Raw genomic sequence first — 55457 nt, forward strand, 5'->3', positions numbered from 1 at the left:
TTGCGGTAGAGCTTGAGGTCGAGCCGGGCGCGGCGGCCCTGGGCGCGCCAGATGTTTCCGGTCTTCTCGAACAGCCCCTTGGGGAAGTATTCGAGGACCAGCAGGACGCGGGTCAGATCGTCGGTGATCGCGTGGAAGGTGACCACGCCCTTGACGGTTCCCTTGGCGCCTTCGGTGGTCCAGGTGATGCGTTCGTCGGGCACCTGCTCGGTGACGTTCGCCTTCCAGCTGCGGGTCGACTTGGCGACCTTCACCTTCCAGTTGCTGGTGGTGTCGTCGGCCTTCTCCACGCTCACGACACCCTTGGCGAACGAGCTGAACTCCTGGAACTGGGTCCACTGGTCGTACGCCTCGCGGACCGGCACGCCGACGTCGATGTCCTCGACGATGGTGACGCTCTTGGACTTGCCCCCTCCGGACTTGCGCCCCTTGCCGAACAATCCCTTGACCTTGTCCTTGACGGTGTCCTTGAGATGGGAGGCGCCCGCGCTCAGGGCGGCCTGACCGGGGGATTTGCCTTCGCCGAGGGCTTGGCCGCCCTTGGCCAGGCCCTTGAGGGCCCCGGACCCGCCCCCGGGCTCCGCGAGCTTGGACACCGAGTCGCCCAGACGGTGCCCCAGCTGGGTCACCGCTTGTTCGGCGCGGGCCCGGACGTAGTTCTGCAACTCGTCCTTGAGCCGGTCCGTGGCCGGGTTCTTGACCACGTCGTCCTTGATGGCGCCGAGTGCGGAATCAGGCATCGTCGCCTCCTCGGGCCTTGCGGGCGCCGGAGGCAGCTGCCTTGCGGGCGCCTCCCGCGCGCTTGCGGGCGGGGGCGGAGGTCTTGCCGCCGCTCCCCGAACGGCCGGAGCCGGACGAGGACCGGTTCCTGGATGCGGACTTGGCACCGGAGGCGGCGGTCTTGCGGGGAGCCCGCTTGCGGTTCTCGCTGCCGCCCGTGTCTTCCTCGTCCCCGGCCGCCTCGGCTTCGTCCTCGTCGGCCGCCCTGTGCTCCTCGTCCTCGTCCGGTTCCTCCTCGTCGGCCACGGGGGCGGCGCCCAGCGCCTGCGTGCGCTGCTGCAGGGAGTCGGCCAGGCTGCCGGCCCGCTGGGTGACGGCCTTGGTGGCCGCCGTCCTGGTGGCCTCCACCAGTTCCTTGCGCACCTGGTCGTTGAGCGAGCCCAGGGCCGGCGAGTCGGCGAGCATCCTGCCGATCTGCCGCGGATCGAGATCGATCTTCTTGCCGAGGAGGAACATCCCGAACCCCAGGGCGAGTTTGGCCTTCTTGGTGCGCCCCAGCAGGTATCCCCCCACCAGAGCGGCGCCTATCTTGGCGTTCTTCGTCATGTGCGATGCACCTCTGATCTCCCCCCGGTCACGTGTGGTTGTGGTCATGGGTCACGGCCCATGCCGTGTGCTGTTGCGGTACTCCTCGATCTCGTCGAGCCGGTCGAGCAGCTCGTCCTCGCGCCGGTCGAACTCCTCGGCGTCGATGAGGCCGTCGTTCAGGTCCTGTTCCAGTTGCGCGAGCCGGACACGTACCGGCTCGGGGTCGTAGTACTCCTCCTCGGCGGCGTGGACGACCTGGTCGAGAACCCAGACCGTCCCCCGTACGGGTGCCAGCGGCAGGGTCAGGATGCTGCTGATGAGGCCCATGGCGGACAGATCACCTCCGCTCCCGGAGCCCTGACGGGCCCTGCGGTCAGACGAAGCTGTACGGCGGCAGCGGGCCCGTCAGGGTGAACGAGTAGGCGTCACCGAGCCGGTCCGCCTCGCGTTGGACCGCGGCCACGAAGCCTTCGGTCTCTGTCCGGGGCACGAGGAAGGACAGATTGAGGAACTGCTGCGCGGCCGGCTCGGCGTGCGAGCTGCGGGGGGCGGCCTCCGCCAGCCGGGCGGCGATGTCCTCCGCCTCCTTCTGACGGCGGGCGGCCACCTCTCGGGCGACCAGCTCCCCCAGGGCGACCCGGTCGTCGTGGCTGCCCTGGGCGCGGGTGCGTTCGTTGAGCTGACGGATCTCGTCGGACTCGGTCATGATCTCCCGCAGGAGGTCGTCCTCGTCGCGGCCGGCCTTGAGGTTGTACTCCACATGGCCGCCCAGTTCCGCCAGGCGCTCCCGGTACGCGTCCGCCTCCCGGTCCAGGGCCGCGGTGACCTCGTCGTCGTCGGGGCCCACCAGACCGAACCTCATGGGCAGGGTCGCGCCGCCCGCCATGAGCGCTTCCAGAACGCTCTGATGGGCCATGACGTCGCGTCGCTTGGCGCGAAGGCCGGGGGGCGCGTCGCTCACGACCGCGGCCAGCCGGTCGGTGCGCAGGGTGCGCAGCTCCGAGGGCGGATCGCCCACGCCGTGCAGGCCGTTCAGGGGCAGCGGGTGGTCGGCGCCGGTGATGGCGTAGATGTAGGTGGGCACCGCTACTCCTCGCGTCGCTGGGTCTGACGGCTGGATGTCGACTTACGGGCCGGGCGCTTGCGGGGCTCCTCCTCGGGCTCCTCGCGCTTGCCCTGCAACGACTCGCTGAACGCCTCGACGGCGCCGGTGAGCGCGCCCTTGGACTTGCCCTTGGCGCCGTTCTCCGTCATGTCTCCGACCAGATCGGTGAGCTGGCTCGGCGCCTTGCGGCCGGACTCCAGATCGAGCCGGTTGCACGCCTCGGCGAACCGCAGATAGGTGTCGACACTGGCGACGACCACCCGGACATCGATTTTGAGAATTTCGATACCGACCAGGGAGACGCGGACGAACGCGTCGATGACGAGCCCACGGTCGAGTATGAGTTCAAGAACGTCGTAGAGATTTCCCGAGCCGCTCCCACCGGACGTCGCATTGCTCTGCTGGACGAGTGTCATGGGGAACTCCTTTCGGTGATCTTCGTTACGTTTGACGAATTACGCCGCCGACGGAACGTCAGCGACGGTCGATCTGGCCCCTGGCATAGCGGCGCAGTCGCTCGTAGGACAACAGCGTTCCCTGCGGGTCGAGTTGTACCCGGTAGGAGGCCATCACGCTCATGGTGTCCGGCACTCTCTCCACCTCGACCACTTCCACGTCTGCCGACCAACCGTCATCGGTGGCCTGCACCGCGGAAACAGAGCCGGGCTCGCACTGGAGCAATTCCGTGAGCTGCGCGGAGGCCTTCCGCATGGCAGTAGGAACGTCGACGCGCTTTCCGTCGTGCTCTTCATCGGTCTTCTTCTCGGTGCTCATCCTTCACCTGTCGCCGGGGATAACCGCTTGTTGATCGGTCTCCGTCGTCCGTGGCTGACATTCGCTTGCCCCTGCGATCCGGACGTATGCGCGAACGGAGCAGTCAATGGCGGCGATGCGCACGTCGGGCACCAGATCTTCCCTCTCCTGTTTCTCGGGGCGACGTGCGGAGCCGCCGCCCCGCGTGTGCCGGGGGTCCTCCTCACACCTCGGGGTACGCGAAGCGGACACGCCCGCCACGAACACGAAGGAGTCAGCCATGGAAATCTCCGGAGTCGTCAGCGCTCTGGTCATCGGGGCGGCGGTCGGCCTGCTGGGGCGCCTCGTCCTGCCCGGCCGGCAGCACATCGGCGTTCTGTGGACGCTCGTCGTCGGCATGGCGGCAGCGCTTCTCGGCTCGCTGCTGGCATCCCTCCTGGGGGTGGGCGACACGGGGGGCGTCGACTGGTTCGAGTGGCTCGTCCAGATCGCCCTGGCCGGCCTGGGTGTGGCCGCCCTGGACCGCGCCCTGGCCGGAACCGAACGGCGACCGCGGAGGCACGCCTGACGCCCACGGGCGGATCGCGCGTTCAGTCGGTCCGCAGGTCGCTGGTGGGGCCCGTCCCGCCCATGGCGCGACGGTCCTCGTCGGTCCATGAACGGGTGTCGCGAGGTTCGACGTAGGGCTCCTCGAACGGGGGGTGGCCTCCCAGGATGGCGCGCTCGCGGGCCATCTCCGCGTCGAACTCCAGGCCCAGCAGGATCGCCAGATTGGTGATCCACAGCCAGACCAGGAAGACGATGACGCCGGCCAGTGCCCCGTAGGTCTTGTTGTACGAGCCGAAGTTGGCGACGTAGAACGCGAATCCGGCGGAGGCAGCCATCCAGATCAGCAGCGCCAGAACGCTGCCCAGGGAGCCGAAGGCGAAGCCCCGCCCCTTGGCGTTCGGGGCCGCCCAGTACAGAACCGCCAGGAGGACGGCCACGCAGGCGACGAGGGCGGGCCACTTGGCGATCGACCAGATCAGGAGCGCCGTGTCGCCAATGCCCAGCAGGGCGCCGAGCTCACGGGCGATTCCCCCGGTCAGCACCACCATCAGGGCGCAGGCGCAGGCCAGGATCATGAGCACCAGGGTGAGCCCGACGCGTACCGGCAGCACCTTCCACAGCGGACGGCCCTCCGGCAGGTCGTAGACCGAGTTCGCCGCACGCATGAAGGCCGCCACATAGCCCGAGGCGACCCACAGAGCCCCCAGCAGGCCGACGATCGCCAGCACCGAACCGGTGCCGCCGCTGCCCTCCAGCTGAGTGATGGCGCTCGTGATCACGTCCTTGGCGGCTCCCGGCGCCAGCTTCTCGACGTTGTCCAGCGCCTTCCGCGTGGTCGACTCCCCCGCGATCCCGAGGAGCGAGACCAGCACCAGAAGGGCCGGGAAGAGCGACAGGATTCCGTAGTACGTGAGCCCCGCGGCCCGGTCGGTCAGCTCGTCCCGCTGAAATTCCTTCGCCGTCCGCTTGAGGACCGCCCACCACGACGCCCGGCCCAGCTCGGTCGGCGCATCCGGTGCGTCGCGCTCCACCTGGGCGCCGGGCCCGTTCGGCCCACCCCCGTCTCCTTTCTCCTTCCGCTCCGTCGCACCGCGGCTCCCCGGGACCTGCCCGTGCGGAGAGCCCTGCTCACTGCGCTGTTCATCGGCCATGGAGGGCGGCTACCCCCGAGAGCGTCGATATGCAGGCCCGACCGCCCTCCTGGAAGCACACGCCGCAGCACAGGTCGCCCCACCGGTCCGCCCAAGATGCGGCGCGCCCGAATCTGACGAGACTGGGCCCTATGGCAGACCAACGTTCGGCGCGGGCCACGAGCCCGACCAGGGCCCGGAAAAAGACCGCGCCCAAGAAGGGGCCCGAGCACGCTGCTCGCGCTGCCTGCCAGAGCCTGGAGGGGCTGATCGGCCATCGCGCCGAAGGCGTCTCCGCGGTCCGGCGTTCGGACGACGACGGCTGGTGCGTGGTCGTGGACGTTCTCGAGGTACCCCGGATCCCGGACACGACGAGCCTGCTCGCCTCCTACGAGGTGCAGCTGGACAAGGCCGGAGAGCTCCAGGAGTACCGCCGGGTCCGTCGCTACCGACGCGGTGCCGCAGACGAGTGATCCGAGACCGTCCGAACAGCTGGAAGGACCCACCCCATGGCAACCACCACCACGACCTACGCCGACGAGATCGCTCCGTGCCCGCCCCGCGCCGGCACCTTGTACGACGTGCTGGAGCTCATTCTCGACCGGGGCATGGTGATCGACGTGTTCGTCCGGGTCTCCCTGGTCGGCATCGAGATCATCAAGATCGATGCCCGCATAGTCGTGGCCAGCGTGGACACCTACCTCCGCTTCGCCGAGGCGTGCAACCGGCTCGACCTCGAACGGGACTCCCGCAGCACGACCGTCCCCGAGCTGCTCAGCGGCGGTGCGGCCAAGTCCATCGGCAAGCGCAAGGTGCGCAACGCCGCGGAGTCGGTGGGTGGTTCCCTGCGCAAGGCGGTGGGATACGACGAGGATTCCGACGAGGCGGACGAAGAGGACGAGCGCCCGAAGCAGCGTCGGGCCCCGGCCCGCAGCGGCGGCAGCTCAAGCCGGCGCCGCCGAGCGGAGGCCTGAGCCATGGACGACGACGGACTGTACGTCTACGCGGTGGTGAGCGACGGAACCGTGCTCCCCGCAGGGGCGGGCGGCGTGGGCGATCCCCCCGCCACCCTGCGCGTCATCGGTACGGGGAAGATCGCCGCAGTCGTCAGTGATGCCCCCGCCCGGCTGCGCGCACGGCGACGGGATCTGCTGGCGCACCAGGACCTGCTGATGGATCTTGCGGACAGCGGCCCCGTCCTGCCGATGCGATTCGGCATGGTGGCGCCGGACGAGGACGCCCTCCTCGCCCAGCTGGTCCTGGCGGAGACGAGCCACCTCGCCACCCTGAAGAACCTCGACGGGCACGTCGAAATCAACGTCAAGGCCCTGCCCGCGCAGGACTCCCTCGCCGATGTGGTGGCCGGGGACGCCGCCGTACGGCGTCTGCGTGACGCGGCGCGCAGACGACCCGGTTACGAGGCCAGCGTACGGCTGGGCGAAGCGGTGGCCTCCGCCCTGGCGCGGCGTGCGGCCGAAGCGGGCAAGGCGGTGCTGCGCGAGCTCGCTCCGCTGGCTCGCGCGGCCGCCGCAGGGCCCGAGGTGCAGGGATGCGCACTGAACAGGTCCTTCCTCGTCCCGCGCGGCCACAGCGAACGGTTCCGTACGACGGCCGAACGGCTCGCCGACGCACGCCGGAGCCATGTGGACATCCGCATCGCGGGTCCGCTGCCCTGCTACAGCTTCGTCGGTGACTCGGGCGCCCCGCGCCGGCCGGCAGCGACCGAAGGCCGACGATGGGACTGATCTCCGGAGTCCTGCTCCTGCCGCTCGCTCCGGCGCGTGGCGTGGTGTGGATCGCGGAGAAGCTCCAGGAGACCGCCGAGCGCGAACTGTACGACCCCGGCGTGATCCGTGCGCAGCTCGCCGAACTCAACCGCGATCTCGACGACGAACTCATCGATCTCGAAGAGTTCGAAGCGGAGGAGGAAAAGCTGCTCGACCGGCTCCACGCCGCTCAGAAGCGCTGCGATGTCGACAACAGAAGGTGACAGACATGGATGACCAGGCCAAGGTGGCACTGGCAGCCGCCGTAGTGGGCGGGTACGTGCTGGGCCGGACCAAGAAGGGCCGGGTCGCGCTGAGCGTCGCGACCTATCTGGCGGGACGGCGATTCGGGCTCGAACCCCGCCAGTTGGCGGCCGAGGGAATGCGCCGGCTCGGCGAGGTTCCCCAGTTCGCGGAGTTGCAGGAACAGCTGAGGGGCGAGGTCCTGGACGCCGGGCGCCAGGCCGTGACCGCCGCCGCCAACCGGGGCATGACCTCGCTGGCGGACGCCATCGGTGACCGCACGCTGCGCCTCGGTCAGGCCCCTGGGGAGGACGAGGACGACGAGGACGAGGACGAGTTCGAGGGGGAGTACGAGGAGGAAGAGGGCGAGCCGGAGGAAGAAGAGGACGAGCCGGACGAGGAGGAGCCGGACGAGGAGGAGGACGAGCCGGACGAGGACGAGCCGGACGAGGACGAGCCGGACGAGGACGAGCCGGACGAGGAGGAGGACGAGGAGGAGGACGAGCCGGACGAGGAGGAGGACGAGCCGGACGAGGACGAGCCGGACGAGGAGGAGGACGAGCCGGACGAGGACGAGCCGGACGAGGAGGAGGACGAGCCGGACGAGGAGGAGCCGGACGAGGAGGAGGACGAGCCGGACGAGGAAGCCCCGGCTCCGGCGCGCCGCAAGAAGGCGCCTGCCGCCCCCGCGAAGAAGGCCCCGTCCCGGAAGTCGGCCCCGGCGAAGAAGTCCGCCCCCGCGAAGAAGGCCCCGTCCCGGAAGTCGGCCCCGGCGAAGAAGTCCGCCCCCGCCAAGAAGTCCGCCCCGGCGAAGAAGTCCGCCCCCGCCAAGAAGTCCGCCCCGGCGAAGAAGTCCGCCCCCGCCAAGAAGTCGAGCCCGGCGAAGAAGACGGCAGCGAAACCGCCCGCCAAGAAGTCGACGGCGAAGAAGGGGGCCTCCAAGTCGGCCTCGTCGAAGCGGACCACATCCAAGCGCTCCGGTAGCGGGAGGTAGACGTCATGGGGAAGTCGGACAGGACCGAGCCGGAAGAAGCGCAGGAGTCGGGTGTCGACCGTCTGAAGGACGAACTGTCCAAGTACGCGAGCGCCCAGGTGCAGAAGATCGCCGAGAAGGCCGGCGACAAACTCACCGACCTCACCGGTCAGTTGAGCGATGTCGCGGAGAACGGCGGCTCGTTGCCCGCGATCGGCTCCCGGGTGCTCCAGGGCGAATCCCCGCTGAAGGCCTTCGTGTCGGAGAAGGCCAAGGGCGCGAAGGACACGGTCGTGGACAAGGCCAAGGAAGCCCTCGGCGGTGGGGGCAAGAGCAAGCGCAAGTCCAGTGGCGGCAAGATCACGAACATCATCGAGGTCCTCGATGTGGGCGTGCCTCTGCGGACGGCTTACGACGCCTGGACGCAGTACGAGGAGTTCAGCAGCTTCGCCAAGGGCGTCCGCGATGTCTCGAAGAGCGACGAGACGGAGAGCGACTGGAAGGTGAAGGTCGGCCCCTCGTCCCGCAGCTTCAAGGCCACGGTTCTGGAGCAGGTGCCGGACGACAGGATCGTGTGGTCGTCGGAGGGCGCCAAGGGAACGACCAGCGGAGCGGTCAGCTTCCACGAGCTCGGGCCCACACTGACCCGGATCATCCTGGTCGTGGAGTACTACCCTTCCGGGTTCTTCGAGAAGACGGGCAACCTCTGGCGCGCCCAAGGACGCCGTATGCGGCTCGACTTCAAGCACTTCCAACGCTACGTCACCCTCACCGAGGAGGAGCCGGAAGGCTGGCGCGGCGAGATCCGCGACGGTGAGGTCGTCGTCTCCCACGAGGAGGCCGTCGAACGGGAAGAGGCGGAGGAGCAGGAGCGGGAGGACGAGGAGCCGGAGGACGAGGAGTACGAGGACGGCGCGGAAGACGCAGACGCAGACGCAGACACAGAAGAGGACGAAGACGAGGACGAAGGAGAGCCGGAAGACGAAGACGAGGAGGACGAGGAAGAGGAGGAGGACGAGGAGGACGAGGAGCCGGAAGAGGAAGAGGAGGAAGAGGACGAGGACGAGGAGCCGGAAGAGGACGACGAGGAAGAGGACGAGGAAGAGGACGAGCCGCCCGCTCCGAGGCGTCGCAGGCGTCGCGCGAAGGAGTCGCGGTGACCGACCTCGACTTCCGGCAGGGCGATCAGCCGATCCCCGGGCCTCAGACCAACAACCTCGCCGACATCCTCGAACGCGTCCTGGACAAGGGCATCGTCATCGCCGGCGACATCAAGATCGACCTTCTCGACATCGAGTTGCTCACCATCCGTCTCCGTCTGTTCGTCGCCTCGGTCGACACCGCGAAGAAGGCGGGCATCGACTGGTGGGAGACCGATCCCGCGCTGAGTTCCAAGGCGTCGCGCAACGCGTTGGAGGACGAGAACCGTGAGCTGAGGGAGCGTCTCCGGGCGCTCGAACCGTCCGAGGACGCGCCCTCCGGCGGCCGGTCGGCGCCCCGGCGGACGGGCCAGGAGGAGCACACCGGCCGGGAGAAGGAGAGCGAGCAGAGATGACGCAGCCCTCGGACGCACGGGTGGCGTCCTCGTCCGCGGACGCGACGGTCACGTATGTGTTCGCCGTCTGCCGCAGCACACGTGCCACGAGCGCGTTGGATGTCACGGGCCTGGCCGGCCTGCCGGGCGGTGAAGCGGTCCGGCTGCTTCCGTCGGGTCTGCTGACCGCAGTGGTGCAGACCGTCCCCGCCACCGACTTCACCGACGAGGTCTGGCAGCGTCGGCTGTCCGACCGGGAGGAGGTCGAGCGGTACGCGCGGGCCCACCACGCGGTGGTGTCGGCCGTGGCCGCACACGGGCCCGTCGTCCCTCTGCCTCTCGCCACGCTGTACCACGACGACGACCGGGCCCGACGCCGCCTGGCCGACGAGGCGGACCGCTTCCACACCGCGCTGAAACGCGTCGCGCACCATGCCGAATGGGGAGTGAAGGTGTACCGGCCTCTGGCGCCCGAGCCCAGCCCGGCGGCCTGTACACCGGCCCCGGAGGCGGCGGGTGGCCGCGCCCCCGGGGCGGGTCTCGCCTATCTGAACCGGAAACGGGGCGCCCAGGCGCGGCGGGAGAAGCTCCGGGAACAGGCGCTGGACGTCGCCGAGTCCGTGGACGCCGAACTGCGCGGGCTCGCCGCGGCATCGCGCCGGCTGCGTACGCACGGTGCGGAGCTGTCGGGCGATCAGCGGGTGCACGTGCTCAATGCCACGTACCTCGTCGCCGACGAACGGGCGCACGAAGTCGGCCGGCTGGTGGCGGCGCTGGGCGAACGTACGGGTGCGCAGATCGAGCTGTCGGGCCCCTGGGTGCCGTATTCCTTCGTGGGAGAGGTGTGACCGTGGCGCACGACGTGGTGCCCTGGGACAGCCCGGAACCCTTGAGCGGTCCTCTCGGGGTGCCGCTCGTCGATCTGCTGGACCGTGTTCTGGCGACCGGTGTGGTGGTGAGCGGCGACGTGGTCATCGCGATCGCCGACGTACCTCTCGTACGGCTGTCGCTGCACGCGCTGTTGTCGTCGGTCAACGAGCGGGTGCCCTCGCCGTGGAGCGACGGGGGGCCGCTGTGACGGGCCCGCGTGTCGATCTGGACTCCGAGCAGATGGGGCGGGACCTGGTGGCCCTGGTCCTGACGGTGGTGGAACTGCTGCGGCAGCTGATGGAGAGACAGGCCATCCGCCGGGTGGAGCAGGGCGATCTGAGCGACGCGCAGGTCGAGGAGATCGGCACCACGCTGATGCTGCTCGACCAGCGGATGAAGGAACTCTGCGAGCAGCACGGTGTACGGCCGGAGGACCTGAATCTCGATCTCGGCCCCCTCGGGACCCTGCTGCCCCGCGACTGAGAGCCCCCTCCCCGTCGTCGTCGCGCCTTCGCCCCACTCGAATGGCGTATGCGGTCGAGCAGGCGCAGAGTGAATGAGGGGGCCGTACGGGCCGGGAGGGGAACAGGCTCGTGGCAATGACTCTCTGTGAGGCAGACATGGCCGACACCGAAACTCTGGGCACAGGCACCACGACCGACCGGCGCTCGGAGGGATCCCGCACCCGCGGCAGAACGACCATCGCCGACAACGTCGTAGCCGCCATCGCCGGCATCGCGATACGGGAGACCGAGGGCGTCCATTCGATAGGCCGAGGAGCGTCGAAGGCTCTGGGGGCCGTCACCGGGCGTATGTCCGGCTCGTCCGGCGCCGCTCGTCGCGCCGTCAAGGTGGAAGTGGGAGAGAAGCAGACCGCGATCGATGTGGATGTCGAGGTGGAGTACGGCACGACGATCCACGAGCTCGCCGACCAGATCCGGAGCAACGTCACCGACGCGGTGGAGACGATGACCGGGCTGGAGGTCGTCGAGATCAACATCGTCGTCTTCGACGTCCACGTCCCCGGTGACGATGACGACGACGATTCCGGCGATCAGGGCGGGTCCCGCTCGGGCGGAAGCTCTCCTCGCGTCCAGTGAGGGGTGTCCACCGTTCGAAGGCAGGAGAGAACATGCCCGACAGTCCGGGCGGGCGCCGGATCCGCCGTGATCCCGCCCGTCCTCTGCATGGGCGGACCGCCGTCGTCACCGGCGCCGCTCGCGGTATCGGTGAAGCGCTCGCCCACAGCCTCTCCCGGGCCGGGATGCGGGTCGCTCTGCTGGGGCGGGAAAGGATGGCCCTGGAGAGGACGGCCGAGTCCCTTCCCGGTCCGAGCATCTGTGTCGAGTGCGACATCGCCGACCGCACGGCGCTCGCGGACGCCGCACGCCGTGTGGCGGGCGAACTCGGACCCGCCGACGTGGTCGTGGCCAACGCAGGCATCGCGGTGAGCGGCCCGTTCGACCGAACCTCGGGCGAACTGTGGCAACGCGTCATCGAGGTCAACCTCATCGGCTCCGCCAACACGGCCCGCGCCTTCCTGCCCCAGCTCACCGCCACCCGCGGGTACTTCCTCCAGATCGCCTCGACCGCCGCGTTCGGCGCTGCCCCCATGATGAGCGCCTACTGCGCCTCCAAGGCCGGAGCGGAGTCGTTCGCCCTCGCACTGCGGGGCGAGGCCGAACCGGACGGGGTCCAGGTCGGTATCGCCTATCTGCACTGGACCGGCACCGACATGCTCACCGGCATCGACGACCACCCCGTCCTGGCAGCCCTGCGCCGCAACCAGCCCCGCCCCGCCCGCCGGGTCCACTCCCCCGCCCAGGTCGCCTGTTGGCTCACCCGGGGCATCGCCCACCGCACCCCGAACATCTACGCCCCGCCCTGGCTCCGCTGGTGCCAGCCTCTGCGGCCCCTGTTCCCCGCGTTCGTCGCACGGGCCACCCGCCGCGAACTGAGGGATCTTCCCCGCGAGGACACGTCCTCCCCCGCCGAGGTCCTGGGCGTCGGAGGCCGTGCCGACTGGAACGCCTCCCAGGCGTCGGGCCCCGCTGCCCGGCCCGACCGGTAGACCGACCGGGCCGCCGCGTTCCGGTAGGGGCGGGGAGGCACGACGATCAGGCCCCTTCACCTCGTACGCGGGAGATCTCGCCGGTCCGGCCCCGGTGGGCCAGCAGCCGCTGGACGGCGGAGAACGCGGCCGTGGTCGCGCGTGTGGAGCGGATGGCTGCGCGGGCGGCGTTGGCGCCCGGAGCACCGTGCACCCCGCCGCCGGGATGAGCGGACGCGGATGCCAGGTAGAGCCCCTTCACGGGCGTTTCGGGGCGACCCGTCCCCGGCACGGGCCGGAACACCAGCTGCTGGTGCATCGCGGCCGTCCCCCCGTTGATGGCTCCGTTGTGCAAATTGGCGTCTGCGGCCTGCAGGGACGCCGGGGCGAGAATCCGCCGGGCCCGGATCCGGCTGCGGAACCCGGGGGCGTACCGCTCGACCCGGGCCTCCATCCGGTCGGCCATCCGCTGCTGTTCCCCGGCGCCCCACCGGCCGGTCAGCCCGTCCGGGCCCGCGTCCGCCTTCACCGTGTGGGGCACATGGGTGTAGGCCCAGGCCGACTGGGTGTCCAGCGGGGACCGGGTGGGATCGGCCGTGGTCATCTGCCCCATCAGCAGGAACGGGCGGTCCGGGACCAGGCCGCGGGCGATCTGGGACGCGCAGCGCGTGAGTTCGTCGACGCCCTCCGCCAGATGGACGGTCCCCGCCGACGCGGCGGCCGCGCTGCTCCACGGGACAGGGCCGTTGAGCGCCCAGTCCACCTTGAAGGTGGCGAAGTCCCACTGGAACCGGCGCATGTCGTCCAGGAGCCGGCCCGGCAGGTGCTCGGCCGCGACCAGCGCTCCGTAGAGGCTCGGGGCGGACACGTCGGCCAGTACGGCCCTGCGGGCGGGTACCGGCTCCCCGGACTCCGTACGGACACCCACGGCGCGGCCCCGGCGCACGACGACCTCGGTCACCCGCTGCCCGCACCGCACGCTTCCCCCACGGCTCCGCAACCGCCCGACCAGCGCCGCGGTGAGGGCCCCGGCGCCGCCCACGGGAGCGGGGAAGCCGTGGAACTGCCCCAGCATGGACATCAGCCAGCCGAAGCCGCCGCTGCCCGCCGCCTCGGGGGCCAGATCGGCGTGCAGGGCGTTCCCGGCCAGCAGCAGCCGCCCGCCCTCCCCGGCGAACTCCTCCTCGCCCAGTCTGCGGACGGGGAGCACCAGGCTGCGGGCCAGCCGGAGCCCGCCCGCCGCCCGGAGGCGCGCCGCCAGCACGGTGCCGGCCCGGACGGGAGGGAAGGGCGAGAAGAGGGCGTCGACGATGCCGTCGCCCACCCGGTCCCAGATGTCGCAGAGGCCCAGCCAGCCGTCGCCGTCGCCGGGTGCGAACCGGTCGAGGCCCGCGGCGGTCGCCGAGCGGTCGCGGTCCAGTACGGCGCACCGGCCGTCGAGCAGCGGATGCGCGAGTACCTGGGGTGCGTGACTCCAGCGAAGCCCCTGCCGGTGCAGCTCCAGCCCGGCCAGCACCGGGGAGGCGGCGGCCAGCGGGTAGAACGAGCTGAACAGGTCGTTGACGTACTCGGGGTGGACGCCGCGGTCGCTGCGGACCGCGCCGCCCGGCTCGTCCTGCGCCTCCAGCACTTCCACCGACCAGCCCGCGTCGGCGAGCAGATTGGCGGCGACCAGGCCGTTCGGTCCACTGCCGATCACCACTGCGTCGACCATGGGAGTGTCACCCTCCGTTTCAGCGGCCGAGCCCCTCCTCGGCGGGATTCGATGTCGGCCGGTCGGCCGGCGCGCCTATGCGCCCTCGCTCGTCCCCACGGGCGTACGGCGTTCGGTCAGCCGGGCGAGGCGCGCCAGCATGGTGCGGTGGCGGAGCTGGATCAGCGAGTCCAGCAGGACGTTGTGGAGCGTGCCGCCCACGCCTCGCAGCGGGTGTTCGTCGACGGTCACGAGGGTCTTGTCGCCCCAGGGCCGGATGTCCACGGCAATGCGTGCCGACCCCAGCGGACCGGCCTCGGCCTCCAGCTCCAGGGTCCGGGGCCTCTCGATGCGCCGCACCACCGTGCGGCCGGTGAACTCCTTGGGCCCCAGCCGCACGCTGTAGGTGATCGAGGAGCCCAGCTCGGGCCAGTCGCCCTGCTCACGGTGGGACTCGGAGGTCCCGACCACCCAGGCGCCGTAGAGACGTTCGTCCTCCAGGATCGTCCATACGGCGGACGGAGGGCGGTCGATGAGGTGGTGCCGGGCGGCCATGTTCTTCCTCGTTTCGTCGGTTCATCGCTTCGTCGATACTTGGTTCGTCGCTCGGGCGTCCTGGACACCGGGCACCTCCGGGTTCATGGACGGTTCGGTTCGAGCTGTCGGATACGTCCGTCGAGTTCGCGGCGGTAGAAGTCGATGAAGCCGTCGGGGTCGGGGCCCGCGTTCTGCATGACCAGCCGGTCGAAACCCGCGTCGACGAACTGCTGGGCCACCTCGACGTACCGTCCGGGGTCCGCTCCGCAGGCGAACTTCTCCAGGATGTCCTCTTCGCGGACCGTGGCGGTCGCGGCCTCGAAATTGACCGGATTGGGCAGCTCGCTCATCACCTTCCAGCCGGTCAACGCCCAACGGGAGGTCTCGAGCGCGGCGCGGGCGGCGGTGTGCGCGTCGGGGGCCCAGGCCATCGGGACCTCCCCGTAGCACGGGCCGGCGCCACCGGCGTCGCGGTAGTGCCGGATGATGCTCGGCTTGTCCTCCGTGGCGAACAGGCCGTCGCCCAGTTCGGCGGCGATCCGGGTCGATTCCGGGCCGCTGGCGGCCACCGCGATCAGCGGCAGCTCGTCGGGGAGGTCGAAGACCCGGGCGTCCTGGAGCCGCAGGTACTTGCCCTCGTAGGACTGGTAGCCCCCGCTCCACAGCAGCCGGATGATTTCCAGCGCTTCCCTGAGCATGTCGTGCCGGGGGCGGACCGTGTCGGGGAAACCGGGGCCGACGACGTGTTCGTTGAGCCGTTCCCCCGAGCCGACGCCCAGGACGAAGCGGCCTTCCGAGAGCAGGGCGAGGGTCGCGGCCGCCTGGGCGATGACGGCGGGGTGGTAGCGCACGGTGGGGCATGTCACCCCGGTCGCCAGGCCGATGCGCGAGGTCCGGGCCGCGATGGTCCCCAGCACCGTCCAGGCGAACGGCGAGTGCCCCTGGTTGTCGAGCCAGGGGTGGTAGTGGTCGCTGATCTCCACGAAGTCGAACCCCGCCTCCTCGGCGAGCACGGCCTGCCTGACCAGCTCCGCCGGGCCGAACGCCTCCGCCGCCAGCTTGTATCCCACCTGCATGTGATCCTCGCTCCTTGTGCGTCGCGGCCGTTATGTCCGCCGCTGCTTCCTTCACGCCGTTTCGTACGCACAGGGGTACCCCTTGACGCAGGCACGTAACGCCTGTCCGCCCCTCCCGGTGGAAGGGCGGCGGCGGTCGCCGTCGCGCCGAGCGGGCAGACCGGCTGTGACTCCTTCGCACACCGCCCCCGGGACGCTCCCCCAGGCCCGTATAGGCTCATGCCGCATGATCGACGAGTTCGCGAAGGACACCCTGCACGGGAGACTGCGGCGGGACCGCGAGGCGCTGCTCTGGAAGCTCGACGGGGTGCCCGCATACGACGTCCGACGGCCTTTGACGGCGACCGGGACCAACCTCCTGGGCCTGGTCAAGCACGTGGCCACCGTCGAGGCCAGGTATTTCGGCGAGGTCTTCGGCCGCCCCTCCCCGGAACCTCTGTCCCGGTGGCAGGAGTACGACGGCAGCGACCTGTGGGCGGCCGAGGGCGAGACCCGCGACCAGATCATCGGGTTCTACCGGCGCACGTGGGAGCACGCGGACGCGACGATCGACGGGCTTGCCCTCGACGCCCCCGGCCACGTGCCGTGGTGGCCGGAGCCTTATGCCGACACGAACCTGTTCGCCGTCATGGTCCATGTCCTCGGCGAGACCGTCCGGCACACGGGGCACGCCGACATCCTGCGCGAGGGCCTCGACGGCCGGACCGGGTTGCGCGCCGAACACGGGAAGCAGATCGACGAGGAAGCCCGCGCGGCGTACCGCGCGAAGATCGAGCGGGCCGCCGCCGGCTCGGCTGCGTCCACTCCCGCCGTGGACTCCGGGAACGGGCCGGGCTTCTAGGATCTGCGGCATGGCGACACGACTCGTGCAGATCAACATGAAGGCCCAGGACGACGCCGCGCTCGGGCGGTTCTGGGCGGAGGTGCTCGGTTGGGGTATCGACAGCGAGGGTCCCGGGGTGACCAACCTCGAACCCGTGGGCTTCACCTATCCCGACCCCGTGGCCGTCTGCATCGATATCATCGCCCGTCCGGAACCCAAAACGGTCAAGAACCGCGTGCACGTCGACCTGGCCACCACCTCGACGGCCCATCAGGAGGAACTGGTCGCACGCCTGAAGAGCCTCGGCGCGACGCCGGTCGACGTGGGGCAGGGCGACGTGCCCTGGACGGTGATGGCCGACCCGGAGGGCAACGAGTTCTGCGTACTGGAGCCCCGCCCGGTCTACCGGGACACCGGGCCGATCGCCGCCGTGGTGGTCGACTGCACCGATCCACGGGAGATGGCCCGGTTCTGGGGCGAGGCGATGGACTGGACGCTGCACGAGGTCACCGACGACTCTGCGACCATGCGCTCCGCCAAGGGCGTCGGACCCTACCTGGAGTTCATCCGCACTCCCGACCCCAAGAGCGTGTGGAACCGGGTCCACCTCGACGTCCGCCCCTACCCCGGTGACGACCCGGCCGCGGAGGCGGCCCGGCTGCGCTCCCTGGGCGCCAGCGACCCCGGTATCGACCAGTCCGCGATCCACTGGACCGTCCTGGCCGACCCGGAAGGCAACGAGTTCTGCCTCCTTGCGCCTGCCTGACGGCTCCGCCGGGCGTCTTCAGGACAGCAGCGTCGAGCGGGATGCCGCCGACCACGCCCTCCTGACCGCCTGCCATGCCGCGCTCCCCACCTCGACGAGGGACGCCCATCGGCGCGGCGGCGACGCTCCGCGCGCAAGGGGTCAGGAGGCCCGGGCCGAGCGACGGTCGAGGTAGGAGGTGACCGGGGCCGCGGCAGCTCCGTGGACCACCACGGAGATCACGACGGCGAAGACGACGACCGCCCACATCTCCTCCTCGTGCACGCCGAACTCGCCCTCCCCGCAGGCGTAGGCGAGGTAGAAGAGCGAACCGATGCCCCGGATCCCGAAGCAGGCGATGGCCGCGCGTTCGTTCGGGCGGCCCGGGCCCCGCAGTTGGGCGAGCCGGCCGGAGACCGGGCGTATGAGGAGGTGCAGCAGTACCCCGACCGCCGCGCCCTTCCAGGTGAGCGCGGCCAGACCGCCCGAGGCCACATAGGCGCCCACGGCGAACAGGAGCAGGGCCATCAGCAGGCGCTCGATCTGGTCGACGAAAGCGTGCATCACCCGGTGATAGCCGTGGCTGTGCTCCGCCCTGCGCAGGGCGCACGCGGTGACGAAGACCGCGAGGAAGCCGTAGCCGTGCAGCGCCTCGGTGAAGCCGTAGGCCAGGAAGGTCGCCGCCAGAGCCACGAAGCCCTCGCCCTGCTCGGCGAGCCGCAGGGGTTTCGCCCGGGACCGGAAGAGCAGCCGGCCCAGCAGGAAGCCGATGGCGAGGCCCGCCGTCACGCCCACGGTGATCCGGATGAGCACGTCGCTCCAGACCCAGTGCGCCATCCAGCCGCCGGTCCAGCTGTTCCCGGCGGCGGCCAGGGCGAGGGCCGCGAGGACGAACGGGAAGGCGAGGCCGTCGTTGAGTCCGGCCTCGCTCGTCAGCGCGAAGCGGACCTCGTCCTCGTCCTCCTTCTCGGCGGACGGCTCCCCCACGCGCACCTCGGAGGCGAGGACGGGGTCTGTCGGCGCGAGGACCGCGGCGACCAGGAGTGCCACGGACACCGGCCAGTCGAGCAGTGCCCAGGCGGCCAGCGCCGTCGCCCCGATCGTCAGCGGCATCGCCAGCCCGAGGAGCCGCCAGGTCGCGGCCCAGGAACGCCATCCGAAGGGGCGGTTGATGGCCAGGCCCGCTCCCATCAGCGAGACGATCACGCAGAATTCGGTGAGGTGGTGGACCCAGATGCGGTCGGCGACCGGGTCGACCGTGGGCAGCGGCAGCGGTGTCAGCTGGAGGACCACCCCGGCGGCGAGGAAGACGATCGGCACGGACACCGGCAGCCGGGAGAGCAGCCGGGGCAGAGCCGCCGCAAGAAGCGCTCCGATGCCGAGGCATGCGTACACCGCGCCCTCGGTGGTTATGTGCACGTCCGGGTTCATCCTCCGCGTCGTGTGTCGGCAGGGCGGCCCCGGACACGCAACGGCTGTCGGCGCGCGGGTCGGTGGGGTCCGGGCGCCGTGTACCCCTGTGCGCGCGTTCAAACGGATGACGCCGACGGCCGAGGACCTGGGACGGGGAGCCCCGGCGCCCTTGCGTTCAGGGGCATTCCGCGGTGCCGGTACCGCGTGGATGCCGCCCGGCCGGTCCGCCACGTGTGCGCGGCGAGGTGTGGGGTGAGGTGCTGCCGGGAACCCGTGGCCGCGGTACTCGACGGGCTCGCCCTTCCTCCGGTCACCGCGGTCGGGCACTCCAGCGGTGGATACGTCGCCACCGCGCTTGCCGAACAACGCCCTGACCTGGTCGGTTCGCTCGCACTGATCAGCAGCGGTCCGAGTCCCGACGCGCTCCTCCCGCAGCCAGTCGTCCTCAGGGCGCTGATGGCCCCGCCGCTGGGCCCGCTCCTCCGGCCGATCCGTTCGGACACGATGCTCCGCAAGGGGATGAGCGCGGTGTGCAACCGCCCGGTGGAGATCCCGGACGACCTGGTCGCCGAGGTCTGGGGCATCGACTATCGGACGTTCAGGACGGTGCTGCGCCGAAACACCGCGTACATCGCCGAGCGGAGCGTCCCCGAGCGCCTCGCCGCCCTCGACGTCCCCGTCCTGGTGATCTTCGGCGCTGCCGATCACCGCTGGGATCCGTCTTCGGTACACCACTACGACACGGTGGCGACCCCACGCGTCGAGCAGCTGCCCGACGTCGGACACCTCCCCATGTTCGAAGCGCCGGAGACGACCGGCGAATCGCTGCTGGCGTTCGCGGTAGCCGGGCGCTGAAACCGATGGCAGCCCTGGTGCCGTAGCGGGTTGACCGACCGCGTGCCGTCACCGGCGGTCGTCCACATGTCGGCGCGTTTGGCGAGGTTCGCGTCGGCGGCACCCGCTACCAGGGGCCGGTCGGGTAGAGGATCCCGTCGCGCGTGTCCCGGACGAGGAGGTCCGGGGAGCCGTCGCGATCGGCGTCGCCGGGCGCGGTGATGGTCATCGGGGCCCAGCCGGCGCTGCCGATCTCCACCGGCGCCGCGACGGCGGGGGACCGGGCGTGCTCCAGCCGTTCGCGTACAGCCAGAGCTTGTTGCTCGCGTTGACGACGGCGTCCGGGCGGCCGTTCCCCGTCATGTCACCGACGGCGGCGACCTGTGCGCTGGCGGGCAGGCCCCCGGCGACGGCGGTCGGGGTCTTTTCGAGGCATGCCGGACGTGATCGCGGGCACCGCAGAGGGACACCGCCCCCACACACACAAAGGAGCAAGCGCCGTGTCCCAGGTCGAGGAGTCCATCGAGGTCAGCGTCCCCGTCAGCGCCGCCTACAACCAGTGGACGCAGTTCGAGAGCTTCCCCCGGTTCATGGAGGGGGTCGAGCGGATCGAGCAGCGTACGCCGACCCTGACCCACTGGAAGACGAAGATCGCCGGTGTCGAGCGGGAGTTCGACGCGGAGATCACCGAGCAGATCCCTGACGAGCGGGTCGCCTGGACCAGCGTCGGCGGCGAGGCCAAGCAGGCCGGTGTCGTCACCTTCCACCACATCGACGACGCCACCACCAAGGTCATGCTGCAGCTCGACTACGACCCCGAAGGCTTGGCCGAGAACGTCGGCGACAAGCTCGGTTTCGTCAAGCGCCAGGCCACCGGAGACCTGAAGCGGTTCAAGGAGTTCATCGAGTCGCGCGGTGCTGAGACCGGCGGCTGGCGTGGCACCGTCTGACCTGTCCTCTGTCGGCCGCCGGGCCGCACGGCCGTGTCACGGATGAGCGATGCGGCTGTGCGGTGCCCGGTGGGCCCTGCGGTCGGGCGGCCTCCCGGTGCGCTGCCGCCGAGGGGGATGCGTATCCCCTCGCGTGCCGGGCCCCGAGGGCCTTTCCCCTACGAGCGCATCCTTCCAGCACCGCCTGGACATCACCGGCCCTCCGGCCGCGCACAACAGCAGCGGGTATGCCCCTGGCACCTGACGACATCTCGCGGCAGGGAATACTCACCTCCATGTCGACCCCTGAACACAGACAGAGCAGCGCACCACTGGCCGTCATAGCGCCTCGCGGCGAATTCGATCTGGACTCCCTCCCACCCCTGGAAGCGCAGATCGAAACAGCCCTGGCCCATCACACCGGCGTCATCCTCGACGCCGGCGGCATCACCTTCGCCGACTCCATGTTCCTCAGGCTCCTCATCGCCACCCACCACCGCACCGACCTGCGCATCGCCGCCCCCTCCGAGACGATAGAGCGCCTGCTCGCCGTCGTCGGCGCGGATGCCTTCCTGCGCGTCTACCCCACCGTCGACGAGGCCCGGAGCGCGTGATCCACCGCCGATAACTGCCCCGGCGGGGCGCGTCCTGGCGCGTCCCGCCGGGGCCTCGGAGAACTGCGGGGCAAGAACGGTGTGCGCGGGGGGGCGCTCAGGGCCGTGCTGCTCCATCCGAGCCGGGCCGGTCCGCCGGGTAGCGGCGCTGGGGTGGAGATGCGGGCTCCTCTGCCCCGCGTGAGGATCAGGAGTACGAGGAAGAGCCGGCCCGGCGCTTCCGACCGGGCGTTCCGGGCCCTTCCTGCGCCGCGCGGCGCAGGAGCCCTGGAGGTGGAAGAGATGCCGCGACCGTTGTGGGCGGGTGCCATCAGCTTCGGGCTGGTCACGATCCCCGTGAAGATCGTGTCCGCGACGGAGGACCACGATGTCCACTTCCACCGGGTGCACCTCACGGACATGGGGCGGGTGCGGACGCGGAAGGTCTGCGAGCTGGACGACCAGGTCGTGTCCCAGGACGAGATCGGCAAGGGTTACGAGATCGCGAAGGGCCAGACGGTCCCGGTGACCGACGAGGAACTCGAACAGATGCCGCTGCCGACGGCGAAGGCGATCGAGATCGCCGCGTTCGTCGACGCCGACACCATCGACCCGGTCCGCATCAGCGACTCCTACTACCTCGCCGCTGACGGACAGGTCGCCGCCAAGCCCTACACCCTGCTGCGCAAGGCCCTGGAGCGGTCCTCGAAGGTCGCGGTGGCGAAGTTCGCGTGGCACGGCCGGGAGCGCCTCGGCCTGCTGCGGATCCGCGAAGGCGCGATCGTGCTGCACTCCATGAAGTGGCCCGACGAGGTCCGCAGCCCCGACGAGCTCGCCCCGCGCGAGGTCGAAGTCGGCGAGGAGGAGATCGAGCAGGCCCTCCAGCTGGCCGAGCGGATGACGATCGCGGACCTGTCCGGCTTCCACGACGAGTACCGCGAGGCCCTGGAGGACATCATCGCGGCGAAGGCGGAGGGCAAGCCCCTCCCGGCCCCGACCGAGGACGGGAAGCAGGAGAAGGGCGAGGTCGTCGATCTGATGGCCGCCCTGAACGCCTCCGTCAAGGCGGCCCAGGAGTCCCGTGGGGAAGACGGCAGGGACGCCACCGTGCACGAGATGCGGCCGTCGAAGAAGACCGCACGGAAGACAGCTGCGAAGAAGACGGCCGCGAAGAAGAAGTCCACGGCGTCGAAGAAGCCTGCGAAGAAGACGGCCGCGAAGAAGCGCAGTGCCTCCTGACCCTCATCCCGCAGCTGCGGGTGCCGTACTGCCGAGGATCGAGCCGATGCTCGCAACGCCCGGCCCGCTGCCGTCGGCGGGGGTGGAGGACAGGTGGGCGTTCGAAGTGAAGCAGGACGGCCAGCGGGCCATGGTCTACCTGCCGGGCGACGGCACGATCCTCCTGCGCGCACGATCGGGTACGGACATCACCGCCGCTTACCCCGAAGTCCTCCCCCTCGCCGACGCCCTCGGCGCGCGGAGTGCCGTGCTGGACGGGGAGGTCGTCGCGCTGGACGATCAGGGCCGTAGCGACTTCGAGCGCCTCCAGCAGAGAATGGGCCTCGTCGGTTCGCCCGCCAAGGCCGCCCGCGTGGCGGCCCGGGTCCCCGCGCACCTGATGCTCTTCGACGTCGTGCACCTCGACGGCCGGCTCCTGACCGGACTGCCGTACGCGGAACGGCGGGCGCTGCTGGAAGGTCTCGGACTGGCCGGGCCCGCTTGGTCGACGCCCGCGGCGATCACCGGGCACGGGGCCCAGGCATGGGAGATGGCCCGGGACGCCGGACTGGAGGGGCTGATCGCGAAACGGCTCACCTCCCGGTACGAACCGGGGGCGCGCTCGAAAACCTGGGTGAAGGTCAAGGTCCACCGTCTCGCCGACGTCGTGATCGGCGGGTGGGTACCCGGGCGCGGCCGACTGACCGGTCTGCCCGGAGCGGTTCTGGTCGGCGAGCGGCGCGACGGGCTGCTGCGCTACGCGGGCAGCGTCGGCACCGGCTGGAGCGAAGCCGAACGCACCCGCCTGGCTGAACTCCTGCAGCTCGCGGCCACCGGGACCTGCCCTTTCGCGCAGGTCCCGCCGGTCGCCGGAGCCCGATGGGTACTCCCCCACCTCGTCGGCGAGGTCCGGTACACCTCACGCACCCGTGCCGGACGCCTGCGTCATCCTTCCTGGCACCGGCTGCGCCCCGACCTCACCCCCGGCGACCTGGTCTGAGAATGCCCGGCCGGCCGGCCCCCGGGCTGCTGCTTCGTGCCTCTGGGCCGGCGGGCTGGTACTCAGGGCGCGATGGCCAGATTCAGTGCTCAGCCACACGACCTGCTGGCTGAAATCCCGATGGCTCAAACTCGCGTGTTCGAATTAATGTTCGATACAGTCGAGTGTAGTGAGGTCGTTAAATCACGTTTGAGGGGGTTATGGGCGGAGGTTGCCATGCGAGGAAGTGTTCCTCACTTGCATGTCAGCAGTGGGTTTTCGGCCCGCTACGGCGCCTCGCACCCCCGTGAACTCGTCGCGCGGGCGTCCGACCGCGGAATCGGGGTGCTGGCGCTGACCGACCGCGACATGGTCACCGGCACGGTGCGCTTCGCGAAGGCCGCCACGGCCGCCGGTGTGAAGCCGGTGTTCGGTGTCGATCTCGGTATCGCTCCCCTTGTGCCGTCGGCCGAGGCCCGACGCCGTAACCCGGTGCGCGGCGGCGCGCACGTGGCGGAGGCACCGTTCCGGGCAACGTTCCTGGCCCGGAACGCGGCAGGGTGGGCGCAGCTGTGCCGCATGGTGTCCGCCGTGCACGCCGAGGCCTTCGCGACGGGTACGCCGCCGACAGCTTCGCGGGAGGTGCTCGACCGGTACGCGGGCGAGGGGCTGTCGGTGCTGCTCGGCCCGGCTTCGGAGCCGCTGCGGGCGCTCGCCGGTGGCCGCCCGGACACCGCCGAGCGGCTCCTGGTTCCGTGGCAGGCGGCCATCGGTGACGGGCTGCGGCTGGAGATCGTGTGCTGGGGGCTGTCCGGCACCGGCCCGGGATCGGTCCGCCTGGCCGCGCACACCCTGGCGCTCGCCGATCGCCTCGGCATCCCCGCCGTGCTGACCAACGCCGTACGGTATGCCGACCGGTCCCAGCACCGGGTCGCAGACGTGCTGGACGCCGCCCGGCTCCTGCGGCCCATCGACCGACGGCGGCTCGACTGCGGGGAGCGGTGGCTCAAGGACGGGCCCGCGATGACCGAGATCGCCGAGCGGGTCGCCGCCTGCGCCGGGGCCGGCCGGGCACGCGCCGCGCAGCTGCTCACCGACACCGTGGCCGTGGCGGATGCCTGCGAGGTCGACCCGGTGAAGGACCTGGGGCTCGGCGTGCCGCACTTCCCCGAACCGACCGTGGTCGGCGCCGAAACGGGGGCGGGCGGGGCGATGCGGCTGCTGCGGCAGCGGTGCGAGAGTGGCATGGCCGCCCGTGGTCTCGACCGGGACCGGCGGTCGATGGACCGGCTCGACCACGAGCTGGGCGTGATCGGCCGCCTGCACTACGAGCCGTACTTCCTCGCCGTGGCGCAAGTCGTCGCCGACGTGCGGGACATGGGCATCCGGGTCGCCGCCCGCGGCTCCGGAGCCGGGTCCATGGTCAACCACAGCCTGTTCGTCGCCACCGCGAACCCGCTGGAACACAACCTCCTCTTCGAACGCTTCCTGTCCGAGCGGCGCTCCTCGCTGCCGGACATCGACATCGACGTGGAGTCCGCGCGCCGGCTGGAGGTGTACGACAAGATCATCGAACGCTTCGGGCGGGAGCGGGTCGCGGTCGCCGGGATGCCCGAGACCTACCGGGCCCGGCACGCCCTGCGGGACACCGGCCTCGCGCTCGGGATCGCGCCCGCCACCGTGGACCGGATCGCGAAGTCCTTCCCGCACATCCGGGCCTGCGACATCCGCTCCGCCCTCTCCGAGCTGCCGGAGCTGCGGCAGCTCGCGGCCGAGGCCGGGCGGTACGGGCCGCTGTGGGAGCTCGCCGAAGGACTGGATGCGCTGCCGCGCGGGATCGCGATGCACCCGTGCGGAGTGATCCTCTCCAACACGACCCTCCTGGACCGGCTGCCGGTGCAGCCCACCCCCGGGGGCGAGTACCCGATGCTCCAGGCCGACAAGGAGGACGTCGAAGACCTGGGCCTCCTCAAGCTCGACGTCCTGGGGGTGCGGATGCAGTCGGCGATGGCGCACGCCGTCACGGAGATCCGCCGCACCACCGGCAGGGTCGTCGACCTCGACAACCCCGACCACGTCCCCCTCGACGACCGGTTCGCCTTCGCCCTCATCCAGGCCTCGGACACCGTCGGCATGTTCCAGCTGGAGTCCCCCGGCCAGCAGGACCTGGTCGGCCGGCTCCAGCCCCGCGACCCGCAGGACGTCATCGCCGACATCAGCCTGTTCCGTCCGGGCCCGGTCCAGGGCGGCATGCCCGCCCTCTACATCGCCGCCCGGCACGGCGCCGCCCCCGCATACCCGCACCCGGACCTGGAGCCGGTCCTGCGCGACACCTACGGGGTGACGATCTGGCACGAGCAGATCATCGACATCCTCGCCGTCATGACCGGCTGCGACCGGGCCCTCGGCGAAGTGGCACGCCGGGCCCTCAGCGACCAGCAACGGCTGCCGAAGGTCGAGGCGTGGTTCCGCCGGCAGGCGGGCGCCCGCGGGTACAGCCCGCCGGTGCTGGACGAGGTCTGGGATGTCGTGGCCTCGTTCGGCGCGTACGGGTTCTGCCGGGCCCATGCCGTGGCTTTCGCCGTGCCCGCGCTGCAGTCCGCCTGGCTCAAGGCCCACCACCCGGCCGCTCTGTACGCCGGGCTGCTGGAGCACGACCCGGGCATGTGGCCGGCCCGGGTCATCGTCGCCGACGCCCGCCGCCACGGCGTCCCCGTCCTGCCCGTCGACATCAACGCCTCGAAGGCGCAGTACGCGGTCGAGCGGACCGGAACGGGGTGGGGGGTGCGGATCTCCCTGGCCACGGTGCACGGCATCTCCGACGACGAGGTCGCCCGGATCGCCGAGGGCCGGCCCTACACCTCTCTGCAGGACTTCTACGCCCGCGCGCATCCCAAGCTCCCCACCGTCGAGCGCCTCATCAGCGTCGGCGCCCTCGACCAGGTCAAGGGCGAGGCGTCCCGGCGGGACCTGCTGCTGCAGGCGGCCGAGCTCCACCGCCAGGCCCGCACCCGCCCCACCACCGGGCAGCTGCCGCTCGCCACCACCCCGCACGCCACCGGACCGTCCGGGCTGCGGGAGATGACCGCCCGCGAACGGCTGGACGCCGAGCTCGGCGTCCTCAAGATCGACGTGTCCCGGCACCTCATGGAGGACCACCACCGGCTGCTGCGCGAGATCGGCGCCACCGACGCGCAGCACCTGCGCGCGATGCACCCCGGGCAGCGTGTCCTGGTCGCCGGCGTCCGCGCCTCCACCCAGACCCCGCCGATCGCCTCGGGGAAGCGGATCATCTTCGTCACCCTCGAAGACGGCAGCGGTCTCGTCGACCTGGCCTTCTTCGAGGACTCCCACGAGCGCTGCGCCCACACGGTCTTCCACCACGGCCTGCTCCTCGTCCGGGGCACGGTCGAAGCCCGCGGGCCCCGGCGCACGGTCGTCGGCGAGATGGCCTGGGACCTTGACGAACTCGCAACCGCTCGCGCCACCCACGGGCCGCAGGCTGTTCTCGACCTCCTGGGCCGGGCACCCGCGCCGACGCCCGCCCAGCCCACGCCCGGGCGGACCATCCCCGACGGCACCGCGGGCGCCCGCCTGCACCCCTGGAGCGACCTCCAGCCCGCCGGAACCCGCTCGGCCGACCTCACCCGCTTCGGCCACCGAAGCCCCGGGAGCGCCGGATGAACAGCAGCACCAGGCCGAGACCGCGCGCGATCCTGCGGATCCACTTCCACCCCGCCGAGCGGTCCGAGGAGCTGTACGGGCAGCTGCTCGCCGTCGTCGACGGCATCAGCTCCCGCGTCGAACCCCTGCCCGCCGACTGGTCCGCTTACGTGGACCTCAGCGGCGCCCTGACCTACTGGGGCCGCGACGCCGAAGGCCTGATCGCGGTGGTCCGGCTGCGCCTGCTCGCCCTCCACGGCGTGCAGTGCTCGGCCGGCGCCGGGCCCACCCGCTCGATCGCGGCCATGGCCGCGGACCTCACCCCGCCGGGCTCGGCCACCGTGGTCCGCGACGACCCGTACGAGATCGCCGCGTTCCTGCGCACCAAACCGGCCTCCGCCCTGCCCGGCATCGGACCCAAGACCGCCCGCACCCTCGCCCGCTACGGCATCAGGACCGTCGGCGACATCGCCGACACCCGGCTCCCCACCCTCCAGCGCATCCTCGGCACCGCAGCCGCCCGCCTGGCCCACGACCGGGCCCACGGGACCGATGAGCGCCCCGTCGTCCCGGGCGCGGCGCCCAGGACCATGAGCGCCGCGCGCCGCTTCGACCGCGACGAACTCGACCCCGACCAGCACCACCGCGCGGTCCTCGGCCTGGTCCAGGACCTCGGCGGCCGACTGCGTACGAGCGGTGAGATCGCCCAGGCGCTCACCCTCACCGTCACCTACGCGGACCGAACCCAGACCCTACGCACCCGCAGCCTCACCGAACCGACCGCGCACACCCCCGCCCTGGCCGCCACGGCCCGCGAACTTCTGACCGGCCTCGGCCTCCAGCGCGCCCGCGTACGCGCCCTCGCCCTGCGCGCGGAACGCCTCCGGCCCGCCGAGGAAACCGTCCACCAACTCACCCTCGACCAGCGCGACGACAGGCTCCGCCGCCTGGAAGCGGCCCTCGACAGGGCCGCTTCCCGCTACGGTCCCGGCATTACCGGAGCCGCTTCAACCTTCACCCGAACCGAGTGAGCACCTGGCGGGGACCGCGCAGTTCGGGAGCAGCGTCCGGCTGGTCATCGCGTGCTGTCAGCTCTGGGTGAGCATGTCCTTGCGGAGCTTCGTGAGGATCCGGGTCAGCAACCGGGAGACATGCATCTGTGAGATGCCGAGGCGCTCGCCGATCTGGGCCTGGGTCATCTCCTGGCCGAACCGCATCGCGATGATCTCGCGGTCCCGTTCTTCCAGTTGCTCCAGCAGCGGAGCCAGGGTGTGAAGGTCTTCGACCAGTTCCATGGCCGGGTCGACATCACCCTTGATGTCGCCGTAGGTGACCGTCTCGGCGCTGTTCTGATCTGCCCCGACGGGCAGGTCGAGGGAGCCCGCTGTGTAGCCGTTGGCGGCTATGAGGCCCTCGATGACCTCTTCCTCGCTGAGATCGAGATGACGGGCCAGTTCGGCGACCGTGGGCTCGCGGTCGAGACGGCCGGCGAGAGCCTCGCGGGACTTGGCGAGGGTCACGCGCAGTTCCTGCAGACGACGGGGCACGTGGACAGCCCAGGTGGAGTCGCGGAAGAACCGCTTGATCTCCCCGACGATGTAAGGAATGGCGAACGAAGTGAACTCGACCTCCCGGCTGAGCTCGAACCGGTCGATCGCTTTGATCAGCCCGATCGTGCCCACCTGGATGATGTCTTCCATCTCACCGCTGCCACGGTTGCGGAATCGCTTCGCCGCGAAGTGCACCAGCGAGAGGTTCATCTCGATCAGCGTGTTCCGCGCGTACTGGTACTCCTGCGTGCCCTCTTCCAGCACCTGCAACTGCTCGAAGAACAAGCTCCCCAGCGCCCGCGCGTCCTTCGGCGTGATCTTCCGCGCGTCCTCGATCCGTGGAAGCCCGGCAGGAGCGGCGGCTTCGCCGTGTTCCGGCGTGGCGTGGAGCCGAGGGCGCAGCGTTGTGGTCTGCATGAGCTTCTCCCGATGACTGCTGTTCGTGGACAACACGGGAGGGCATCGACAAGCAACACCTCACGCCGGCCCATTGCCGCTCCCGCGAGTGTGTGCCTTTCTGCCAAAGCACGCCGAGGCCGCTCCTGTCCCCGATCGGTGGTCTCAAACACAACCGCCTCGATTCGTGCCGTCGAGTGCCCCGGCGCCCAGCCGGGCACCGCTGGCAACCGGTCGGTGACGACTCGTTCCCGGTCTCCACCCGGCGCTGAGCGGAGAGGAACGCGGGTCAAGCGCGCTGGGCCGGCCGGCCGCCACGGCTCGACCGGTGATCCGTGGCCCTGGTCAGCCAGGCCCCGCTCGGCCTCCTGGGTCCGGAGGGCGTCCGGCAGGGTCGCCACCTCGGTCACCACAGTCCCTTCGGAAGGGGGGCCCAGCCCGGCCTCCGCAGCCCGCGGAAGTGGATTCTTCCGGCCCGCCGGTGACCGAGGGCAGGTGAGGGCGGTCCGTGGCGACCACCACGATCTGGTCCTCGGCGTCCCAGACGCGTCGCTCGCTTTTCGGCGGGTTGAGTCTGACGCCGTGGTCGGCGGGCCCGGTGCGGGCGACGTCCCGCCACCGGTAGCCGATCGCGCATTCACCCCGCTCCCGTGCGGCGGCGACGACGTCGGCGAACGTGGCCTCGGCACCCGCACGGATGTACGCGTCGGCCGGCCGCAGACAGACGTTGTTGCCCTCCGCGGCGAACAGTTCCTCGAAGACGGGGGCCAGATGCCGGTTCTGGGTGATCTGAGCCATGAGAAGACCGACCAGCATCCCGCTGACGATGACGTCGGAGCCGCTGTTCACCGGTGCCAGAGGCCGGTTGCGGTCATCGACGAGTTCGGTGACGACACGTGTCTCGCGTCCCGTTCGCTGTTCCAGCAGCCGCACGGTCAGCAGGGTGACCAGAGTCCAGTCGTCCGGGTGGTCGGGGCCCTCTTCCCGGTCCGGCCCCAGGACGATCACTCCGTCATACGGATCGAGGTCGAGTTCGAGGAGAATCTCGGGCCGCGACAGGGGAAGGGAGCGAAACCGCACATCCGGCCGGGCCGCCCCGCCGCCCTCCGGTTCCCTGGGCCCGGGTACGGCGCTGTCGGCGACCACGTCCACGACGGAGCCGGGGCGGGCCGTGCTGCGTAACTGCTCCAGGACCAAGGGGGCCCGGCGGTTCCAGCCGAGCAGCAGCAGCCGGGTGGGGCCGGCCGGCTCGGGCCGAGCGGTGGCGATCACCGAGGCGTCGACGAGGTGCCGGCAGTCCTCGACGCGGGTGCTGCCGGCGTCGCGGGCCAGCACGATCAGGCGGCTCCCGGGCAGGACGAGGGTGTCGGCGGTCGGGTTCAGCAGCGTACGGCCCTCGGGCGTGAGCAGTCCCACCACGCAGGAGTTGGGGTGGTACAGCAGAGTCGCCCCGAAGGGGCGGTGGTGGAACGCGGCGGCGTCGGTGAGGTGGAACTCGTCGCCCGCGAAGTCGAGGAGGTCACGCAGGACAAGGGAGAGGCCGGGACGGCCGACGCACTGGGCGATCAACCGGGCCGTGACCGTGTCGGCCTCCAGGACCGTTCCGAGGGGGCCCGCGGCCAGACGGGCAGGCGCCCGGTACCGGTCGTCACGGACCGCGGCGAGCACCGGCGGCCCGTCGGCGCCCCCACCCAGGACGGCTCGCAGGGCCAGCAGGATGCGCAGCACCTCGGCGTCTGCCGTCGGTCCCGCCGCCGGCAGCACCACCACGGTGCTCGCCGACCGCGGGCTGACCAGGGCCAGAACGTCGGGGTCACTGGCGGGACCACTGCGGCAGACGATCCGCTTGCGGGCGGTTTGGCCGCTCCTCGCGGCCAGCGCCTCCTCCATCTCCGCCTTGTCCCGGTCGGCCAGCAGGACGATGGCGCGCGGCCGCCGTGGGTCCTGCGCGGCGATCAGTTCGCCCACCACGGTGGTCACCTGGTCCGACCAGCCGAGCACCAGGACGTGCCCCCGCTCCAGGACCGTGGACCGCCCCCTGCTCAACTCCGCCATGCGGTCGGCCAGTCCGGTCGTGATCACCCCGACGAGAGTCGACACACAGAGCAGCGCGACCAGCCCGAGCACCGCGGAGAGCACCATGCGCAGGGGCGTACCGGTGGACGCGCCCAGGCGCAACGTCTCCGCGCTGATCCGCCAAGCCGCGATCAGCCGCTCCGAGAGAGAGGTGGGCGATCCCGGGTCCGTCCACACCAGCAGCAGGCTGACCGGGACGACGACGGCCAGGCAGGTGATCACCAGCCAGCCCATCAGGGTCCCGGTGGAACGGGCCAGTGTGCGGTCGAACCGATAGCGCGCCCAGTCCCGCAACGGCACCCGCGGCCCGCCCTTGGCTGATTCCACCGCCACTCCCCCCTCGCCCGCCGCCGCGCACCCCACGGCGGCTGCGGCACCGGCCGTCCCACTCCGCAGCGTGCGACCTCCACCCCCGGGGCACGCCGGATTCGCCGGTCGATTCACCCTTTCGGAGGCTCGGCCGCGCCACGACGCATCGGTTTCGACCGGCCGAGCGGCGCGTGCGCGCTCTCCGGCACCGGGACGAGCGGCGTCGCGCCACGTCCAGCCAGTCCCCACCCACCCGGCGGACTCGGGGTCGGACGTCTTGAGTCCGGGATCTTCGCGGCCCGCCTTTGCGGTGGCATCGCGCACGCCACATTGACATCATCACGTTGGAGCACCCGCAGCCACCCGGCAACGCCAAGAAGCATCGCCCCCACGACGTGACGACTGGTCAGGAACTGGCCACCCCCTTCCCCACCTGGAAGGACGCAGGCCCACAAGCCCTCCGCCACGCACACCAGGAGACCGGTATGAAAATGCTCATCAACGTTCCCGAGACCGTCGTCGCCGATGCTCTGCGCGGCATCGCGGCCGCGCATCCCGAGCTCACCGTCGATGTGGAGAACCGGGTCGTCGCCCGGCGGGACGCGCCCGTGGCGGGGAAGGTGGGGCTCGTCTCCGGGGGCGGTTCCGGGCATGAGCCGCTGCATGCCGGGTTCGTCGGGCCCGGGATGCTGTCGGCCGCCTGTCCCGGGGAGGTGTTCACCTCCCCCGTGCCGGACCAGATGGTGCGGGCGGCAGCGGCCGTCGACAGTGGGGCGGGGGTGCTGTTCGTCGTCAAGAACTACACGGGTGACGTGCTGAACTTCGAGATGGCCGCCGAGCTCGCCGAGGACGAGGGGCTCCAGGTCGCCCAGGTGGTGGTGGACGACGACGTGGCCGTGAGCGACAGTACGTTCACCGCCGGGCGGCGCGGTACGGGAGCGACGCTGTTCGTCGAGAAGATCGCCGGAGCGCTGGCGGACGAGGGGGCTCCGCTGGATCGGGTGGCCGCGGTCGCGCGGCAGGTGAACGGAGCCTCGCGCAGCTTCGGGGTGGCGCTCGGCGCCGTCACGACTCCGGCGAAGGGCAGCCCCACCTTCGACCTGCCCGCCGGCGAGCTGGAGTTGGGCATCGGCATCCATGGGGAGCCGGGGCGTGAGCGGCGCCCGATGATGACGTCCGGGGAGATCGCCGACTTCGCAGTGAACGCGATCCTGGAGGACCTGCGGCCCACCGGCCCGGTGCTGGCGCTGGTCAACGGCATGGGGGCCACCCCGCTGCTGGAGCTGTACGGCTTCAATGCCGAGGTCCATCGTGCGCTGTCCGAGCGGGGTGTCCCGGTGGCTCGTACGCTCGTGGGGAACTACGTGACGTCGCTCGACATGGCAGGCTGTTCGGTGACGCTGTGCCAGGTCGACGAGGAGCTGCTGCGCCTGTGGGACGCGCCCGTGCGGACGGCCGCGCTCCGCTGGGGCCGCTGACCCGCCGACGGGGCCCGTGACCGGTAGAGGAACAGGAGATCATGTGCTCGACACCGACTTCTTCCGCCGCTGGATGACCGCTGCCGCGGCGTCAGTGGAGCGTGAGGCGGACCAGCTGACCGAGCTCGACTCGGCGATCGGGGACGCCGATCACGGCAGCAACCTCCAGCGCGGTTTCGCGGCGGTGACGGAGGTGCTGGAGAAGGACGCCCCCGCCACCCCCGGTGCGGTGCTCACCCTGGCGGGACGGCAGCTCATCTCCACCGTCGGCGGGGCCTCGGGCCCGCTGTACGGCACCCTGCTGCGCCGTACGGGCAAGGCGCTCGGTGACGATGACGAGGTGACGCAGGCGCAGTTCGCCCAGGCGCTCGCGGCCGGGGTGGCCGCGGTGGGGCAGCTGGGCGGGGCCCAGGCCGGGGACAAGACGATGCTCGACGCGCTGCTGCCCGCGGCGGAAGCCCTCGCCACCTCGTTCGACGGTGCCGCCGAAGCGGCCCGCGCCGGTGCCGTGGCGACGGTGCCGATGCAGGCGCGCAAGGGCCGGGCCAGTTATCTCGGCGAGCGGAGCATCGGGCACCAGGACCCGGGCGCGACCTCGGCGGCGCTGCTGGTCGAGGCCCTCGCGGCGACGGCGACGGCGACGGACGGAGTGGACGCGTGAGCGACGAGCAGCAGGTGGGCATCGTGCTGGTCTCCCACAGCGGCCCGGTCGCCGAGTCGGTCGCCGAGCTGGCCCGGGGGCTTGCCGCCGGAGGGGTGACCGCCCCGGTCGCCCCGGCCGGGGGGCTGCCCAACGGCGGGCTCGGGACGAGCGCGGAGCTGATCGAGCGGGCCGCCGCCTCGGTGGACCGGGGCGCCGGGGTCGCGGTCCTGGTGGACCTGGGGAGCGCGGTCCTCACGGTGAAGTCCATGCTCGCGGAGGGCGACGAACTGCCCGAGAACACCCGGCTCGTGGACGCGCCGTTCGTCGAGGGCGCGGTGGCCGCCGTGGTGACGGCCTCGGCCGGTGGTGACCTCGCGGCCGTGGAGGCGGCGGCCTCGGAGGCGTACGGCTACCGCAAGACGTAAGGGGTCTTCTGGGGCCCGGCGGGGTGCCACGCGGGTGTACGCCCTCCGCACCCGTGTGGCGCCCCGTCTCCCGTCGCCGCAGACTTGGCGGCATGTCGACGGGCAGGCGCAGTGCGGGGCTCCTCCTCTTCCGGGTCACCGAGGACGAGGAGACGGGCGAGCGGGATGTCGAGGTGCTGATCGGTCATATGGGCGGACCGTTCTGGGCGGGGCGGGAGGCTGCCGCGTGGTCGGTGCCGAAGGGCGAGTACGGGTCGGACGAGGGTGCGGAGGCGGCCGCCCGACGCGAGTTCACGGAAGAGCTGGGGGTGCCCGTCCCGCCGGGTGAGTGGATCGCGCTGGGCGAGTCGCGGCAGCGCAGCGGCAAGACGGTGACCGTGTGGGCCCTGGAGGCCGAACTGGACCTCGCGTCCGTCGTGCCCGGGACGTTCACGATGGAGTGGCCGCGCGGGTCCGGCGTGCAGCAGGAGTTCCCGGAGATGGACCGGTTCGCCTGGTGCACGCCGGAGCAGGCCGCCGAGCGGCTCATCGCCGGTCAGCGGGTGTTCGTCGACCGGCTGCGCGCTCAGGTGCGCGGGGCGGCCGCCTCCCCCGACGCGTAGGCCGGGGCCGGGCCCGTGCCCACTTGGCGGCCTGCCCTCAGTTCCAGGACGTCGCCGGTGAAGCGGGCCCGGAAGCTGCGGTCGTGCGAGACGACGACGACCGCGCCCCGGTACTGGTCGAGGGCCTGCTCCAGCTCCTCGACCAGGCTCAGCGCGATGTGGTTCGTCGGCTCGTCCAGCACCAGCAGGTCGGCCGGCCGGGTCACCAGACGTGCCAGGGCCAGCCTGCGTTGCTGGCCGGCGGAGAGGGACGCGACGGGCACGTCGAGGTCCTCGGGGCGGAAGAGGCCGAGGGCCAGGAGGTCGTCGGCGTACTCGTCGGGGAAGCCGGGCCGGCCCGCCGCGAAGGTGGCGAGCAGGGTGCGCCGGGTCGGGCGCGCGGGAAGTTCCTGCGGGAGGTAGCCGATGCGGGCGTGGCGGGTGACCGTTCCCGTGTCGGGAGCCAGGTCGCCCGTGAGGACCCGCAGCAGGGTGGTCTTTCCGGCCCCGTTCTCACCGGTCACCAGGAGCCGGGCTCCCGGGGTCACGCGCAGGGAGGGCAGGTGGAGCCGGTCCCCGACGGAGACGGAGTCCAGCTCCACGAGGGTCCTCGCGCGGCCCGTTGTGCCGGTCGCCCCGGTGGTTCCGGTGCCGTCCGCCCCGCCTGTCTGCGTGGCTGCGGACGGGCGGCCGGTGAAGGTGAGCGGGCGGGGCGGGGGCGGCACGGGAGACCTGCGCAGGGCGTCCAGTCGGGTCCGGGCCGCCCTGACCCGGCCGGACAGCTTGGCCTCGTGCGAACGGCGGTGCTTGCCGAATCCCTGTTTCGGGTCGCCGCCGGAGGCCGCGAGCCGCGCTCCCGCCGCCTCGACCAGTTCCTCGGTACGGGCCAGGTCCGCCAGGTACTCCTCGTGCTCCTGGACCCAGCGGCGGCGGGCGGCGGCCTTGGCGGTGCGGTAGCCGTCCCAGCCGTCCCCGTACCGGGTGACCGTACGCAGGTCCCGGTCGACCTCCAGGATCACCGAGGTGACCCGCTCCAGGAACGCCCGGTCGTGGGTGATCGCCACGACGGTCCCCCGGTGGGCGCGCAGGTGGTCCTCCAGCCAGCCGACGGCGCGGGCGTCGAGGTGGTTGGTCGGCTCGTCGAGCAGCAGCAGTTCGGGGGCTGCGGCCAGCACGCAGGCGAGGGCGAGCCGGGACTGCTCGCCGCCGGACAGCGTGCCGAGCGGGCGGTCGCGGGTGAGGTGGGCGAGGCCGAGGCCGTTCATGGCCGCTTCGGTACGGGCGTCCGCCCGGTAGCCGTCGCGGTCCTCGTAGGCGGTGAGGAGGTCCCCGTACGCGGCGAGTTCCGCGTCGGTCGGCCCCTGGTCGCCGGGGGTCCGCTCCGAGAGGCCCGCCTCCGCCTCGCGGATCCGGTGTTCGAGGTCGCGCAGTTCGGCGAGGGCTGCGTCGACGGCGTCCTGCACGGTGTCGGCCGGGTCGAGGTCGAGCGTCTGGGCGAGGTAGCCGGTGCCGCCGGGGAACCGGACGGTGATCTCCCCGGTGTCCGGGGCTTCGGCCCCGGCCAGCAGGCGGAGCAGGGTGGACTTTCCGGAGCCGTTCTCGCCGATGACGGCGGTCTTCTCACCGGGCCGGACGGTGAGGGCCACCTGGTCGAGTACGGAGCGGTCCCCGTACGCCTTGGAGACGTCCTTCATGGCCAGTTGAGCGCGGTCGCGCTGGGGGTGCATGGGTGCCTTTTCCCTGGGTGACGGCCCGCGGCGGCGCGCACGGAAGCGCGGCGGGAGCGGGGCGTGGATGCCGGACGGCGAAGGGACGGCGGCGGGCGCGCGGGGGTGACGTCGAGGTCACCGGGACATCGTCACGAGGACCGTGGCACCGGGGCGTCTCTCTGGGACGCGCGGTGCGGCGCGCTGCGGCCGTCCGGGCCGGGAATCAGCGGAAGAAGTAGAAGCGGTACGAACCCATGTCGCCCAGTCTAGGGCCGGGCGGGCCCCCCGTGCCGGGAATTCTCCGGCCGCCCCGACCACGCGCCCGTCGGCCGGTCCTGCCCGTCCCCATGCCCGACGGGCCCGTGCCCCCAGCCGTCGGACCCGGGTGGCTGCCACCCGGGTCCGAGGCGGGGACGGGCGACGGGGAGTTCAGCCGTTGGGCAGGATGACGGCCCGGCCGTTGATCCTGCCGTCGTGGAGGCGCTCGTACGCCAGCGGGGCCTCGTCGAGGGAGTACGTCTCCACGTGCACGTCCACCGCTCCCGCGTGGGCCAGGTCGAGGACCTCGGCGAGCTCCTTGCGCGAGCCCCAGTAGGGAGCGCAGACATTGGCCCCGTACGGGAGCGTCCCGAAGCCGACCGGGAGCACGCCGCCGCCGATGCCCACGATGGTGACGTCGCCGTCCACGCGGGCGACGGCTCCGGCGGTCTGCACGGTGGGCGGCGCTCCGACGAAGTCGAGGACCACGTGGGCGCCGAGGCCGCCGGTCAGTTCGAGGACGCGGGCGGCCGCCTTCTCGTCGGAGAGGACCGCCTCGTGCGCACCGACGGTCCTGGCCAGGGCGAGCTTGTCCTCGGTGACGTCGAGGGCGACCACCCGGGCTGCCGTCATGGCGCGCAGCAGCTGGATCGCGACGTGGCCGAGGCCGCCGGTGCCGATGACGACGGCGGTGGAACCGGGCACGAGCTTCGCCAGGGAGCGCACGATCGCGTGGTACGGAGTGAGTCCGGCGTCGGTGAGAGGCACCGTCTTCACCGGGTCGAGACCGCCGATCGGGACGAGGTGGCGGGGGTTGTCGACGATCATGTACTCGGCCATCGCGCCCGGGGCGCCGAGGCCGGGCGGCATGATGCCGAGCTCCTTGGCGCGCAGGCAGTAGTTCTCCTTGCCCTCGGCGCAGTTCACGCAGGTGCCGCAGCCCCAGGGGCCGTACACCGCGACGGAGTCGCCGACCGCGAGGCCGTCGACGCCGTCACCGAGCCCGGCGACCGTGCCGACGCCCTCGTGGCCCAGGGTGAGGGGCAGGGGGAAGGGAATCTGGTCGGCGGGCCAGCTCATCACGGCGATGTCGGAGTGGCAGACACCGGCGGCGGTGACCTTCAGCAGGACCTGGCCGGGGCCGGGCTCGGGATCCGGGACCGTGACCACCTCGGGGGCGGCGCCGACGGCTCGGTACTGAACGGCTCTCATGGGTCTCCTCGCTTCTTCCTTGTCCTCGCCGACCCCCGTGTTCCTTTGTCGCCCTCGTGTCCCCCGTCCGCCACTCGGGGGACTCGGTCACGGGGCGGAGTAGCCGCCGTCCACCAGGTGGTAGCTGCCGTGGATGAAGGAGGCCTTGTCGGAGAGCAGGAAGGCGGCGAGTTCGGCGACCTCCTCGGCGGTCCCGAGGCGTCCGGCCGGGTGCAGGGAGACCAGGTGCTCGCGGGCCGCCGGGTCGGTGTTCCGCAGGAGCGGGGTGTCGATGAAGCCCGGGCCGACCGCGTTGATCCGGACGTTCCGGGCGGCGTATTCGAGCGCCGCGGTCTTGGTGAGGCCGACGACGCCGTGCTTGGCCGCGACGTACGCGGGCGAGCCCGCGAAGCCGTTGGTGCCGAGGATGGACGACATGTTCACGATCGCGCCGCCGCCCGCCGCGACGATGGCGGGCAGTTCGTAGCGCATGGAGTGGAAGACGCCGCTGAGGTTGGTGGCGACGACGCGGTTCCAGTCCTCGACCGGATACTCACCGGTGGGACTGCTCGGGCCCGCGATGCCGGCGTTGTTCACGGCCAGATGGAGGGCGCCGAAGGTGTCCACGGCGAACCGCACGCCCGCCTCCACGGAGGCCGGGTCGGTGACGTCCATCGCGACGGCGGCGGCCCCGGCTCCGGAGCGTTCCAGCTCGGCGGCGGCCTTGCGCGCGTTCTCCTCGTCGTAGTCGGCGACGACGACCGCAGCGCCGCCGGCGGCGAGCCGCCGGGCCAGGGCGAGGCCGATGCCGGAGGCGCCGCCGGTGACGAGGGCCGTGCGGCCCGCGAACTCCGCCGAGGCCGAGGCCGCGTCCGTGTTCGCGTTCGTCTCCGTGGGGGTGGAGCTGTGTTCGGTGCTCATGAGGTTGCCTCTGTTTCCGCTTCTTCTCTTGCTTCTGCTGCTTCTTCGGCCGTTTCCGCCAGTGCGTCGAAGGCTTCGGCGACCCGTTCGGGCAGGGCGTCCGGACGGCCCCCGCGCACCCAGGCGGCCTGGGCCGCGAGCAGCGCGCCCGCTCCGGCGGCGACGGTCACGGCGGGCCGGATGTCCTGCCCGGGGTCGACGCCGAGCCGGTCCGCGACGATGGCGATCGAGTCCTCCTGGGCGTCCACCCGGATGTGGTGGAAGACGGCGTAGAGCGTCGGTTCCTCCTCGGCCACCACCAGCAGCTCGAAGATCCGGGGGCGGCGGTGCCAGGCCTCCGCCCCGGGGTCGGCGAGCCAGTCGACGACGGCCCGCCGGTAGGCGACGAGCGGGGGTTCCGCGGCCGGGCGGGCGCGCAGGGCCGCGTTGATGCGGTCGCCGTCGCCCCGCAGGGAGTCGAGGGCGGCGGCCTCCTTGCTCGGGAAGTACCGGCTGAACGTACGGCGGTCGACGTCCGCGGCTTCCGCGATCTCCTCGACCGTCACGTTCCGCAGCCCCCGGTCGAGCACGAGCTCGAACGCGGCCTGCGCCAGGGTGTCGCGGGTGCGGCGCGCCTTGCGGCTGCGCCGTTCCGGGATCTTCCGTTCCGGAGTCATACATGCACCGTACACCTGAAAATGTCCCCACGGGACATCCGTCTCGTGGGGACATCGGAAGGCAGTGTCAGATTGTGGCCGCGGGGGCGCGGCGCAGGGCCAGCGCGGCGACGTCGTCGCGCCGGATGCCGCCGGAGAACTCCTCCAGGTCGTCATGGAGCGCGTCGAGCAGCTCGCGCGGGCCGTGCCCGGCCCAGGCCCCGACCCGCTCGTCCAGCGGGTAGAAGGCGCCCGCGGCGTCGCGGGCCTCGGTCACCCCGTCGGTGACGACGAGCAGCGTCGCGCCCCGCGGGAAGTCGAAGGACTCGGCCGCACGGGCCTCCCGGCTGAGTCCGGCGAGGCCGAGCGGCACGGAGGTCCGGTGGAGCGTGACGGCCGAGGTCCGGCCGTCGTGCAGCAGGCGCGGCGCCAGATGGCCGCAGTTCACGGCCTCCACCCGGCCACTTTCGTCGAACCCGAGCACGAGCGCGGTCACGAAGCGTTCGACCTCGCCGGTCTGGGCGGAGAACTCGTTGTGCCGGACGACCGCGTCCTCCAGCGCCTGGACCACTCCGGTGAGCGTGGGTTCACGGACCGCCGCCTCACGGAACGCGGCGATGGCCGCGAATCCGACGCCGATGGCCGCGAGCCCCTTGCCCTGGACGTCCCCGATGATCACCCGGGTCCCGTACGGGGACTCGACGACCTCGTAGATGTCTCCGCCGACGAAGCGGTCCTCCTCGATCGGCTCGTAGAGTCCGTACGCGAAGACGTGGTCGGTCACGACGGGCAGCGGCCGCAGGATCTGGCGCTGCAGGGTGACGGCGGCGGAGCGCAGCCGCGCCATCTCGGTGGCGTGCCGGATGCGCGCCGCGCAGGCGGCGACCCCGAGGGCGCAGGCCAGTACGGCGAAACCGATGCCGAAGACGAAGTCCCAGAAAGTGCCGTCCGCGCCGACCCGGAAGCCGACGACGACCGTGGTGATCCACACCGCCACCCAGATGGTCTGGCGGAGGCTGCAGTAGACGGAGGCCAGTGCCGGGACGACCACGAGCAGGGGCACGACCCGCAGGTCGTTGCCCGTCCTGACGTCGAGGAAGACGACCAGCAGGGTCAGCAGGATCAGCCCGCCGACCAGCGCCCAGTTGCCGATACGGCCCTGGGACACCGCCGCGATGCTCGCGTCAGGGCCCTGTACGGCACCGCCCCGGTGCCGTACAGGGCCATGCTTCTTCGGCGTCTGTGGCTTCTGTGCCATGTCCAGCAACCTCATGGGCACGGCCTGTCCTCCCGCTGGTGCCTCGGCGCCGCCCGCAGTTTCGGCCGGTCCCTTCCAGTTGACCCGGAAGCGGACCCGCGCACAGGAGGCCTTGGGACCCCGAGGGGGTGCCGAAGGTCCCGTCCGGGACTTCCGGCCCGGGACCTCGGCCCCGGGCCGGGGGGCCTCAGGTCCCGCGCGCCGGGGGCAACGTGGCGGGGACGAGGGCGGAGAGGAATTCCGTACGCCGTCGGAGCCGGAAGCCGAGGGACTCGTAGAGCCGGATGGCGCCGGTGTTGGAGGCGGAGGCGTGCAGGAACGGGGTCTCGCCGCGCTCCCGGATCCCGTGTGCGACCGCCAGGACCAGCCGGCTCGCCAGCCCCTGCCCCCGAACGGCCTCGTCCGTGCAGACGCCGCTGATCTCGGTCCAGCCGGGCGGGTGCAGCCGCTCCCCCGCCATCGCCACCAGAGCGCCGCCCCGCCGGATACCCAGGTACGTGCCCAGCTCGACCGTGCGCGGCAGGAAGGGGCCGGGGCGGGTGCGCGCCACCAGATCCAGCATGTCCGGCACGTCCCGCGGGCCGAGCCGGACCGCCTCCGGTTCGGGCGCGGCGTCCACCGCCGCGTCGACCAGTTGGACGCCGCCGGCCCGGAAGACGATCTCCCAGTCGGGCGGTGGCGGCGCCTGGAACGCGGCCAGGGCGACGGAGCCGCCCGGCCCGGCGAGCGCCGCGAGATCGGCCCAGTCCTGGGCGTCCGGGGCGTCGGGAAGCGCGATCCAGGGGGTGACGTCGACGGGATAGCGCAGGACCCGCCCACGGCTCTCGGCGAAGTGGGCGTGCGGGCCGGTGAGGGAGGACCGGGCGGGGGCGTCCAGCGGGTGGAGCCGGGAAAGGGCATCGGTCCGGGGCCGGGTGCCGTTCTGGGTCATGGTCTCCTCGGTCTCGTTCCGTACAACGCGCGGTTTCCTCGGCCACGGGTGCCCGGCCTCCTGAGCTGCGCACCCGCCGGAGGAAAGCCCAGGGGACGCGGCGGGTATTCCGCCAGGCGAATCTGTTCACGGCCCCGCAATCATCGGGAGGCGTGAGGAGGCGTCTCGGCGCGTGCCCGCACCCGGACGAGCGGCGAAAACGACTCATCCCTAGGCCAATACGTGCCGGTGCGGTCCCAACGGCCGCCCGCCTGTGGCACTCTGGTGGCGACCGCCCCACCGGGCTCCCCCGTACCGGTGGGGCGGTTCTTCGTACCTCCACGCTCACGCCCCTCACGTGCGGTCCGCAACGGGCGCCCGCCACTCGCGCCTCTCGGGCGGCCGGGCGTGACGGTTCCTCAGGGCCGAACCAAGCGCGTTTCCGGCCAACTCGATCCGTGTGGCCAGATCAACTCCCCGCGCGACGCATGAGAGCCGCACGGCCGGGAAGGCGAACAGGCCTCAGGGCTACGAACCAGGAACCAGGGAGCGTGAAGCCACATGACCGTGCAGACCGCGCAGACCGTCGGTGCGGAGCGGACGGGCACCACCGAAGAGCTTCCGTGGATCGAGGATGCCGGGAAGATCGCCCCGCTGGACGCGCGTCGGCTCTCGCGTCTCTTCTTCGACCGCCTCCAGGTCCTGGAGGAGGGCACGCACGAGTACCAGTACGCGCGCAACACCCTCATCGAGATGAACCTGTCCCTCGTCCGCTTCGCCGCCAACCGCTTCCGCAACCGGGGCAGCGGCGACATGGAGGACATCGTCCAGGTCGGCACCATCGGACTGATCAAGGCGATCGACCGCTTCGACCTCTCCCGGGAGGTCGAGTTCACGTCGTTCGCCGTGCCGTACATCGTCGGGGAGATCAAGCGGTTCTTCCGTGACACGAGCTGGGCCGTGCACGTGCCGCGGCGCCTGCAGGAGCTGCGGGTCGAACTCGCCAAGGCGAAGGAGTCCCTGGCCGGCGTCCTCGACCGGGACCCCACGGTGAAGGAGCTGGCGGAGTACCTGGGGATCGAGGAGTCCGAGGTCACGGAGGGGATCGTCGCCTCCAACGGCTATACGGCGGGCTCCCTGGACATGCCGACCGATACCGCGGAGGCCGCGCCCGGCCAGACCGCCGGACGGACCTTCGCCGATGTGCTGGGCGATCCGGACCCCGCCATGGAGACCGTGGAGAACCTCCACGCCCTCGCTCCCCTGCTGGACGAGCTGGACGAGCGGGAGCGCCGGATCATCGACATGCGCTTCGGCCAGGAGATGACCCAGGCGCAGATCGGCGCGGAGCTCGGGATATCGCAGATGCACGTCTCCCGGCTGCTGAGCCGGATGCTGGGCAAGCTGCGGAGCGGGATGCTCGCCGAGGAGTGACCCCCGCGGGGCGAACAGGCGGCAGGAGGGGTGTTGCGGTTCTGACTGATGGATCAGTCAGAACCGCAACACCCCTCTTCTTGCAAGCGATACAACCCGCCCTACCTCATCCCCCTGGTCGAGGTCGTCGGCGGTGAACGGACGGACTCCGCCGCGGTGGAATGGGCCTCGCGCTTCTACGAGGTCGCGGGCAAGTCCGTGATCACCATGGACCGCGAGGTGCCCGGCTTCATAGCCAACCGGCTCCAGGAGGCCCTGTGGCGCGAAGCGCTGCACATGGTCGCCAACGGAGAGGCGACGGTGGCGGTGATCGACGCGTCGATCACCGAGGGACCGGGGCTCGCTGGGCCGTGATGGGGCCGATGCTCACGTTCGCGCTCGCGGGCGGCGAGGGCGGGATGGCCCACATGCTCGACCACTTCGGCCCGTCGCTGAAGTCACCCTGGACCCGGCTCGAAGCACCCGAGCTGGACCGGGCCCTCTACGAGGCGGTGGTGGCCGGCTGCGACGAGGCCGCGGACGGCCGGAGCATCGCGGACCTGGTCGCCGAACGCGACCGGGGCGTCATCGACCTCCTGCGGGCGACAGGCCGCCTGCCCCGTACCGCCGGGGAGCCGACAGCCCACGCACGAGGAAACGGACGTGGCCGAGGACGTCGACACGTCGCTCCCGCTGTTCCACCGGACCGTCCGGCCGGAGTGGATCGACTACAACGGCCGTATGAGCGAGGCGTTCTACGTCCTGGTCTTCGGGTACGCCACCTCGCCGTCCGACCCGGCTGTTGGGCGTGGACGCGAAGAAGGCGCGCTTCTGCCACGAGCTGTACGTGGTCGGCGCCCCCGACGACGTACCGGAGCCGGAGGCCGTCCCGGTGGCGACGACCGAACTGCCGGCGCTCCATGTGGGCCAACGGGCGGGCCGCACCGCCACGTTCCCGAACTCCGTACGGGAGCGGCTGGCCTCGCTCGTCGAGCCCGCGCCCGCGTGGGCGGGCCGTTCGATCGCCGAGGTCCCGGCCGTCCGCTGAACGCGCCTGCCATGCCCCCACCCCACGGCTGGGGCATGGCGTGCGCGTTGCCGCCGTATTGCGGTCCATGACGGGCCGTTGCGGGTTCGTGGCCAGGAGGGCGACACGCTTCCGAGGGTGCCGAGCGCGTCCTACGGTCCGTATTCAGCCCGTCACCGCCCCGTGCGAGGAACCACATGAGCCAGCCCCTCGACTCCGCCACCGCAGGCCACGCCCCCGAGGACCAGGACCGGCAGGACCCCGGCGCCGCCTGGTCGTTCGAGACCAAGCAGATCCACTCCGGCGCAGCGCCGGATCCGGCGACCGGCGCCCGCGCGGTGCCGATCTACCAGTCGACGTCCTTCGTCTTCCGCGATACGCAGCACGCGGCCGACGTGTTCTCGCTGGCCGAGCCGGGCAACATCTACACCCGCATCCACAACCCCACCCAGGACGTCCTGGAGCAGCGTGTCGCCGCGCTGGAGGGCGGGATCGCCGCCGTGGCGCTGGCCTCGGGGCAGGCCGCCGAGACGCTGGCGATCCTGACGCTCGCCGGGGCCGGGGACCACGTCGTGTCCTCACCGTCGCTGTACGGCGGCACGTACAACCTCTTCCGCCACACGCTTCCCCGCTTCGGCGTCGAGGTGACGTTCGTCGAGGACCCGGAGGACCTGGCGGCGTGGCAGGCGGCGGTCCGGCCGAACACGAAGGCGTTCTTCGCCGAGACACTCGGCAATCCACGCGGCGACGTGCTGGACGTCCGGGCCGTCGCGGACACCGCGCACGAGGCCGGGGTGCCGCTCATCGTCGACAACACCGTGCCCACGCCGTATCTGCTCCGGCCTATCGAGCACGGCGCGGACATCGTGGTCCACTCGGCGACCAAGTTCCTCGGCGGGCACGGCACGACGATCGGCGGCGTGGTCGTGGACGCCGGTACGTTCGACTTCGGGGCGCACGCCGAGCGTTTCCCCGAGTTCCACGAGCCGGACCCCAGCTATCACGGGCTGCGTTACTGGCCGGACCTCGGCCCGAGCGCGTTCGCGGTGAAGCTCCGGGTGCAACTGCTGCGCGACCTGGGGCCCGCGCTCTCGCCGCACTCGGCCTTCCTGCTGCTCCAGGGCATCGAGACGCTGAGCCTGCGGCTGGAGCGGCACACCTCCAACGCGCTGGAGCTCGCCCGCTGGCTGGAGCGGCGCGACGAGGTGGCGGCCGTGCACTACGCGGGTCTGGAGTCGAACCGCTGGTACGAGGCCGGGCAGCGGTATCTGCCGCGCGGGGCCGGGGCCGTGCTGGCCTTCGAGCTGAAGGGCGGGGCCGAAGCGGGCCGGCAGTTCGTGGACGCGGTCGGACTCTTCAGCCACCTCGCCAACATCGGGGACGTACGCAGCCTGATCATCCACCCGGCCTCCACCACGCACAGCCAGCTCACCGAGGAGCAGCTGGTCGCCACCGGCGCCACGCCCGGCCTCGTACGGCTGTCGGTGGGGCTGGAGAACGTGGACGACCTCAAGGCCGACCTGGAGGCGGGTTTCCGGGCGGCGAAGGCGGCGTCCTGAACCGGAAGGACCCGTACCGCGTGCCCCCTCTCCCGTCGGCCTCCGGCGGCCGACGGGAGGGGGATCCGCCCGGTCGTCGCCGCTGGGCGGCGATCGAGGACCCGCTGCCCCTGGAATCCGGAACCGGGCTGCCGGGGGTGCGCCTGGCGTACGAGACCTGGGGGCAGCGGGCGGCGGACGGGTCCAACGCCGTGCTGGTGCTGCACGCGCTGACGGGCGACAGCCATGTGGCCGGTCCCGCCGGTCCGGGGCATCCGACGCCCGGCTGGTGGGACGCGCTCGTCGGTCCGGGCCGGGCGCTCGACACCGACCGCTGGTTCGTCGTCGCACCCAACGTCCTCGGCGGCTGCCGGGGCAGCACCGGCCCGTCCTCCCCCGGGCCCGACGGCAGACCCTGGGGGTCCCGGTTCCCGTATCTGAGCGTGCGGGACCAGGTGACGGCGGAGGCGGCCCTCGCCGATGTGCTGGGCATCGACCGGTGGGCGGCCGTCATCGGCGGGTCGATGGGCGGCATGCGGGCCCTGGAATGGGCGGTGAGCAGGCCCGAGCGCACCGGTTCGCTGCTCGTGCTCGCCGCCCCTGCGGCTGCCTCCGCCGACCAGATCGCCTGGGGTTCGGTGCAGCTCGGCGCGATCCGCTCCGACCCGGGGTGGCGGGGCGGCGACTACCACCGGGCGCCCCCGGGCGAAGGACCGCACCGGGGCCTCGGGCAGGCGCGCCGCATCGCCCACATCACGTACCGGAGCGCACCCGAGCTGGACTCCCGTTTCGGCGGTGAGGCGCAGCCCGGGGAGGAGCCCGCCCACGGCGGCCGCTACCGGGTGGAGTCCTATCTCGACCACCACGCGGGCAAGCTGGTGCGCCGGTTCGACGCCGGAAGCTATGTGACGCTCACCGAGGCGATGAACGGCCACGACGTCGGCCGGGGCCGGGGCGGGATCGCCCGCGCCCTGAGCCGCGCGGAGCTGCCCGCCCTGGTCGCGGGCGTCGACTCGGACCGGCTGTACCCCCTGGGCCAGCAGGAACGTCTTGCCGCCCTGCTGCCCGGGGCGGACGCCGCGCACACCATCGCCTCGCCGCGCGGGCACGACGGCTTCCTCATCGAGACGGACCAGGTGGGCGCGCTCGTACGGGAGTTGCTCGCGCGGGCACCGCTGCCACGGCCGGGCGCCGCCCCCGCCCCCGCCCCTTCTCCGTCTTCCCCCTCTCCCTACGTCACCTGACCCGCGAGGAGCAGCCATGAGCCCGGTTCCGACCGAGGACGCCTACGACCGGATACGGATGCGGCAGTGGTCGCGCGGCCGAGCACGTTCCTCCGGGATCGACCGCCGCGATCTGCTGAAACTCGTCGCGGCGGCATCCGCGGCCGTGCCGCTGGCCTCCGTCGCCGCACCGGCCCGCGCGGCCGACGGGCTGCCCGGCGTGGTCAAGCCGCTGCCTCCGGAGCTGTTCACGCTGCGCGGCACCAACGCCGAGACGAACTTCGCCGCCCTGCGCGACACCGGGCTGCTCACCCCCGCCGACCGGTTCTTCGTCCGCAACCACACCGCCACCCCGCGCATCGACCGGGCCGACTGGAAACTGACGGTGTGGGGGGACGGGCTGTGTGGCGGCCCGGTGGACTTCACCTTCGCGGATCTGCTGGCCCTGCCGCAGGTGACCCGTACCGCGTTCGTGGAGTGCGCGGGCAACGGCCGCAGTTACTTCACCTCGCAGCAGGGCCAGGCGGTCAGCGGCACCGCGTGGACGCTCGGGGCGATCGGAACGGCTCGCTGGCGCGGGGTGCGGCTGGCGGACGTCCTGAGCCGGGCCGGAATCGGGCGGCACGCGGTGGACGTGCTGCCGCGCGGCCTGGACGCCGAGGCCGTCACCGACGGGGTGAACCTGGGCCGGGTGCGCCGCCCGCTGCCGGTGGCCAAGGCGCTGGACGACGTCCTGCTCGCGTACGAGATGAACGGCGAGCCGCTGCCGCCCGACCACGGCCATCCGGTCCGGCTGATCGTGCCGTCGTGGGTGGGCATCGCCAACATCAAATGGGTCGGCGACATCGAGGTGAGCGCGGAGCCGCTGCTCACCCCGTGGAACACGGGCCTCTACCGGCTGTTCGGCCCCGGGCATCCGCCGGAGGGCAGCCCGCCGCTGACCCGGCAGTCACTGAAGAGCGCGTTCGAGCTGGCGCCCGGGGCCTCGTTCCCCGCCCACCGGCGTGCGGTGCTGACCGGTCGTTCCTGGTCGGGCGGAGCGCCCGTACGGGCGGTGGAGGTCAGCACCGACGGGGGAACGCGCTGGCGGGCGGCCCGGCTGCGGGACGAGCCGCGGGCCGGGAGCTGGGTGCGGTGGACGGCCGACTGGGTGCCGAGGGAGCGGGGCCCAGCCGTGCTGCTGGCGAGGGCGACGGACCGTGCGGGGCGTACGCAGCCGGTGGTCACCGCGCACAACACCCAGGGCTATCTGTTCGACGCGGTGGTGCGGCACCCGGTGGCGGTGAGCTGAGCCCCGGCGCCCCTCGGTGGCGGGCCGGGCTCCCCTCACGGTGCCGGGCGGGCCCCGGCCAGTACGGCGCTGTGCACGGCGCGGGCGATTCGCGCACCCCAGGCGGAGCGGGGTCCGGCGAAGGGTGCGCCGCCGTCGGGCCCCGGTTCGGGGGCGGCGACGCACACGGCGTCGGTCGGCGTGCCCGAACAGTCGAGTCCGGCGTCCAGGAGCGCCTGGACCTTGGCCTCGGTGGCGGTGGCGACGGCGTTGACGAGGGCGGCGTCGGAGAGCGCGGCGGGCAGGATGACGACGATGTTGACCGTCCCGGGCCGGAACGGGACCGCCGGAACACCCGCGGCGATCTCCGGGGCCGCCGCCCAACCCCGTACGCCGAGGCCTGCCGTGACGGTCGCCGTGACGCCGCCGTCCCGGGCGGTCGTGTGCGCGGCGACGTCGGCGGCGGTCATCAGCCCGGCGCCGGGCCCCGTGAGCCCTTCCGCTGCGGCGATCTCGGCGAGGTGGCGGTCCGGGTCGAGGCGCGGGTAGCCACCGGGGACCTGCGCGTTGAGGATCCAGGCCCGGGGGCCGAGGCCCCCGCCGAGGACCGCGCTGCTGCATACCCGCGCGCCCGGCCCCAGCCGCCATACGAGGTGGTGGAGGTGCTGCCCGTCCTCGCGCCGGGCGCGCAGTTCACCGCGTTGCGCGGGAAGCCCGAGACGTACGGAAGAGATGGCGCACCCCTGGTGGCTCGGCGGGTCGGCGGTGGTCCGGCCTGTGGCCGCCACGGTTCTCCGATCCTATGCGAGCCCCGGCGGCTCACCCGATTGGCCTAACGGGTTCCGGAGTGGCCCGGTGCCGTCGTACGGGGCCGGAGCCCCGTACCGGGCTTCCGGGAGCCGCGATCCGGGCGGGCGGGCGGTTGCAGCGTCCATGCGGGTGAGGCGCGATGGAATCCGGACGCGCCACCTCCGGTGGAGCCAGCCACAGGGCGTGCCCGAGAGGAGGAATCGGTTATGGGAGCCGCTGACGGTTTCACGGATTCCGGAGAACTCGACGGTCTGACCGTGTACGACAACGACGGCGAGAAGGTCGGCAGCGTGGGCCGGGTGTACGTCGACGACGACACCGGCAAGCCCGACTGGGTCACGGTCAAGACCGGCCTGTTCGGTATGAAGGAGAGCTTCGTCCCGCTCGCCGGAGCCCGTCGAGTGGGTTCCGACCTGCATGTCGCCCATCCGAAGGAGAGCGTCAAGGACGCACCCCGGGTGGACGCGGACGCGCACCTCTCCGTGGCCGAGGAGGAGGAGCTGTACCGGCACTACGGCCTGAGCCGGAAGACCGGCAATCTCGGTGAGAACCGGCCGGGCGGCATGGACGCGCCGACCGTCGCCGGAACCGGGGCGATGGGCGCGGCGGGTGCCGCGGGCACGGCCCGGGGTACCGGAACGCCCCCCGGCGCCAAGGCGACCGGGAAGGCGACCACGGCCGGGACGAGCGCCGGGACGGCCGGCGCGGGAACGACAGGAGCTGCGGGCATGGCAGGATCAGGCAGCGGTACGGGCAGGCACCGCGACACGGACGCCTCCGCCACGGCGCGCCCGATGGCGGGCGCCGGTGCGGGCACGTCGCGGGCAGCCGACATGAGCGGCAAGGACGAGATGATCCGCTCCGAGGAGCAGCTGCACGTCGGCAAGGAGGAGTACGAGAGCGGCAAGGCGCGGCTGCACAAGTACGTGGTGACCGAGGAGGTCACCCGGACCGTGCCGGTCTCGCACGAAGAGGTGCGGGTGGTCCGCGAACCGCTCCAGCCCGGCGAGAAGACCACCGGGACCACGGACTTCGGCGAGCAGGACGTGGAGGTCACCCTGCACGCGGAACGCGCCACCGTACGCAAGGAGGCCGTGCCGGTGGAGCGGGTCCGGCTGGAGACCAACCGGGTCACCGAGCAGAAGGAAGTCTCCGCCGAGATCCGCAAGGAGAAGATCGACTACGCGGACGGCAAGGACATGGGCACCGGCAAGGACGCCGGTGGCGAGTTCGGCCGGGGGCGACGCCGCTGACCCGCACGACCTCAGGTGGCCGGAAGGCCGCTCCCACGTCCTCGGCCGCCGGGCGGGCTCGTTCAACGGGCCCGCCCGGCGGGCTGTCCTGCGTCGCCAGCGGTCAGCGGCGCGGCAGGAACCGTACCGAGGGGCGGCCGTCGGGACCGTCCGGGGTGACGACCGCCCGCACGCCGTAGACGTCCGCGATGCGTTCCTCGGTGATGACCTCGGCGGGGGTGCCTCCGGCGACGACGCGGCCGGCCTTCATCACGGTGATCCGGTCGCAGAACATCGCGGCCAGGTTGAGGTCGTGCAGCGCGACGACGCTGGTGACGGGGAGGCCGGCGACCAGGGCGAGCAGGTCCAGCTGGTGCTGGATGTCGAGATGGTTCGTCGGCTCGTCCAGCAGGAGTTCGCGGGGCTGCTGGGCCAGGGCGCGGGCGATCTGGACGCGTTGGCGTTCGCCGCCGGACAGGGTGTGCCAGGACTGCCCGGCGCGGTCCGTGAGCCCGGTGCGCCGCAGCGCGTCGGCGACGGCGTCCTCGTCGGTTCGGTCCGGGGCGGACCAGGCGCGCCGGTGCGGGATGCGGCCGAGGCGTACGACGTCCAGGACGCTGAGGTCGGCCTGGGTGACCGCGTGCTGGTCGACGACGGCGATCCGGCGGGCGACGGTGCGGCGGCCGAGACCGGCGAGGGGGTCGCCGTCCAGGGTGACGACGCCGGCGTCCGGGGCGAGGAGACCCGCGAGGATCCGCAGCAGGGTGGATTTTCCGGAGCCGTTGGGGCCGAGGAGCCCGACGGTGGAGCCGGGCGGCGGGGCGATGGCGACGCCGTCGAGGATGAGCCGGCCGCCCGCCTCGCGGCCGACACGGTCGGCGCGCAGGCCGGTGGAAACGCTCATGACGTGCTCCGGGTGCGGTACAGGACGAGGACGAAGGCGGGGACGCCGATCAGCGCGGTGACGACGCCGACCGGTACTTCCTGCGGGTCGAGGACGGTCCGGGCGAGGGTGTCGACCCAGACCAGGAAGACCGCCCCGGCGAGCGCGGTGACCGGGAGGAGCCGCCGGTGACCGGAGCCGGTGAGGGCGCGGGCGGCGTGCGGCAGGACCAGACCGACGAAGCCGATCGCCCCGGCGGCGCTGACCAGGGCGGCGGTCAGCAGGGCGGTGGTGCACAGCAGCACGATCCGGGTGCGGGCGACGTTCACGCCGAGCGCGGCGGCGGCGTCCTGCCCGAAGGCGAAGGCGTCGAGCGTACGGGCGTGGGCCAGGCAGATCACCAGGCAGACGGCGAGGACGGCGGAGCACAGGGCGACCTCGCTCCAGCCGACGCCGCTGAGCGAGCCGAGGAGCCAGAACAGCACCCCGCGGGTCTGCTCGGCGTCGGCGGAGGTCATCACGACGAAGGAGGTGAGGGCGGAGAAGAGCTGCATCGCGGCGACGCCGGAGAGGACGACGCGGTCGGTGGAGCCGCCGAGGGTGTGGCTGAGCAGCAGCACCAGGGCGAAGGAGAGGAGCGCCCCGACGAACGCCCCGGCCGACAGCGACACCGCTCCCCCGCCGACCCCGAGGACGACCACCATGACCGCCCCGGTGGAGGCGCCGGAGGAGACGCCGAGGACGAAGGGGTCGGCGAGCGGGTTGCGCAGCAGCGACTGCATCACCGTGCCGCACACCGCGAGCCCCGCGCCGCACACGGCGGCGAGGAGCGTACGCGGCATGCGGAGGTTCCAGATGATGCCGTCGCGGATCGGGCTGAGATCACTCGTGCCGAGCCCGAGGTGGGCGGCGACGGTGGACCAGACGTCGGGGACGGAGATCCGGGCGGGCCCGATGGTCACGGCGACCGCGACGGAGGCAACGAGGAGGAGCAGACCGCCGCCCCGGAGCAGCACGGTGAGCGGCGCCCCGGCCCGGGCCCGGCGAGCGGCGGCAGGCGGCGCGTCGGCCACCTTCGCGGCCGTACGGCTGTCCGTGCTCACCCTCACTCCGCGAGCCCGAAGTCGCGCAGTCCGGCCGCGACGCGCTCCAGCCCCTCCACGGTCCGGATGGTCGGGTTCATGGCCTGGCCGCTGAGGAGCACGTAGCGGCGGTTCCTGACGGCGTCCATCGTCTTCGTGACCGGGTTGGACTCCAGGAACTCGATCTTCTTCTCGGCGCTCTCGGCCGTCTGCGTCGTGCGGCTGAGGTCGCCGATGACCAGGACGTCGGGGTTGCGGTCGGCGACGGTCTCCCAGCTGATCTGGGGCCATTCGTCGCGGGTGTCGTCGAAGACGTTCCTCGCTCCGAGTTCCTCGGTGATGACGCCGGGGGCCCCGCAGCATCCCGCGAGGTAGGGGGCTTTGGAGTCGGAGAACCAGTAGAGGAGCGAGGTGCCGGAGGCGTCGACGCCGTCGGTCGCCCTGTCCACCCGGGCCCGGAGCTTCTTCACCAGGGCGTCGCCGCGTTCGGGGACGCCGAACACCTGGGCCAGTTCGCGTACTTCGGTGTAGACGCTGTCCATCGTCAGGGGTGCGGTGCGGGCTCCGTCACCGCTGCCGCTGTTGTCCTTGCCGACGCAGTCGGCGGGCGAGATGTAGGTCGGGACGCCGAGCTTCTCGAACTGTTCGCGCGGGGCGACGCCGCCCTTGGCGAGGGTCGAGGCGAAGGAGGCGGAGAGGAAGTCGGGCTCCATGTCCAGGACCTTCTCCGAGGAGGGCCGGTTCACCGATATCCGCTCGACGCCCGCGTTGGCCTTCTCCAGGCCCTTCATCACCGGGTCGCTCCAGGTGGCGGTGGCGGCGATCCGGTCGGCCAGGCCGAGCGAGAGGAGGATCTCGGTGGAACCCTGGTCGACGGAGACGGCCTGCCGGGGCGGGGCCTTCACCGTGACGGTGCGCCCGCAGTTCTTCAGGGTGAGCGGGAAGCCCCCGGCCTTCTTCCCGTCGGCGGCCCCGGTGCCCCCGCCCCCGCCGCAGGCGGTCAGCAGGAGGAGTCCGGCCGCGAGGAGAGCGGCGGTACGTATCGGGGCGGGGGTGGCCGTGGACAGCACGAAGGACCTCTGTGTCTCTGGGCCCAGCCGCGGAGCCCGTCGTACGGTTCCCGTGCCCCGGTGCGGGCGCGGGCGCCAGCAGGTCTTCGGACTCGGGTTCGTCCGGGCGGGACGCCTTCCCGGAGCACGCGTGTGCTCCAGTGGCCGTGGCCCCGCCCGTCCCCCTCACCGCTGCGCGTCAGTTCCGGATTCGCACCGGATTCCCTGACCCCGTCGCTGGGGTTCGACTGGCCCCGGCAAGCTATCACGTGTCTTCCCGCGGTTCGGGCGCGGTGCGGCGGGTCGTGGTCCGCGGGGCCGGTGCGGCGCGGGGTCTGCCCGCCGTACCGGCCGCGCGGGTTCCTCCGGGGCGGGCCGGGACGCCCTACGGGGCTTGGAGGGCGATGACCGCGTTCTGGCCGCCGAAGCCGAAGGAGTGGCTGACGGCACGTCGTACGGGGACCTCGCGTGGGGTCTTGGTGACGCAGTCGATGGCGAACCCGGGCTCGGGGGCGTCCAGGTTCGCGATCGGCGGGATCACCCCGTGCTGGAGCGTGAGGATCGTCAGGCCCGCCTCGATGGCGCCGGCCGCCCCCATGCAGTGGCCCAGTACGCCTTTCGGGGCGGTGACGGGCGGCCGGTGCGGGTAGGCCCGGCCGATGAGGGCGGCTTCGGTCGCGTCGCCCCGCGGGGTCGACGTGCCGTGCGCGTTGACGTGTTCGACGTCCTCGGCCCGCCAGCCCGCGTCGCGCAGCGCGGCGTCGACGGCCGCCCGCGCGACCTCCCCGGAGGGGTGCGGGCTGGTGGGGTGGTAAGCGTCGGTGGTGGCCCCGGTGCCCGCGATCAGCGCTCGGGGAAAGGCGCCGCGGGCGCGGGCTTCCTCGGCCCGTTCCAGGACCATGACGGCCGCGCCCTCGCCCATGACGATTCCGGCCCTGTCGGCGGCGAAGGGACGGCACAGGCGGGCGGGGTCGCCGTCCCGCGGTGCTGCTGCGCCGGAGCGGGCGAAGCCGGTCATGGCGACGGGGAAGACGATCGACTCGGTGGCCCCGGCGATGGCGATGTCGCACTGTCCCAGCGTCAGCATGTCCCGGGCCACCGAGAGTGCGGTCACCCCGGACGAGCAGGCCGTGCACGGGGCCAGGCTCGGCCCGGTGGCCTTCATCGCGATGGCGATCTCGGCCGCGGGCATGTTCGGGATGGTCAGCAGGATGCCCGACGGCGAGGTGGCCTCGGGGCCGCGTCGTTCCAGGGCGACGGCCTGTTCGGTGAGTCCCGCGGATCCTCCGCTGCTGGTGCCGACCACGACGGCGACCCGGGTCCCGTCCCAGTGCGCCGGGTCCAGCCCGGCGTCGGCGACCGCCTCCCGGGCGGCCAGGAGGGCGAACTTGACGTAGCGGCCCATCCGGAACGCGGACCGGCCGCCGACCGCGTCGTCGAGGTCGATGCCGGAGACCGTACAGGCGAAGTCGACGGCGCAGCCCTGCAGTTCGGGGACGGTGCGGGCGGGTGAGACGCCGGCGCGGACTCCGTCCCAGGTGGTGTCGGTGGTGTGGCCGACCGGGGTGATCATCCCCAGTCCCGTCACGGCGATGGCGGGTCGCTTCATCGGGTGTTGCTCACCGGCACGGCCGCCTCGGCCGCCGCGCTGCCGACGGCGTCGTCGATGTACGCGGAGATGTCGGCCAGCGTGGCGTCCTTGTAGAGCTTCTCGGAGTCGGCGTCGACGCCCAGGGTCTCCTTGATGATGACGGCGAACTCGGCGACCGCGAGGGAGTCCATCTCCAGGCTGTCCATGGTGGACTCCGGCAGGACCTCCTGGGCGGGCACCTTGAACGTCCCGGTCAGGACCTCGGTGATCTTGGGGTGAATGGCCTTCATGGTGATTCCTCTCATCGGGTTCGTCGAGATCGTCCGAGCGGTGGGGGAAACGGTGTTGCCCACCGCACGGAATAACTGGAAGACAATCTTCCGGTTACGCCTTCCGGTGAACCGATTCGTCTACGCTCACCTGCGGCTTCTCGAACCATCGGGAGATCACCGATGCGGTTCCCCAGTACGCCAGGAGGACCCCACGGGTGCCGAGCGCCGCGACCTTCTCGCGCAGCGGGCGCCTCCGGCTGCCGCAGACGGGCCGCCGGAACTCCGCCGCGCGGCCCCGGATTCCCGCCCCGCGGCTCCGGTGCCAGGCCCCCTCGGGGTCGTCGTAGACGTCCGCGTACCGGGGCCCGGCGATCGGCCAGTCCGACATCAGGCGCTCGGGCAGGGCGAAGCTCGCCACCAGGGCGGGGGTGTGTTCGGCCACGACGGCGGTCGCCTCCTCCACCGCGTCGGACAGAAGGGCGACCTGATCGGCGGTCAGCCGTCCGGAGGCGATCAGGTCACCGCTGTTGCGGGCGATCCACCGGAGCGCGAAGAGCCGGCGAAGCTCGGTCAGCCGTTCGCGCGCCTCTCCCCCGGGCAGGGTGGCGACGGCCTCGGCGTACGCTTCGTCCGCCTGCCGGTAGGCGTATGCCTCGACACCGCGCAGCGCCGCCGACGACGCGGCGTTCCAGCGGCCGAGCGGATCGCCGGGCGGGGCGGCGCTCATCCGCATCCGGGCGCGGGCGAACCAGAGGTCCTCGACGGCCGCGAACAGCCGGCCGAGAAAGGCGGGGTCGCCCAGGTCGCCGGGGCCGTCGTCGTCGGCCGTGTCCCGGTCGGTGGCGCTGAAGAGCATCTCGGCGGCGGCCTTGGCGTGGACGGCGAGGTTGTCGCCCTCGGCGGTGATCGCACCCTCGATGCCGGTGACCAGCTCGGTCATTCC

58 protein-coding genes, 2 pseudogenes and 1 riboswitch (2 of these 61 cut by a window edge) are annotated in these 55457 nt (G+C 72.0%); of the genes and pseudogenes, 33 read left to right on the top strand and 27 right to left on the bottom strand.

The window, feature by feature from the left end; translation table 11 throughout:
- The 6 genes in view from RNL97_RS01915 to RNL97_RS01940 are tightly spaced (at most 58 nt apart) and all read right to left on the bottom strand, a layout consistent with a single transcriptional unit that may run on beyond the window.
- Window positions 1-740, bottom strand: the 5' portion of a protein-coding gene (locus RNL97_RS01915) for an SRPBCC family protein (protein ID WP_030586923.1). 466 nt of this gene lie to the left of the window's left edge; 740 of the gene's 1206 nt are visible here — the first part of the coding sequence; its start codon is at window positions 738-740; its stop codon lies beyond the left edge, outside the window.
- On the bottom strand, window positions 733-1326 hold the full coding sequence (locus RNL97_RS01920; protein WP_030586927.1) for a hypothetical protein: 594 nt from the start codon (window positions 1324-1326) through the stop codon (window positions 733-735). The genes RNL97_RS01915 and RNL97_RS01920 overlap by 8 nt, the downstream gene beginning before the upstream one ends.
- A 51-nt stretch (window positions 1327-1377) precedes the next feature.
- Window positions 1378-1635, bottom strand: a complete 258-nt coding sequence (locus RNL97_RS01925) for a gas vesicle protein GvpG (protein WP_030586930.1) — start codon at window positions 1633-1635, stop codon at window positions 1378-1380.
- A gap of 46 nt (window positions 1636-1681) precedes the next feature.
- Window positions 1682-2392: a GvpL/GvpF family gas vesicle protein gene (locus RNL97_RS01930; RefSeq protein WP_313750291.1), complete on the bottom strand. Its 711-nt coding sequence runs from the start codon at window positions 2390-2392 to the stop codon at window positions 1682-1684.
- Window positions 2393-2394: 2 nt separating this feature from the next.
- Window positions 2395-2829 (bottom strand): gas vesicle structural protein GvpA, encoded by a 435-nt coding sequence (locus tag RNL97_RS01935; protein WP_030586936.1) that lies wholly within the window; start codon window positions 2827-2829, stop codon window positions 2395-2397.
- Window positions 2830-2887: 58 nt separating this feature from the next.
- Complete coding sequence (locus RNL97_RS01940) at window positions 2888-3187, bottom strand: gas vesicle protein GvpO (RefSeq protein ID WP_078652091.1); 300 nt, start codon at window positions 3185-3187, stop codon at window positions 2888-2890.
- Window positions 3188-3446: 259 nt separating this feature from the next.
- Here RNL97_RS01940 and RNL97_RS01945 point away from each other — a divergent pair, with 259 nt between their 5' ends.
- On the top strand, window positions 3447-3734 hold the full coding sequence (locus RNL97_RS01945) for a GlsB/YeaQ/YmgE family stress response membrane protein (RefSeq protein WP_030586945.1): 288 nt from the start codon (window positions 3447-3449) through the stop codon (window positions 3732-3734).
- A gap of 22 nt (window positions 3735-3756) precedes the next feature.
- Here the strand turns inward: RNL97_RS01945 and RNL97_RS01950 are convergent, their stop codons facing one another.
- Entirely contained in the window at window positions 3757-4866 is a 1110-nt protein-coding gene (locus tag RNL97_RS01950; protein WP_078652092.1) for a YihY/virulence factor BrkB family protein, read from the bottom strand.
- 131 nt (window positions 4867-4997) lie between these two features.
- Here RNL97_RS01950 and RNL97_RS01955 point away from each other — a divergent pair, with 131 nt between their 5' ends.
- From RNL97_RS01955 to RNL97_RS02010, 12 genes are all read left to right on the top strand, one after another.
- A complete protein-coding gene (locus RNL97_RS01955) occupies window positions 4998-5318 on the top strand; it encodes a gas vesicle protein GvpO (RefSeq protein WP_030586951.1) in 321 nt (106 codons plus the stop codon).
- A gap of 36 nt (window positions 5319-5354) precedes the next feature.
- Complete coding sequence (gene gvpJ / locus RNL97_RS01960; RefSeq protein WP_313750292.1) at window positions 5355-5819, top strand: gas vesicle protein GvpJ; 465 nt, start codon at window positions 5355-5357, stop codon at window positions 5817-5819.
- Window positions 5820-5822: 3 nt separating this feature from the next.
- Entirely contained in the window at window positions 5823-6590 is a 768-nt protein-coding gene (locus tag RNL97_RS01965) for a GvpL/GvpF family gas vesicle protein (protein ID WP_313750293.1), read from the top strand.
- The gene (locus RNL97_RS01970; RefSeq protein WP_243313075.1) at window positions 6581-6835 is read left to right on the top strand and encodes a gas vesicle protein GvpG; all 255 of its coding nucleotides are present in this window, start codon (window positions 6581-6583) and stop codon (window positions 6833-6835) included. The genes RNL97_RS01965 and RNL97_RS01970 overlap by 10 nt, the downstream gene beginning before the upstream one ends.
- A gap of 5 nt (window positions 6836-6840) precedes the next feature.
- Entirely contained in the window at window positions 6841-7848 is a 1008-nt protein-coding gene (locus RNL97_RS01975) for a histone protein (protein ID WP_313750294.1), read from the top strand.
- 5 nt (window positions 7849-7853) lie between these two features.
- On the top strand, window positions 7854-8987 hold the full coding sequence (locus RNL97_RS01980; protein WP_313750295.1) for an SRPBCC family protein: 1134 nt from the start codon (window positions 7854-7856) through the stop codon (window positions 8985-8987).
- Window positions 8984-9382, top strand: a complete 399-nt coding sequence (locus tag RNL97_RS01985) for a gas vesicle protein (RefSeq protein ID WP_030586970.1) — start codon at window positions 8984-8986, stop codon at window positions 9380-9382. Before RNL97_RS01980 ends, RNL97_RS01985 begins: the two co-directional genes overlap by 4 nt.
- Entirely contained in the window at window positions 9379-10209 is an 831-nt protein-coding gene (locus tag RNL97_RS01990; protein WP_030586973.1) for a GvpL/GvpF family gas vesicle protein, read from the top strand. Before RNL97_RS01985 ends, RNL97_RS01990 begins: the two co-directional genes overlap by 4 nt.
- A gap of 2 nt (window positions 10210-10211) precedes the next feature.
- Complete coding sequence (locus RNL97_RS01995; RefSeq protein WP_030084767.1) at window positions 10212-10439, top strand: gas vesicle protein; 228 nt, start codon at window positions 10212-10214, stop codon at window positions 10437-10439.
- The gene (locus RNL97_RS02000) at window positions 10436-10714 is read left to right on the top strand and encodes a gas vesicle protein K (protein WP_030586978.1); all 279 of its coding nucleotides are present in this window, start codon (window positions 10436-10438) and stop codon (window positions 10712-10714) included. Before RNL97_RS01995 ends, RNL97_RS02000 begins: the two co-directional genes overlap by 4 nt.
- 137 nt (window positions 10715-10851) lie before the next feature.
- Window positions 10852-11331 carry an Asp23/Gls24 family envelope stress response protein gene (locus tag RNL97_RS02005; RefSeq protein WP_030586982.1) on the top strand — a complete coding sequence of 160 codons (480 nt, stop codon included), beginning with the start codon at window positions 10852-10854 and terminating at the stop codon, window positions 11329-11331.
- A gap of 32 nt (window positions 11332-11363) precedes the next feature.
- Complete coding sequence (locus tag RNL97_RS02010; protein ID WP_030586985.1) at window positions 11364-12302, top strand: SDR family oxidoreductase; 939 nt, start codon at window positions 11364-11366, stop codon at window positions 12300-12302.
- 46 nt (window positions 12303-12348) lie between these two features.
- Here the strand turns inward: RNL97_RS02010 and RNL97_RS02015 are convergent, their stop codons facing one another.
- The 3 genes from RNL97_RS02015 to RNL97_RS02025 all read right to left on the bottom strand — a co-directional run bounded on the left by RNL97_RS02015 (window position 12349) and on the right by RNL97_RS02025 (window position 15587).
- Complete coding sequence (locus RNL97_RS02015; protein WP_313750296.1) at window positions 12349-13995, bottom strand: phytoene desaturase family protein; 1647 nt, start codon at window positions 13993-13995, stop codon at window positions 12349-12351.
- Window positions 13996-14070: 75 nt separating this feature from the next.
- The gene (locus RNL97_RS02020; protein WP_030586990.1) at window positions 14071-14529 is read right to left on the bottom strand and encodes an SRPBCC family protein; all 459 of its coding nucleotides are present in this window, start codon (window positions 14527-14529) and stop codon (window positions 14071-14073) included.
- Window positions 14530-14612: 83 nt separating this feature from the next.
- Window positions 14613-15587, bottom strand: a complete 975-nt coding sequence (locus tag RNL97_RS02025) for a TIGR03557 family F420-dependent LLM class oxidoreductase (protein ID WP_313750297.1) — start codon at window positions 15585-15587, stop codon at window positions 14613-14615.
- A gap of 226 nt (window positions 15588-15813) precedes the next feature.
- Between RNL97_RS02025 and RNL97_RS02030 the strand changes: the two genes are divergently transcribed.
- Window positions 15814-16428, top strand: a complete 615-nt coding sequence (locus tag RNL97_RS02030; protein WP_032766022.1) for a DinB family protein — start codon at window positions 15814-15816, stop codon at window positions 16426-16428.
- Window positions 16429-16438: 10 nt separating this feature from the next.
- Window positions 16439-17176, top strand: coding sequence for a VOC family protein (locus tag RNL97_RS02035; protein ID WP_030586999.1), 738 nt, complete (start codon window positions 16439-16441; stop codon window positions 17174-17176).
- Between the two features lie 141 nt (window positions 17177-17317).
- On the opposite strand, the gene RNL97_RS02040 is transcribed toward RNL97_RS02035, so the two are convergent.
- Window positions 17318-18574 (bottom strand): cation:proton antiporter, encoded by a 1257-nt coding sequence (locus tag RNL97_RS02040; protein WP_032766060.1) that lies wholly within the window; start codon window positions 18572-18574, stop codon window positions 17318-17320.
- A 24-nt stretch (window positions 18575-18598) separates the two neighbouring features.
- Here RNL97_RS02040 and RNL97_RS02045 point away from each other — a divergent pair, with 24 nt between their 5' ends.
- The gene (locus tag RNL97_RS02045; RefSeq protein ID WP_390334321.1) at window positions 18599-19423 is read left to right on the top strand and encodes an alpha/beta fold hydrolase; all 825 of its coding nucleotides are present in this window, start codon (window positions 18599-18601) and stop codon (window positions 19421-19423) included.
- A 106-nt stretch (window positions 19424-19529) separates the two neighbouring features.
- Here RNL97_RS02045 and RNL97_RS02050 read toward each other — a convergent pair whose 3' ends face one another.
- A complete protein-coding gene (locus RNL97_RS02050; protein ID WP_267882067.1) occupies window positions 19530-19661 on the bottom strand; it encodes a hypothetical protein in 132 nt (43 codons plus the stop codon).
- A 241-nt stretch (window positions 19662-19902) separates the two neighbouring features.
- Between RNL97_RS02050 and RNL97_RS02055 the strand changes: the two genes are divergently transcribed.
- From RNL97_RS02055 to RNL97_RS02080, 6 genes are all read left to right on the top strand, one after another.
- Window positions 19903-20352, top strand: coding sequence for an SRPBCC family protein (locus RNL97_RS02055; RefSeq protein WP_030587005.1), 450 nt, complete (start codon window positions 19903-19905; stop codon window positions 20350-20352).
- Window positions 20353-20627: 275 nt separating this feature from the next.
- On the top strand, window positions 20628-20945 hold the full coding sequence (locus tag RNL97_RS02060; RefSeq protein ID WP_234313441.1) for an STAS domain-containing protein: 318 nt from the start codon (window positions 20628-20630) through the stop codon (window positions 20943-20945).
- Window positions 20946-21227: 282 nt separating this feature from the next.
- On the top strand, window positions 21228-22163 hold the full coding sequence (gene ku, locus RNL97_RS02065) for a non-homologous end joining protein Ku (protein WP_030587010.1): 936 nt from the start codon (window positions 21228-21230) through the stop codon (window positions 22161-22163).
- A 46-nt stretch (window positions 22164-22209) separates the two neighbouring features.
- Complete coding sequence (gene ligD, locus RNL97_RS02070) at window positions 22210-23142, top strand: non-homologous end-joining DNA ligase (protein WP_030587013.1); 933 nt, start codon at window positions 22210-22212, stop codon at window positions 23140-23142.
- Between the two features lie 216 nt (window positions 23143-23358).
- On the top strand, window positions 23359-26805 hold the full coding sequence (locus RNL97_RS02075; protein ID WP_243313092.1) for a DNA polymerase III subunit alpha: 3447 nt from the start codon (window positions 23359-23361) through the stop codon (window positions 26803-26805).
- Entirely contained in the window at window positions 26802-27815 is a 1014-nt protein-coding gene (locus RNL97_RS02080) for a DNA polymerase Y family protein (RefSeq protein ID WP_030587019.1), read from the top strand. Before RNL97_RS02075 ends, RNL97_RS02080 begins: the two co-directional genes overlap by 4 nt.
- A 57-nt stretch (window positions 27816-27872) precedes the next feature.
- Here RNL97_RS02080 and RNL97_RS02085 read toward each other — a convergent pair whose 3' ends face one another.
- Window positions 27873-28751, bottom strand: coding sequence for an RNA polymerase sigma factor SigF (locus RNL97_RS02085; protein WP_030587022.1), 879 nt, complete (start codon window positions 28749-28751; stop codon window positions 27873-27875).
- Window positions 28752-29075: 324 nt separating this feature from the next.
- Complete coding sequence (locus RNL97_RS02090) at window positions 29076-31133, bottom strand: CASTOR/POLLUX-related putative ion channel (protein WP_243313096.1); 2058 nt, start codon at window positions 31131-31133, stop codon at window positions 29076-29078.
- 467 nt (window positions 31134-31600) lie between these two features.
- Between RNL97_RS02090 and dhaK the strand changes: the two genes are divergently transcribed.
- The 4 genes from dhaK to RNL97_RS02110 all read left to right on the top strand — a co-directional run bounded on the left by dhaK (window position 31601) and on the right by RNL97_RS02110 (window position 34263).
- Window positions 31601-32593, top strand: a complete 993-nt coding sequence (gene dhaK / locus RNL97_RS02095) for a dihydroxyacetone kinase subunit DhaK (protein ID WP_030587028.1) — start codon at window positions 31601-31603, stop codon at window positions 32591-32593.
- 43 nt (window positions 32594-32636) lie between these two features.
- A complete protein-coding gene (gene dhaL, locus RNL97_RS02100) occupies window positions 32637-33254 on the top strand; it encodes a dihydroxyacetone kinase subunit DhaL (protein ID WP_030587031.1) in 618 nt (205 codons plus the stop codon).
- Entirely contained in the window at window positions 33251-33661 is a 411-nt protein-coding gene (locus RNL97_RS02105; protein WP_030587034.1) for a PTS-dependent dihydroxyacetone kinase phosphotransferase subunit DhaM, read from the top strand. Before dhaL ends, RNL97_RS02105 begins: the two co-directional genes overlap by 4 nt.
- Window positions 33662-33753: 92 nt before the next feature.
- On the top strand, window positions 33754-34263 hold the full coding sequence (locus tag RNL97_RS02110) for an NUDIX hydrolase (protein WP_030587038.1): 510 nt from the start codon (window positions 33754-33756) through the stop codon (window positions 34261-34263).
- Here RNL97_RS02110 and abc-f read toward each other — a convergent pair.
- From abc-f to RNL97_RS02140, 6 genes are all read right to left on the bottom strand, one after another.
- Window positions 34227-35969 (bottom strand): ribosomal protection-like ABC-F family protein, encoded by a 1743-nt coding sequence (gene abc-f / locus RNL97_RS02115; RefSeq protein WP_030587041.1) that lies wholly within the window; start codon window positions 35967-35969, stop codon window positions 34227-34229. The genes RNL97_RS02110 and abc-f overlap by 37 nt on opposite strands.
- A 411-nt stretch (window positions 35970-36380) precedes the next feature.
- Window positions 36381-37421 carry an NAD(P)-dependent alcohol dehydrogenase gene (locus RNL97_RS02120; protein WP_030587043.1) on the bottom strand — a complete coding sequence of 347 codons (1041 nt, stop codon included), beginning with the start codon at window positions 37419-37421 and terminating at the stop codon, window positions 36381-36383.
- Window positions 37422-37508: 87 nt separating this feature from the next.
- Window positions 37509-38321, bottom strand: coding sequence for an SDR family NAD(P)-dependent oxidoreductase (locus RNL97_RS02125; RefSeq protein ID WP_030587046.1), 813 nt, complete (start codon window positions 38319-38321; stop codon window positions 37509-37511).
- Entirely contained in the window at window positions 38318-38977 is a 660-nt protein-coding gene (locus RNL97_RS02130; protein ID WP_030587049.1) for a TetR family transcriptional regulator, read from the bottom strand. Before RNL97_RS02130 ends, RNL97_RS02125 begins: the two co-directional genes overlap by 4 nt.
- A 67-nt stretch (window positions 38978-39044) precedes the next feature.
- Window positions 39045-40214 (bottom strand): PP2C family protein-serine/threonine phosphatase, encoded by a 1170-nt coding sequence (locus RNL97_RS02135; protein WP_030587052.1) that lies wholly within the window; start codon window positions 40212-40214, stop codon window positions 39045-39047.
- A gap of 187 nt (window positions 40215-40401) precedes the next feature.
- Window positions 40402-41145, bottom strand: coding sequence for a GNAT family N-acetyltransferase (locus RNL97_RS02140; protein WP_313750298.1), 744 nt, complete (start codon window positions 41143-41145; stop codon window positions 40402-40404).
- A 540-nt stretch (window positions 41146-41685) separates the two neighbouring features.
- On the opposite strand from RNL97_RS02140, the gene RNL97_RS02145 reads away from it, so the two are divergent.
- The 6 genes and pseudogenes from RNL97_RS02145 to RNL97_RS02170 all read left to right on the top strand — a co-directional run bounded on the left by RNL97_RS02145 (window position 41686) and on the right by RNL97_RS02170 (window position 47616).
- Window positions 41686-42558: an RNA polymerase sigma factor SigF gene (locus RNL97_RS02145; protein WP_030587058.1), complete on the top strand. Its 873-nt coding sequence runs from the start codon at window positions 41686-41688 to the stop codon at window positions 42556-42558.
- A gap of 90 nt (window positions 42559-42648) precedes the next feature.
- Window positions 42649-43160: pseudogene (locus tag RNL97_RS02150) on the top strand (3-hydroxyacyl-CoA dehydrogenase family protein); the annotation flags it as partial.
- 40 nt (window positions 43161-43200) lie between these two features.
- Window positions 43201-43585: pseudogene (locus RNL97_RS02155) on the top strand (thioesterase family protein).
- 176 nt (window positions 43586-43761) lie between these two features.
- Window positions 43762-45123: a bifunctional o-acetylhomoserine/o-acetylserine sulfhydrylase gene (locus RNL97_RS02160; protein ID WP_243313103.1), complete on the top strand. Its 1362-nt coding sequence runs from the start codon at window positions 43762-43764 to the stop codon at window positions 45121-45123.
- Between the two features lie 20 nt (window positions 45124-45143).
- On the top strand, window positions 45144-46346 hold the full coding sequence (metX, locus tag RNL97_RS02165) for a homoserine O-acetyltransferase MetX (RefSeq protein ID WP_243313104.1): 1203 nt from the start codon (window positions 45144-45146) through the stop codon (window positions 46344-46346).
- Window positions 46347-46362: 16 nt separating this feature from the next.
- On the top strand, window positions 46363-47616 hold the full coding sequence (locus tag RNL97_RS02170) for a sulfite oxidase (RefSeq protein WP_030587066.1): 1254 nt from the start codon (window positions 46363-46365) through the stop codon (window positions 47614-47616).
- A 35-nt stretch (window positions 47617-47651) separates the two neighbouring features.
- Here the strand turns inward: RNL97_RS02170 and RNL97_RS02175 are convergent, their stop codons facing one another.
- Complete coding sequence (locus RNL97_RS02175) at window positions 47652-48383, bottom strand: adenosylcobinamide amidohydrolase (protein ID WP_374115096.1); 732 nt, start codon at window positions 48381-48383, stop codon at window positions 47652-47654.
- Window positions 48384-48611: 228 nt separating this feature from the next.
- Here RNL97_RS02175 and RNL97_RS02180 point away from each other — a divergent pair, with 228 nt between their 5' ends.
- A complete protein-coding gene (locus tag RNL97_RS02180; RefSeq protein ID WP_030587074.1) occupies window positions 48612-49658 on the top strand; it encodes a PRC and DUF2382 domain-containing protein in 1047 nt (348 codons plus the stop codon).
- A 103-nt stretch (window positions 49659-49761) separates the two neighbouring features.
- On the opposite strand, the gene RNL97_RS02185 is transcribed toward RNL97_RS02180, so the two are convergent.
- The 6 genes from RNL97_RS02185 to RNL97_RS02210 all read right to left on the bottom strand — a co-directional run.
- A complete protein-coding gene (locus RNL97_RS02185; RefSeq protein ID WP_030587075.1) occupies window positions 49762-50541 on the bottom strand; it encodes an ABC transporter ATP-binding protein in 780 nt (259 codons plus the stop codon).
- Entirely contained in the window at window positions 50538-51623 is a 1086-nt protein-coding gene (locus RNL97_RS02190) for a FecCD family ABC transporter permease (RefSeq protein ID WP_374115097.1), read from the bottom strand. The genes RNL97_RS02185 and RNL97_RS02190 overlap by 4 nt, the downstream gene beginning before the upstream one ends.
- A gap of 2 nt (window positions 51624-51625) precedes the next feature.
- The gene (locus tag RNL97_RS02195; RefSeq protein WP_030587077.1) at window positions 51626-52672 is read right to left on the bottom strand and encodes an ABC transporter substrate-binding protein; all 1047 of its coding nucleotides are present in this window, start codon (window positions 52670-52672) and stop codon (window positions 51626-51628) included.
- A gap of 60 nt (window positions 52673-52732) precedes the next feature.
- Window positions 52733-52919, bottom strand: a riboswitch (cobalamin riboswitch).
- A gap of 117 nt (window positions 52920-53036) precedes the next feature.
- Window positions 53037-54260, bottom strand: coding sequence for a beta-ketoacyl-[acyl-carrier-protein] synthase family protein (locus RNL97_RS02200; RefSeq protein ID WP_030587083.1), 1224 nt, complete (start codon window positions 54258-54260; stop codon window positions 53037-53039).
- Window positions 54257-54532, bottom strand: a complete 276-nt coding sequence (locus tag RNL97_RS02205; protein ID WP_030587086.1) for an acyl carrier protein — start codon at window positions 54530-54532, stop codon at window positions 54257-54259. The genes RNL97_RS02200 and RNL97_RS02205 overlap by 4 nt, the downstream gene beginning before the upstream one ends.
- A gap of 94 nt (window positions 54533-54626) precedes the next feature.
- Window positions 54627-55457 carry the final stretch of an acyl-CoA dehydrogenase family protein gene (locus RNL97_RS02210; protein ID WP_313751599.1) on the bottom strand. The gene runs 1182 nt beyond the window's last position, so only the last 831 of its 2013 coding nucleotides appear in the window; its start codon lies off the right edge, out of view; its stop codon occupies window positions 54627-54629.

This window comes from Streptomyces parvus (genome assembly GCF_032121415.1).
Classification (GTDB): domain Bacteria; phylum Actinomycetota; class Actinomycetes; order Streptomycetales; family Streptomycetaceae; genus Streptomyces; species Streptomyces globisporus_A.

Coding starts and splice junctions, on each gene's coding strand:
- RNL97_RS01920 (WP_030586927.1), bottom strand. CDS start 1,326: ATGACGAAGAACGCCAAGATAGGCGCCGCTCTGGTGGGGGGATACCTG.
- RNL97_RS01925 (WP_030586930.1), bottom strand. CDS start 1,635: ATGGGCCTCATCAGCAGCATCCTGACCCTGCCGCTGGCACCCGTACGG.
- RNL97_RS01935 (WP_030586936.1), bottom strand. CDS start 2,829: ATGACACTCGTCCAGCAGAGCAATGCGACGTCCGGTGGGAGCGGCTCG.
- RNL97_RS01940 (WP_078652091.1), bottom strand. CDS start 3,187: ATGAGCACCGAGAAGAAGACCGATGAAGAGCACGACGGAAAGCGCGTC.
- RNL97_RS01945 (WP_030586945.1), top strand. CDS start 3,447: ATGGAAATCTCCGGAGTCGTCAGCGCTCTGGTCATCGGGGCGGCGGTC.
- RNL97_RS01950 (WP_078652092.1), bottom strand. CDS start 4,866: ATGGCCGATGAACAGCGCAGTGAGCAGGGCTCTCCGCACGGGCAGGTC.
- RNL97_RS01955 (WP_030586951.1), top strand. CDS start 4,998: ATGGCAGACCAACGTTCGGCGCGGGCCACGAGCCCGACCAGGGCCCGG.
- gvpJ (WP_313750292.1), top strand. CDS start 5,355: ATGGCAACCACCACCACGACCTACGCCGACGAGATCGCTCCGTGCCCG.
- RNL97_RS01965 (WP_313750293.1), top strand. CDS start 5,823: ATGGACGACGACGGACTGTACGTCTACGCGGTGGTGAGCGACGGAACC.
- RNL97_RS01970 (WP_243313075.1), top strand. CDS start 6,581: ATGGGACTGATCTCCGGAGTCCTGCTCCTGCCGCTCGCTCCGGCGCGT.
- RNL97_RS01975 (WP_313750294.1), top strand. CDS start 6,841: ATGGATGACCAGGCCAAGGTGGCACTGGCAGCCGCCGTAGTGGGCGGG.
- RNL97_RS01980 (WP_313750295.1), top strand. CDS start 7,854: ATGGGGAAGTCGGACAGGACCGAGCCGGAAGAAGCGCAGGAGTCGGGT.
- RNL97_RS01990 (WP_030586973.1), top strand. CDS start 9,379: ATGACGCAGCCCTCGGACGCACGGGTGGCGTCCTCGTCCGCGGACGCG.
- RNL97_RS02005 (WP_030586982.1), top strand. CDS start 10,852: ATGGCCGACACCGAAACTCTGGGCACAGGCACCACGACCGACCGGCGC.
- RNL97_RS02010 (WP_030586985.1), top strand. CDS start 11,364: ATGCCCGACAGTCCGGGCGGGCGCCGGATCCGCCGTGATCCCGCCCGT.
- RNL97_RS02015 (WP_313750296.1), bottom strand. CDS start 13,995: ATGGTCGACGCAGTGGTGATCGGCAGTGGACCGAACGGCCTGGTCGCC.
- RNL97_RS02020 (WP_030586990.1), bottom strand. CDS start 14,529: ATGGCCGCCCGGCACCACCTCATCGACCGCCCTCCGTCCGCCGTATGG.
- RNL97_RS02025 (WP_313750297.1), bottom strand. CDS start 15,587: ATGCAGGTGGGATACAAGCTGGCGGCGGAGGCGTTCGGCCCGGCGGAG.
- RNL97_RS02030 (WP_032766022.1), top strand. CDS start 15,814: ATGATCGACGAGTTCGCGAAGGACACCCTGCACGGGAGACTGCGGCGG.
- RNL97_RS02035 (WP_030586999.1), top strand. CDS start 16,439: ATGGCGACACGACTCGTGCAGATCAACATGAAGGCCCAGGACGACGCC.
- RNL97_RS02060 (WP_234313441.1), top strand. CDS start 20,628: ATGTCGACCCCTGAACACAGACAGAGCAGCGCACCACTGGCCGTCATA.
- ku (WP_030587010.1), top strand. CDS start 21,228: ATGCCGCGACCGTTGTGGGCGGGTGCCATCAGCTTCGGGCTGGTCACG.
- ligD (WP_030587013.1), top strand. CDS start 22,210: ATGCTCGCAACGCCCGGCCCGCTGCCGTCGGCGGGGGTGGAGGACAGG.
- RNL97_RS02075 (WP_243313092.1), top strand. CDS start 23,359: ATGCGAGGAAGTGTTCCTCACTTGCATGTCAGCAGTGGGTTTTCGGCC.
- RNL97_RS02080 (WP_030587019.1), top strand. CDS start 26,802: ATGAACAGCAGCACCAGGCCGAGACCGCGCGCGATCCTGCGGATCCAC.
- RNL97_RS02085 (WP_030587022.1), bottom strand. CDS start 28,751: ATGCAGACCACAACGCTGCGCCCTCGGCTCCACGCCACGCCGGAACAC.
- dhaK (WP_030587028.1), top strand. CDS start 31,601: ATGAAAATGCTCATCAACGTTCCCGAGACCGTCGTCGCCGATGCTCTG.
- RNL97_RS02110 (WP_030587038.1), top strand. CDS start 33,754: ATGTCGACGGGCAGGCGCAGTGCGGGGCTCCTCCTCTTCCGGGTCACC.
- abc-f (WP_030587041.1), bottom strand. CDS start 35,969: ATGCACCCCCAGCGCGACCGCGCTCAACTGGCCATGAAGGACGTCTCC.
- RNL97_RS02120 (WP_030587043.1), bottom strand. CDS start 37,421: ATGAGAGCCGTTCAGTACCGAGCCGTCGGCGCCGCCCCCGAGGTGGTC.
- RNL97_RS02125 (WP_030587046.1), bottom strand. CDS start 38,321: ATGAGCACCGAACACAGCTCCACCCCCACGGAGACGAACGCGAACACG.
- RNL97_RS02130 (WP_030587049.1), bottom strand. CDS start 38,977: ATGACTCCGGAACGGAAGATCCCGGAACGGCGCAGCCGCAAGGCGCGC.
- RNL97_RS02135 (WP_030587052.1), bottom strand. CDS start 40,214: ATGGCACAGAAGCCACAGACGCCGAAGAAGCATGGCCCTGTACGGCAC.
- RNL97_RS02140 (WP_313750298.1), bottom strand. CDS start 41,145: ATGACCCAGAACGGCACCCGGCCCCGGACCGATGCCCTTTCCCGGCTC.
- RNL97_RS02145 (WP_030587058.1), top strand. CDS start 41,686: ATGACCGTGCAGACCGCGCAGACCGTCGGTGCGGAGCGGACGGGCACC.
- RNL97_RS02160 (WP_243313103.1), top strand. CDS start 43,762: ATGAGCCAGCCCCTCGACTCCGCCACCGCAGGCCACGCCCCCGAGGAC.
- RNL97_RS02170 (WP_030587066.1), top strand. CDS start 46,363: ATGAGCCCGGTTCCGACCGAGGACGCCTACGACCGGATACGGATGCGG.
- RNL97_RS02180 (WP_030587074.1), top strand. CDS start 48,612: ATGGGAGCCGCTGACGGTTTCACGGATTCCGGAGAACTCGACGGTCTG.
- RNL97_RS02185 (WP_030587075.1), bottom strand. CDS start 50,541: ATGAGCGTTTCCACCGGCCTGCGCGCCGACCGTGTCGGCCGCGAGGCG.
- RNL97_RS02200 (WP_030587083.1), bottom strand. CDS start 54,260: ATGAAGCGACCCGCCATCGCCGTGACGGGACTGGGGATGATCACCCCG.
- RNL97_RS02205 (WP_030587086.1), bottom strand. CDS start 54,532: ATGAAGGCCATTCACCCCAAGATCACCGAGGTCCTGACCGGGACGTTC.